Origin of the sequence: Nitratidesulfovibrio sp. 1201_IL3209 (assembly GCF_036763125.1) — a bacterium.
GTDB lineage: Bacteria > Desulfobacterota > Desulfovibrionia > Desulfovibrionales > Desulfovibrionaceae > Cupidesulfovibrio.
The window spans coordinates 57672-115342 of the sequence record NZ_JBAIYT010000006.1 but is presented as its reverse complement, the minus strand read 5'-3'; the positions used below and the strand labels follow the sequence as shown (position 1 = coordinate 115342).

The following is a 57671-nucleotide window of genomic DNA, read 5'->3' as shown; positions in this document are numbered from 1 at the left end:
GGGGCGAGGCATGCCCGGTGCGGGCCCGGCCCGCGCCGCCCATGTTCGCCTGGCAACGGAGGGACATGATGAAGGAAGTTCGCGACAAGGCACGTCAACTGATGAAGGGCTACTGTCGGGTCTGTCCGGTGTGCAACGGCAAGGCATGCTCGGGCGAGGTGCCCGGCATGGGCGGCCTGGGCACCGGCGCCACGTTCGCCGCCAACCTTGAAGCGCTGGCCGCCGTGCGTCTGAACATGCGCCTGGTGCACGACGTGAACGAGCCCGACACGTCCACCACCGTGTGCGGCATGGCGCTGGACATGCCCGTGCTGGCCGCGCCCATCGGCGGGGTATCCTTCAACATGGGCGGCGGCGTGAGCGAGGAAGACTACGCGGCCGCCGTGGTGGGCGGCTGCGCCGAGCGCGGCATCATCGGCTGCACCGGCGACGGCGTGCCCCCGTTCATCATCGACGCGGGCTTCGCGGCCATCACCGGCGCGGGCGGGCGGGGCATCCCGTTCATCAAGCCGTGGGACGGTGCGGAACTGGACGAAAAGCTGGACCGCGCGCTGGAACTGGGCTGCCCGGCCCTGGGCATGGACATCGACGCCGCCGGCCTCGTCACCCTGCGCAAGATGGGCCGCCCCGTGGGACCCAAGACCCCGGCCGAACTTTCGCGCATCGTGGCCAAGGTCAAGGCCAGGGGCATGGCGTTCATCCTCAAGGGCATCATGACCACCACCGACGCCAGCCTGGCCGTGGAGGTGGGGGTTGACGGCATCGTGGTGTCCAACCACGGCGGCCGCGTGCTCGACCATGCCCCCGGCACCGCCGAAGTGCTGCCCGAAATCGCCGACGCGGTGAAGGGCCGCATCGCCATCCTGGCCGACGGCGGCGTGCGCGACGGCGTGGACGTGTTCAAGATGCTGGCCCTGGGGGCCGACGCCGTGATGCTGGGCCGCCCCTTCTCCATCGCCGCCGTGGGCGGACTGAAGGATGGGGTGACCATGCTGGTCGATTCCGTCAAGGGCCAGTTGGTGCAGGCCATGGTGCTGACCGGCAGCGCCAACGTGGCGGGCATAGGCCGTCACGCCCTGCGCATGTAATTGCAAATGGTCTTTTCGCTTGTTGGCTTTGTCAAACTTCGCCTGCCATAGCGTTGCTGTCTTTATCCGCGCGCTGCGGTCCCTATCCGTAAGGTTCGCTGCGCTCACCAACGGCTAGGGCAAGACTCGCGCTACGCGCTCGCCTAACGGCTAAGGCTCGGTCAAATACGATAAGAGTACGCTCTGCGGTCGCCATCCGTAAGGTTCGCTTCGCTCACCTAACGGCTGCCGCACTCCCTCATGGCAGGCTCGTTTTCCGCGCCAACAAGCGAAAATCCTCATTTGCAATCCTGACGGATATCCGGTCCGGCGGCCGCCCCAGCGGCGGGTCGCCGGACTATCAGCCCCGCGCCGGGCGGAATGCCCCGCGCCACGTCGGGAACCACGCGGGCCGCGCAGTGCCCGCAACGCGGAGAGCCTTTCATGATCCTCACCCTCACGCTCTATCTGTTCCTTGGCGCCATCGCGGGCATCCTTGCCGGGCTGCTCGGCGTGGGCGGCGGGCTGGTCATCGTGCCCATGCTCAATCTCGCCTTCGAATGGCAGGGCATACCGCACGAATTCATGCAGCACCTGGCGCTGGGCACCTCCATGGCCAGCATCATGTTCACCTCCATCTCCAGCTTCCGGGCGCACCACAAGCGCGGGGCCGTCCTGTGGCACGTGGTGTGGCGCATCACCCCCGGCATCATTCTCGGCACGCTCGTCGGCACGTGGGTGGTGGCCCAGCTTTCCACCAATTTCCTCAAGGGCTTCTTCGTCTGCTTCCTGTACTGGGTGGCGGCGCAGATGCTGCTGGACATAAAGCCCAAACCATCGCGCGAGTTGCCCGGCGCCATGGGCATGTTCGGCATGGGCAACCTCATCGGCGTGGTGTCCAGCCTGGTGGGCATCGGCGGCGGCTCGCTGTCGGTACCGTTCATGGCGTGGTGCAACGTGGCCATGCATACGGCCATCGGCACCTCGGCCGCCATCGGCTTTCCCATCGCGGTGTCCGGCACCGTGGGCTACATAGTTAACGGGCTGGCTACCCAGGGCCTGCCCGCGAACACCTTCGGTTTCGTTTACCTCCCCGCCCTGGTCGGCATCGTCTGCGCCAGCGTGCTCACGGCCCCCCTTGGCGCCCGGCTGGCGCACAGCCTGCCGGTGACCAGGCTCAAGCGCATCTTCGCCGTGCTGCTCATCGTCATGGCCACGCGAATGCTGATCGGCCTCTTGTAGACGGGTCTCTCTCCCACCGAAGGTATTCTCACGCACGGCCCCCGGCGCCCCTACGCCGGGGGCCGCCGCGTTGGCGGGGGAATCCCCGGGCGGTTCCGCGCGCGGGGGTTGCATTCGCCGGGCCGGACATATAGATGGGCTGAATGCCATCATCCCTTTACAAAACTTTACATTCGCCGCGCGTCGATGCGGCGGGCGCGCCCGGCGTGGCCCGCCGCGTGGCACGGTGCCGTGCCCCGGCCGCGTGGTCGCCAGTGGCGTGGGCGCCAGTGGCGTGGGCGCCAGTGGCGTGGGCGCCAGTGGCGTGGGCGCCAGCCGCGTGGATACTGGTCGCGTGCCTGCTGTTGTCCGGCCCCGAGGCGCGGGCGGCGGAGAGTACGCCGGGGCAGAGCGCCGACGCCGTGGAGCGGTTCATCCGCGCTGGCGTGGAGCTTGCCGACGCCTACGCCGCCGGGCCGGTGTGCGGCCGCATCGCCGGGGACGTGGAGCGGGTGCGGGGCGCGCGCGCCGGATCCGAGGCGGCCATGAAGCGGCTGCTGCTGGTGGAGAACGACCCCAGGCAGGAAATGCTGCGCGGCGCGTTCCGCCGCGCCAACGAGTCCGCCTTGCGGCTGGAGCGCACCCTGGACGGCGCCGGGGCCGTGTGCCGCCAGGGGGGCGATGCGCGCATGGACGCCACTGGCTACCGCCTGCGCCTGGAAAACGAGGCGCTGTTCCTGGCCGAGAACGGCCGCACCCTGTGCCGCACCCTGCGGGCGGAGGTGCCCGGCATGGTCTGGCCCGATTGCGACCGGCCCTGATTTGCCCTGACGGGTATTGTCGGCCCCGCCCCGTCCTGACCGGCCCCGCCCCGTCCTGACCGGTCCTGGCTGGTCCTGACCGGGCCCCGGCCACGCAATCGACGCTCCGCTTCATTCCCCGCGTGGGAACGGGCCGGGCGCAACATCTCCCCGCCGCGCCCGGCGCCGTTTGGTCGCGCCGCCCCCCTTGCCCGAGCGGCGCATCCGGGGTAGATGCACGGCCAACGCGGTCCCCCGGCTTCACGGCCCAGGCGGCGCGCGGTGATCCGGGCTGAACTGGCCTGAGCTGGGCGCGCCTGCCGCATGGCGGGGCGTGCCCCCGTTTTTCATGCCGGTCGGCGTGCGTTCAGGGCGCGGGGCCGGGCAGGGAGGTTGTGCATGTTCACCCGCAAGGACCTGGCCTATTCGGTTCGCTGGAACCTGCTGCTGCTCACCGTGGGCTCGGCGCTGTTCGCCCTGGGGGCGCAGGGCATCGTGGCCCGGCACGGGTTTCTCACCGGCGGCATCTACGGCATCGCGCTGCTGTCGTGGTACCACACCCACCTGCTGTCCCCGGCGGCGTGGTACCTGCTGTGCAACATCCCGCTGTTCGTGCTGGGGTGGCTGCACGTGGGGCGGCGGTTCCTGCTCTACAGCCTGTACGGCATGCTGGCCACCACCCTGTTCGCGGAGGTGTTCAAGTCCGTGGACCTCGGCGTGCACGACCAGTTGTACGCCGCCGTGGCCTCGGGGGTGATCTGCGGGGCGGGCAGCGGCATCATGCTGCGCTCGCTGGGGTCCGGCGGCGGGCTGGACGTGGCGGCCATCATCCTGCACCAGCGTTTCGGCCTCGGCATCGGGCGGTTCGGGTTCTGCTTCAACGTCGTGCTGTTCGCGGCCAGTCTGGTCTCCATGCCCGTGGACCCGGTGATCGCCTCGCTGATCCAGGTGTTCATCGCGGCGGTGACGCTGGAATACGTGCTGGCCCTGTTCAACCAGCGCAAGGTGGTGTTCGTCATTTCCGAGCACAGCCGGCGCATCGGGCACGACCTGGTCACCGAACTGGGGCAGGGGGCCACCTTCCTGCAGGGACGGGGCGGCTATTCCGGCGACGACCGGGAAATCGTCATGACCGTGACCAACAACGTGCAGCTGAAGCGCATGGAGGAGTTGGTGTTCACCGTGGACCCCGACGCGCTGTTCATCGTGGAGAACACCTTTACCGTGCTCGGCGGCCAGTTTGCCCGAAGAAAGGTGTACTGACGCAGGCGGTTGTGTCATGCTGGAGGACACGCAAGCGCCGCTTCGACATCGCCTTGGGGGAGGCCGCATGACCGACATCGTTCCGCGTATCCGGACCGCGCGCCGCGCGGGCCTGCTGGCCTGCGTGGCGCTGTGCGCGCTGCTGGCCGCCGCCGTGCCGCGGGCGCGGGCGCAGGACGCCGCCCCCGGACCGGAAGCCGCCCCCGCCGCCCCCGCCGTCTCCGCCGCCCCCGCGCCGGGCGTGCCGGTGTTGCGCATCTCCGTGGAGAACGGCCCCACGCATTTCCAGGTCAAGGCCCTGCGCCGCTTCGCGGAGGACGTGCGGCAGCGTCTGGCCGGTCGGCTGCGGGTGGAGGTGTACGACAACGCCAGCCTGTACCGCGACCGCGACGTGTTGCAGGCGCTGAACCTCGGCCGCGTGGAAATGGCCCTGCCCGGCACGTGGGTGCTGCATTCCGCGGTGCCCGACTGCGGGGTGTTCATGCTGCCCGCCCTGTACGGCGCCCCGGCCCGCGCCAGCCTGGCCGTGGCCGACGGGCCTCCGGGGCGCATCATCGACGCGCGCATCGAGCGCAACCTGCGCGTCGCCGTGCTTGGCCGCTGGCTGGAACTGGGGCACGCCAACCTGTATCTGGTGGACCGTGCCGTGCACCGGCACGAGGACCTCGCGGGGCTGCGCATCCGCGTGGCGGGCGGCCCGGCCAACGAACTGCGCCTGGCGGCCATGGGCGCCAGACCCCTGGTGGTGCCCTGGCCCGACCTGCCGCACTGGTTGCAGGGCGGCAACCTGGACGGGCTGATGACCACCCACGAGACGGCCGTGTCCGGCCAGTTGTGGCGCTACGGGGTGTCGCACGTGTTCGAGGACCACGCCTACTTCGCCATGTACGTGCCGCTGGTCAGCCGGATGTTCTGGGAACGCCTGCCCGGGGACATGCGCGACGTGCTGCGCGACGCCTGGGAAGCCCACGTGGACGAGGCGCGCGCCCTGGCCGCCGGAGCCCAGGCCGAGGCCCGCGAGACGCTGCGGGCGCGGGGGCTGGTGTTCGCCGTGCCCGACGAGGCGGTGCTGCGCCGCTGGCGCGAACGGTTGCGCCTTGGCGAGCGGGAGGTCGTGGATTTCGTGGGGGTGGACCCCACGCTGTACGAGACCGTGAAGACGACGGCGTGGCAGGCGGAGCAGGCGTCGCCGGACTAGCGGCGCGCCCGGCCAGGCACGGGCCGTCCGCTCCGCATCCGTCCTGCATCCATCCTGCATCCGTCCTGTATTCATCGGGCACGCAGCAGCCCATCAGGCACGCCTCGGGCAACCACAGGGAGGGTTCATGAATCCGTTCCGTCCGGTTTCCGTCCGTCCGGTCAACCTGTTCCGCATGGCGGCGCTGGCGTTGCTGGCGGTGCTGTCCCTGGGGCAGCCCTCCGCTCCGGCCGTCGCGGCCGTTGCCGCCGACGCGGCCCTGTCCGCGCCCGCATCGTTGCCGTGGCACGAGGTGGAGGCCGCCGCGCGCGGCACCACGGTGCGCTTCCACATGTACGGCGGCATGGCCACGGCCAACCGCTACGTGGACGGATTCGTGGCGCCGGAACTGGCCCGCCGTTACGGCATCGCCCTGGTGCGGGTGCCCATGGAGGCTCCGGTGTTCGTCAACCGTCTGCTGGCCGAAAAGTCGGCGGGCCGCGCCACGGGCAGCATGGATCTGCTGTGGATCAACGGCGAGAACTTCCGCAACGCCCGCCTGGGCGGCGTGCTGTGGGGTCCCTATGCCCCGGCCCTGCCCAACATGGCCCTGACCGACCCGGTGCAGAGCGCCACGGACTTCGGCTACCCCGTGGACGGCTACGAATCGCCCTACGGCCGCGCGCAACTGGTGCTGGAATACGACACCGCCCGCACCCCCGAGCCGCCGCGCACCATGGCCCAGCTGGACCAATGGGCCAAGGCGCACCCCGGCCGGTTCACCTACCCCCAGCCGCCGGACTTCACCGGATCGGCCTTCATCCGCCAGGCGTTCTACGCCCTCACCGGCGGCCACGCGCAGTACATGCGCCCGCTGGACAAGGACCTGCTGGCCCGCAACGCTCCGGCCCTGTGGGCCTGGCTGCGCGACCTGGCCCCGCACCTGTGGCAGGCCGGGCGCGCCTACCCGCGCGACGCCGCCGCGCTGGACGGGCTGTTCGCGCGGGGAGAGGTGGACTTTTCCGTCTCGTACCACCCGGCGCACGCCCAGGCGCTCATCGACGACGGCACCTACCCGGCCACGGTGCGCACGGTGGCGCTGGACGATGGGGCCATCTTCAACACCCATTTCGTGGCCATCCCCTTCAACGCGCCCAACAAGGCGGGGGCCATGGTGGCCGCCAACTTCCTGCTGTCGCCCGAGGCGCAGCTGGCCAAGATGGACCCGGCCTGGTGGGGCGATTTCCCGGCCATCGAGGTGGAACGGCTGCCTGGGGAATGGCGCGCCCGCTTCGCCGCCGTGAAGATGGGCGAGGCGACCCTGCCGCCCGACGTGCTGGCGAAACGGGCCGTGCCCGAGATCCCCGCCGACTGGCTGGAGGCGTTGGAGCGCGGCTGGGATGCCGAGGTGTTGCGCAGGTAGCGAGCGGGCATGCGTCCGAAGCGGGACGATGCCGCAATGGCGGAATAGCAGGGGCCGCTCCCTTCGGGGGGCGGCCCTTTCGCGTGGGCGGGGAACGGCGGGGGGCCGTGCGAGGCGCGGCGGAATGCCGTTTCGGCCGGGTGGCCGGAACTACTCGGGGCCGCCGTACTCGCGGGCATGCCAGGCGCGCAGCCCGCGCGGCTTGTCGCGCAGGTAGCCGGAAACCAGGTGGTCCAACAGGTTGCGGGCCGCGCGTTCGGACAGCAGCAGCAAGGGGGTGTCGGCCCCCTGCGCCTCAAGCAGCAGCAGGCTGGCGTCGAGGGTGCAGCGGAAGCGCTGGCCATGGCCGCGCGTGCGCAGGGCAAGGCACAGGTCGCACAGGTCCTGCTCGCTCAGGGGCGAGAGGGCGGCGAGCCAGGACATGGCATCGGTGGTGGCGTTGGTATAATCGAGCATAACGTATTGCCCGATGTATTGCGCGGCTGGGGGCGCGTCAAGCGTGTGCGCCCGCGCACCCTCCACGGTTCCGGGGAAAATATAAATGACCGGCGCGAGCGGCGCTTGCTAGTCTGTTGCGGGTGTCGGCGCTCCGCGCGCACGGCGTCTAGTTCCTACAACGGGGTTCGCAACGTGAAGCATGACATCGATGGTCTACTGGGTAACGTGGGCAAGGAACTGACGGGCCTTTCCGTATCGCTTGACGGACTGGAGCGCACACCGGACGGCGCATACATCGTGCCGGCATCGGTGCTGATCTCCATGGTTCATTCCGTGCAGCAGATACTTTCCCTGTGGAAGAAGGCCCATTCGACGTTCAGCATCGCCATGGCGTCGAGCGTCCTGTGCCGCGAAGAGGCGTTGAACACCCTGTTCGACGCCGCGGAGGACGGCACGGAACACTGATTCCGGCCAGCCTTCCCCGCCTCAACCACGCTTCGCCGTACGAAGCCCGCAACCGGCGCGCCCGAACTGGCCGGGCGTGCCACCGAAAGCCGGAAAGGGCGGGAACTCGCGTTCCCGCCCTTTCCGGCGTCCAGGCATCGGCGGTTTCGCGGGGTTGCCGGGACGCCCTGTGCAGACGCCGCCAACGTTCATCGCCGTGGGCAAGCGCCGCGGCGGGCGCGCCTTTGCCCGCCGGGCAAGACCCGGCGAACGAAAAGGGCGGGAGCACAAGCTCCCGCCCTTTCAGTGAACAATGGGCCGTATGGGCTACACGCAGCCGGTGGGCTTGGGCAGACCGGCCATCTTGCAGGCGCCCTTGCCGGGGCCGGAGGGGAACAGTTCGTAGATCTCCTTCAGCTTGAAGCCGGTGTTCTTGGAGAGGATACGAACCATCGGGGCGATGCCGTTCTTCTTGTAGTAGTCCTGCAGGAAGTCGATGATCTTCTGGTGATCGGGGGTGATGTCCGCGATACCTTCGGATTCCTTCACGAATTCAACCCACTCGGTGCTCCAGTCATCAAAGCGAAGAAGGAAGCCGTCTTCATCGACTTCGAAGCTCTTGCCCTTGTAAGTGACTTCAGCCATGCGTGTCCTCCTTGGACAGGTTCTTGGCAGTGAAAGGGATGCACGACAAACGCCTGACCTTCGCATCGTGCGGCGATGCGCCGGCCGATGATAAGCAGCGATCCGCTGCCTCTATCCGAATGATGGTCGGCCCGTGGCAGATACTGCCCGCTGGATAAACCGCGGCCACCCGGCGTGTCAACGATGACCTCGTGTCGAGGACCTCTCGCCGGTAACCCCGTGGCGCGCCCCGAGGGATGCGCCCGTGGGTACCGGAGAACCGAATCGCGCGGGTTTTTCCGGGTTCCAGACATGCGGACGAGGCACAAGATGCCACAATGTCATGAAAAATTCAAGGCAGGTGTGGGTGTTTTTTCGGCAAGCATTACAGCCCCCTACGGGTGAGCGTGTAAACAATTGCTCACTCGCCGCGCCACGCCCGGCGGAATGGGCGCGATGCGGGCCGTATGGGGCGTATTGCGGGAAACAGGTGAAGCGATGCATGCGACGATGCATTTCCACTCCCCCGGTAACAGCGCCACTGTAGTGTGTTGCCAGTGGTGTGTCAATGCATGTGAAATAATGCGCAAGATGTGAAAGGACACAACGTGTCGTGTGCAGTGGCTTGGGCGTGTGGGCCGGAAAATGGATGATGGCAGGCAGTTTTTGTCATTACCCTGAAATCATGAATGTTATTTTTGTTTTTGGGGTATTTGCGGGTTGCAATAGTGATTTTATTCACAAACATCGGCCCGATCCGGTCCGACGGCCACGGGGCGTCCCGCCGCGCCGCACAGTCCGGGCGGGATTTCCCGCCGCCGCACGGGTGTTGCCGGGGCGGGCGCGCACCCGCGCATGCCCCCGTCAACCCCCGTCAAACTTGACAGCCCCCACCCCCGTTGTTACCCGTTTGTGCTACTGCAAGAACTGCATCCTCGTGATGCCGGAGCCTTCATGCCCAGCCTCGGACAGCGCGAAACCCAGGTGCTCGCCACCATCATCGAAAGCTACATCGCCTCGGCCTCGCCCGTGGGGTCTCGCGCCGTGGCCGAATGCTCGGGCCTGCACCTTTCCCCGGCCAGCATGCGGGCCACCATGTCCGACCTGACCGACCTCGGTTACCTGGAGCAGCCGCACACGTCCGCAGGACGGGTTCCGACCCCGCGCGCCTTCCGGCTGTACGTGGACAGCCTGCTGCGCCTGCGCCCGCTGGGCAGCGTCGAGCGCGAGGCCATTGCCGACGAGCTTTCCCGGCAGGAACTGGAGATTTCCGGCATCCTGCGCCGCGCCGCCAACCTGCTGTCCGGCCATGCCCGGCAACTGGGCATGGTGGTGGCTCCCAGCGAGGACGAGGCCCGCTGGCGCAGCATCGAGTTCGCCCCGGCGGCGGAAGGGCTGGTGCTGGCCGTGCTGATGCTGGAGGGCGGCCTGGTGCGCACCCGCACCGTGCGCGTGGACGGGCGCTACGGCCAGGACGAACTGGTGCGCTTCGGCAACTACCTCAACGAACATTTTCGGGGCCTGCCCCTGTCCGAGGCGCGCAACCGCATCGGCTGCGAACTGGCCCGCGCGGGCTCGCGGCTGGAGGAAATGTGTATGCGCGCGCTGGCGCTTTCGCGCCGCGCCGTGGAGCACATGGGCGACGACCGCGAACTCATCGTCAACGGCACGCTGAACATGCTGGACCACGCGGAGTTCACCGACGTGGGCCGCATGCGCGACCTTCTGGCCGCCATCGAGGAACGCTCGCGCCTGCTGGAGCTGCTGGACCGCACCCTGTCCGAAGAGGACGTGCGCATCACCTTCTGTCAGGACGTGCCGGAAGGCGCGCCCGACGGGCTGCGCGGGTGCAGCGTGGTCAGCGCGGCCTACGGCGGCGACACGCCGCGCGGCGTGGTCAGCGTGGTGGGCCCGCTGCGCATGGACTACGCCAAGATCGTGCCGGTGGTGCAGTGCGTGTCGCGCGCGCTCACCCAGTTGCTGCGCGAACGCTTCGCCGCGCCGCCCTCCCTGCTGCCGTAGCTTGGGCCATTTTCATCCGTTACAGGACGCATGCAACCCGCCCCCGGCGGGAGATGTTCAACGACGATTTCACGCATCAGGATTTCAAGGAGACTCAGGAACATGCCCCCCAGCAACGTGTTCAAGGACAATGTGGAGATCAGCCCCGAGGCCGAGGCCCTGCGCGCCGAGGCCGACGCGCCTTCGCGGACCCCGGCCCCGGCGGCCTCCGGCGCCATGCCCGTCATGGTGGACGACGACGATCTGCGCGAGCAGTGCGCGGCCCGGCTGTGCCCGGAATGTCCCGAACGGGCCGAGGCCGACGAGCAGCGCCTGCGCGCCCTGGCGGAAATGGACAATTTCAAGAAGCGCCTGCAACGCGAAAAGGACGATCAGGTGCGCTACGCCGCCGAGGTGGTGCTGGCGGACCTGCTGCCCACCCTGGACAACCTGGACCTGGCCCTGCAATACGGGCGCGGCAACGCGGCCTGCAAGGACATGCTGATCGGCGTGGAAATGACCCAGAAGCTGCTGCTGGACGCGCTGAAGCGCCACGGCCTGGAGCCGGTGGGCGAGGCGGGCGAGCCGTTCAGCCCGGAAATCCACGAGGCCATCGGCGCCGAGGTGCGGCCCGACCTGCCGGAAAACACCGTGTGCGCGATGATGCAGCGCGGCTACCGGCTGAAGGAACGCCTGCTGCGGCCCGCCAAGGTCACGGTGAGCCGGGCGGAATAGCGGCGCGCGGGCATCGCGGCCAGAGACATCGCGGACATGTGGCGGCGCGTCCCCCGGCGGGGCGTGCCGCCTTCGCGTTACGGTCCGGCGGCGTGCCGGGCCGCTGCCCGCATTTGCGCTTCCCCCGGCTTCGCAGTATGGGGGGCCGCATGAGTACACACCGCTCCCCCTGCCTTGATCTGGGAGGGCTGCTGCGCGTTGCCGGGGGCGGCGTGCTGATCAGCTTTTCCGGCCTGTTCGTGAAGCTGGCGCACGTGGGGCCTAGCCAGTCGGCCTTCTACCGCATGTTCTTCGGCGGGGTTGCGCTGCTGTGCGTGGCCCTGGCGCGCCGCGAGCGGCTGCGGGCGCGACGCGGCGTGTGGGCGGTGATGGTCGCGGCGGCGGTGTTCTTCGCCCTGGACCTGGAGTGCTGGCACCGCAGCATCCTGCTCATCGGGCCGGGGCTGGCCACCATCATCGGCAATTTCCAGGTGTTCTTCATCGCCATCGCCGGGGCGGTGCTGCTGCGGGAACGGCTTTCCGTCCGGCACATGGCGGCCATTCCGCTGGCCCTGGCCGGGTTGTGGTGGCTGCTGGGCGTGAGCCCGGCGGAACTGCTGCCCATGGCCGCCGACGGCGGTCTGGCGGTGGGCGATGCGCTGGCCGGGGTGGCCTACGGCCTCGCCACGGCGCTGTTCTATACCGGATTCATCCTGCTGCTGCGGCATTCGCAGGGCATGGGCGGCATGCTCACGCCGGTGGCCAACATGGCCCTGGTTTCGCTGGTCTGCGCGGCGATGATCGGGGCGGGCATCCTGGCGCGCGGCGGGGCGTTCGCCATTGGCGATGCGCCCAGCTTCGGCTACCTCGTCACCTACGGGATACTGTGCCAGGCGGCGGGCTGGGTGCTGCTGTCCACGGGTCTGCCGCGCCTGCCCGCCTCGCTGGCGGGGCTGGTGATGGTGGTGCAGCCCGCGCTGGCGTTCGTGTGGGACATCCTGCTGTTCGACCGGCCCACGGATGGCTGGGGCATGGCCGGGGCGGGCCTTTCGCTGTTCGCCATCTGGCTGGGTCTGTCCGGTGCGTCGGGCACGTCTGGCTCATCTGGCTCATCGGGCGGTTCGGGCGCGCGGGTGTGCCGTCCGGGCGAGGTGGCGGATGGTCCTGATGCGTTGAATGTCCCGGATGCGCTGCCCACAGGGGGCGGCGTGGCCGGGGCGGAATTCCGCAACGGGGCGGACAGGGATTCCGGCGTCGCATGACCGTACGCGACAACCAGGGCGCGCCGCGCCGCAACCGGATGGGGGGACGACGATGAAGATTTTGGGCCTGGTGTTCGTGGCCGCCGTGGCCGGGGTGATCGGATGGCTGCTGCTGCGCGGGCTGCTGGCCGCCGCCGGGTGCGTGCTGCGTCTGGTGTTGGGCCTGCTGTTGCTGGCCCTGCTGGGGGCCACGTGGACCATGGTGTCCTTCCTGTTTACCGGCGGAGCGGGCTGGTAGGCGCACGACGGGCCGCCGTCCCTCGGGGCGCGCGAGACGTTTCGCACGTAGGGCGCGTGGCGGATGACCGCCGCGCGCCGTTCTGCGTTCGAAGGGGCGGGTTGCCGCGGGCGGAAGAGAGTTGGAGGGGGAGGAGCGGCTATTCCTCTGGCGGCAGCCCGGCGATCCAGCCTTCCACGCCCAGTTGCGCGGCGGTGACGCCGCACGGCGGGGCGGAGGGCACCGGCAGCCCGTAGCCGGGCCGCAGGGCGGAGCCTGCGGCCAGCACGGCGCACAGCAGGGCATCCAGCAGGTCCGCTTCCGGGTCGTCCAGCATGCGGGCCGCGTGGTCCGCGTTCCAGCGGACGAGCAGAGGCGGCAGGCCGGTGGGGTTGGTCGGCCTGTCAAGTTCCGCAAGACCATGCAATAACGCCGCGCGCATCTCGCGCCGGGCGGCCCGGTCCGTGGCCTCGCCGCCCTTGTACGGGGCGCGCCCGATCAACCGGCGGGCCAGCCAGCCGGGGTAGGTTTCCAGCGCCACGCGGCCCGCGCCGGGCAGGGGGCGCAGAAGGGGCACGTGCACCGCGTGCGCGGCCAGCCGGGGCGCCACGGCGTGGAACATCAGGGCCACGGGCGGGCGCACCGTGTTCATGGGGCTGGCGGCCCCGGCGCGGCGGCAGCAGGCGCGGTACAGGTACTTGTGCCCGGCGGGACGGGCAGCGGACACGCCGCGCAGCAGATCGCGGAATCCGGCGCGGCTCATCCCGCCGCACAGGGCCGCGTATCCGGCCCAGTCGCACGGCCAGCCCAGCTGTTCCACCAGTTCCAGCGGCTGGGCCAGCGCGGCGTCGATGCCCAGCACCCAGCCCGCTTCAGGCGGAACATCGCCCCCCGCGAAGCCCGCGTCCATCCGTCCGCCGAACAGCCTGTCCAGGTCGTCCAGCGCATGCAGTTCCCGCAGTTCGCGCAGGGTCAGCACGGGCGGCGCATTCCCTTCCCCCGGCGCAAGGTCGCACACCGCCAGGGTCAGCGGCTTGCGCGGGCCGGGCGTGGCGGTGACGTCGAGGCCCAGTATCCTGACAGGCAGGATGCGGGCGGGCGACGAGGCTGAGGGGGGAGTGTGGTGGTCGCGGGTGTTCATGGCTGGCCGCAGACGCGCGGCGGCCCCGCGTGGTGTCCGCGAGGCCGCCGTGCGCTACATGCTGAAGAATTCCAGTTCCGGCGCGACGGGGATTTCGCCCGCCTCGGCCAGCCGGTGGTAGAACAGGCGCAACCCTTCCATTTCCGGAAAGCCCATGTGGAAGACCAGGCCGTGGTAGTACTGGCGCAGTTCGTCGCGCGTCAGGGGGCAGCCCTGCAAGGTCAGGTCGAGGATCACGTCCATGTGGCGTTCGCCCCAGTTGCGGGCGCGCTGCAACAGCTCGCACGGATCACTGGCGAAACAACCCGATGTCGCCGCCGCGCGGCTGACCACCCACACCCCGAACACGAAGGGCAGGCCGGTCCACTGCCGCCACGCCTCGCCCAGGTCCAGTCGGTAGGGGAATTCCGGGTGGTTGCGCAGGCGCAGGGCTTCGTCGCCGATGGCCAGGAACGCCTCCGGCGGGTTGCCCGCCGCGATGCGCCCGGTGGCCGACCCCACCTCGTAGCGCACCGGAAACCTGTAGTAGTCGCGGAACAGCAGGCGCAGCAGCGCGGCCGAGGTGTGCGTCTCCGCGCTGACCAGCACCGGCTGGTCGGCCAGGTCTTCCACCGGGCGGCGCGACAGCAGCAGCACGCTCTGCACCGGTCCCCGGCTGCCGATGGCGAGATCGGGCACCAGCAGGTAGTTCTTCCAGCGGTGCGCGTACTCCACCGACGAGTTGGCCGACACGTGCAGGTCGCCGCGAGCCATCATGTTGTTCAGCACAGCGGGCGGCCCGGCCACCAGTTCGTATTCGTGCGGGATGATGCCCGTCTCCAGCGGATGGTAGATGGGCAGCACGTTCAAATACCCTATGCGGCCCAGCCGCAACGGGCGGGCGCATGACGACGGCGTGGTGGATGTGGCGTTGCTCATTGGCGGATTCCGTTTTGCATGCTCTGGCGGGGGAGAGTTTTTTACGCCTCCGGCGGGCAGGGGGCTTTGCCCCCTGCACCCCCGATTCTCTCATGTCATTCTTTATCCCTGTATCTCCCCTTCCACCACGGGCTGGGGCGACACGGGGGTGTAGTCCATGGAGCGTTGCACGGGGGTGAACCCGGCGGCGCGGATGCAGTTGTGGATCTCGCGGCGCGAGAGGCTGAAGCTGACCCCGGCGGCGGCCACCACGTTTTCCTCGATCATGAGCGAGCCGAAGTCGTTGGCGCCGAAGTACAGGGCCAGTTGGGCCACCTGCGGGCCCATGGTCACCCAGGATGCCTGGATGTTGTCCACGTTGTCGAGCACTAGGCGGGACAGGGCCAGCAGACGCAGGTAGGCGGGCGCGGGTTCCGGGTCGCGGTGGATGTTGGTGTGCGCGGGCTGGAAGGTCCAGGGGATGAACGCGGTGAACCCGTGGGTGCGGTCCTGCACCTCGCGCACGGCGAACAGGTGGTCCAGGCGGTGGCGGGGCTGTTCCTCGTGGCCGAACATCATGGTGGCGGTGGTGCGCAGGCCCTGGGTGTGGGCCTCTTCCATGACGCCCAGCCAGCGCGACGCGGAACACTTGTTGGGGGAAACCTGGGCGCGCACCTCGTCCACCAGGATTTCCGCGCCGCCGCCGGGGATGGAGTGCAGCCCGGCGGCGCGCAGCCGCGCGATGACCTCGGCCACGGTGATCTTTTCGAGCTCCGCGAAAAAGACGATCTCGGGCGGCGAAAAGGCGTGGATGTGGATGGCGGGGTAGGTGGCGCGGATCCAGCCGATCATGCCCTCGTAGAAGGACAGGGGCAGGTCGGGGTGGTGGCCGCCCTGGAGCAGGATCTGGGTGCCGCCGAGGGCCAGGGTTTCTTCAATCTTCTTGCCAAGTTCCTCGCGCGTCAGCACGTAGCCCTCGGGGTGGCCGGGGGCGCGGAAAAAGGCGCAGAAGCGGCAGGCGCACACGCAGACGTTGGAATAGTTGATGTTCCGGTCGGCCACGTAGGTGACCACGGGCTGCGGATGCTTGCGCAGGCGCACGGTGTGGGCCAGGTGCCCCAGGGTGTGCAGCCCGGCGCGGGCGTAAAGCAGGTCGGCGTCGGCGCGGGTCAGGCGCTGGCCGTCCAGCACCTTGGCGGCCACGGCGCGCACGTCATCGGATTCGCCAAGGGACGAGCCGCCGGGCATGATGGGGGCGGTGGCGGTGGACGTGGCGGCGCTCATGCCCGGACCTCCGGAGTGACGGCGTGGCCCGTGTCGCATCCGGGGTCATGCCCGGTGTCATGTCCGGTGTCGCGCAGGATGGCGTCCGGGTCGGCCACGGGGTTGAAGTGCGAGTCGCGGCGCACCGGGGTGAAGCCGGAGCGGCGGATCATCAGTTCCAGTTCGGGCACGGTGAGGGATTGGGCGGAATCGGCCCCGGCGTCGTGGCCGATGCGTTCCTCGACGATGGTGCCGTCCAGGTCGTCGGCCCCGAAGTACAGGGCGGTCTGGGCCATCTTCACGCCCATCATCACCCAGTAGGACTTCACGTGGGGCACGTTGTCCAGCATCAGGCGGCTGACGGCCACGGTGCGCAGCCGGTCCAGGCCCACGTGCTCGCCCACCCGTTCGGGCGGGAGCTTGAGCAGGCTGTTTTCCGTCAGGAAGGGCAGGGGGATGAAGCAGGTGAACCCGCCGGATATGTCCTGCTGCTCGCGCAGGCGGCACAGGTGGTCCACGCGGTGCTCGAAGGTCTCGATGTGCCCGTAGAGCATGGAACAGTTGGTGCGGATGCCCAGGGAATGCGCCTCGCCCGCCACGCGCAGCCATTCCTCGGCCGTGGCCTTGCGCGGGCAGATGCGGGTGCGCACTTCCGGCGCGAAGATTTCGGCCCCGCCGCCGGGCATCATGGCCAGACCCGCGTCGCGCAGGCGGTGCAGCACGTCCAGGGTGGAGATGCCCTCCATGGCGGCGAAGTGGGCGATTTCCACCCCGGTGAACGCCTTGACGATGCTCTGCGGACGCGCCGCGCGAATCCGCCTGATGACGTCCTCGAACCAGGCTAGGTTCAGGTCCGGGTGGCAGCCGCCCACGATGTGCACCTCGGAGAACGGGGTGCCCCGGTCGTCCAGCACGCGGTGCAGGATGTCGTCGGGCGTCAGCGCGAAGGCCCCGGCCTGCCCGCGCTCGCGCTGGAAGGCGCAGAACAGGCAGCCGTTGACGCAGATGTTGGTGTAATTGACGTGCCGGTTGAGCACGTAATAGGTTCTGTCGCCGTGCAGGCGGGTGCGCGCGTGGTGGGCCAGGGCGCCCACGGCGGTGATGTCGGGGCAGTTGAACAGCGCCAGGCCCTCTTCGGGCGAAAGGCGCGCGCCTTCCATCACCTTTTCGAAGGCGGTCCCAAGGCCCAGGCGGGCGTAATGGGCAGCGTCGAGCATGTGTCCTCCGTACTGACGGACGGGGTGGCGGGACTGGAATGTCTTGCGGAGGGCGGCTTGGCCGCCTGGCCGCCGGACCGGACTGGGCCGGATTGGGCCGGACCGGACCGGATCGGGGCTTGCGCCCCGGTGACGGAAGGCGGAGTATCGACCCGGCGTGCCCCCGTGTCAACACCGCCCGCGCGCCGTGGCGACGGCGTGCGGCACGGTGGGTGCGAGCCTGCCGCCGCCGGACCGGACTGCCGTTCGGGTGCGGCCGCCGGTTGCAACGCCGCCGTGCCGGTGGGGTGTTCCGCCCCTTCCCGTGCCGCACGGCCCCGTATTCATATCCACCCGCCCGGCAACCCGGACGGCGCAGCAAGGCCGCTTCCATGTCCCCGCAGAACCAGCATTCGCCGGCGGTTTCCCTGTCCCCTTCGCGCATCCTGTCGCTGGGCATCTCGCCCTGTCCCAACGACACCTACATCTTCCACGCCCTGGCCAAGGGGTGCATCGACCTGCCCTGCGGGTTCGACCTGTTCATGGCCGACGTGGAGGTGCTGAACGGCCGCGCCCGCGTGGGCTCGCTGGATGTGACCAAGCTGTCGCTGGCGGCCATGGTCCACGTGCTGGACGAGTACGTGCTGCTCAACGCCGGGGCCGCGTTGGGGCGCGGCTGCGGCCCGCTGCTGGTGGCGCGCGAGCCCATGTCCCCGGCGGACCTGGCCGGGGCGCGGGTGGCCATTCCCGGCCGCATGACCACGGCCAACCTGCTGCTGTCGCTGCACGGCGTGCTGCACGGCCCGCGCGAGGAAATGGTGTTCGACCAGGTCATGCCCGCCGTGGCCGCCGGAAAGGCCGACTGCGGGCTGGTCATCCACGAGGGGCGCTTCACCTACGGCGGCCATGGCCTGCACTGCGTGCTGGACCTTGGCCGGTGGTGGGAATCCGCCTACGGGCTGCCCCTGCCGCTGGGGGCCATCGCGGCGCGACGCGACCTGGGCGAAGCCGCCATCCTGGCCGTGCAGGACGCCATCCGCCGCAGCCTGGAATACGCCAACGCCAACCCGGCGGCCTCGCGCGGGTGGATACGCGAGCACGCCCAGGAACTGTCCGACGAGGTCACGGACAGCCACATCCGGACCTTCGTGAACGATTTCAGCCTGGACCTGCGCGACGAGGGCCGCGCCGCCATCCGCGCGCTGCTGGAAAAGGCCGCCGCCATAGCTGGGCGCAGCCTGCCCGCGCTGCCCCTGTTCGCCTGAGGGGGCAGCGCATTGACAATCCTTCCGGGGCATCATAGCTCAATATAATGTTGGGCGAACACTCAGCGGCGGCGCCGCCGGGAACGCCCGGAGGGTTCGGCGTGCCCGCCCCCAGGGGGGAGCGCGTGGAATCCGGCCACCGAAACGCGCACGGCGGGGCAATCGCCAGGCGTTTCCCATCTCGTCGGGGGAATCCATGTCGCGGCCATGGGGCATACTGCTGCACCTGTCCATGACGGTCCTGCGCATGGCTGCGGTGACGGCGCTGGCGCTGCTGGCGCATCCGGCGGCGGGCAGGGCCGCGACCCCCGCTGTGCAACGACGAGCACTTTCCCCTTTCCTACCGTGACGACGCCGGCAAGCCCGCCGGGCTGTATCCGGAAATCCTGCGCGAAGCCGCGCGCCGCTCGGGCGTGCAACTGGACATCCGCGTGGCCCCATGGACGCGGGCCCTGCGCGCCCTGGAAACGGGCGAGGCGGCCCTTGGCGGGGCCTTTTCCACCACCCGCGCGCGCGGGCAGTGGCGGGTCAGCCTGCCCCTGCACCTGGAGCGCATCGTGGCCGTGCTGCCCGTGGAAAGCGCCTTCCAGGCCAGCCGCGTGGCCGACCTGAAGCAGCACCGCACCTGCATCGTGGAGGGCTGGAACTACGGCCCGCCCCTGGACGGCGCTCTTGCCGACGGGGCCTGGAACCTGGACCCCGCGCCCAGCGAAGCGCTGTGCCTGCGCAAGCTGGAGGCGGGCCGGGTGCAGGTGGCGCTGGTGGGCGAGGCAGGCGCGCTGCGCCTGCTGAACCCCGCCGCGCCTTCGCGCATGCGCACGGCGCCGGTGGGACTGGAACTGCCGGTGCACGTCTTCTGGCCGCTTACCGTGCCGGACGAGACGGTGCGCCGCATGGACGTGGCCCTGCGCCACATGGACGAGGACGGCACCCAGCGCCGCATCGTGCGGCGCCACGTGGAGCCGTGACGGGGCTGGCCGGATGCCGCGGGAATGGACGCCTCCGGCGGCCAAGGGGCTACCGCCCCTTGGAACCCCATGTTTTGTGTTCTCGTAATGTGCAGGGAACACAAATAAAAGTTTTAGGGGGAGGGGGTCCGGGGGAGGAGACCCTTTTCCAAAAGGGTCCCTCCCCCGGACGAAGTTGGGTTTGTCAGCAGTCTGAAAAGCCCGGCCTGGCGGCCGGGCTTTCTTCGGTTCTGCGGGGGGGGGTGTGCGGCGGGGCCGCGCGGGCTACTTGGCGAAGCCCACGGCGCGGCGTTCGCGGATGACCGTGACCCGGATCTGGCCGGGGTAGGTCAGGTTCTTTTCGATCTTGCCCGCGATGTCCTTGCACAGCATGTAGGTCTGGTCGTCGTCCACGTTGTCGGAGTTGACCATGACCCGGATCTCGCGGCCCGCCTGGATGGCGTAGGCCTTGGCCACGCCCTCGAAGCCGGTGGCGATGTTCTCCAGGTCTTCCAGCCGCTTCACGTAGTTTTCCAGCAGTTCCTTGCGCGCGCCGGGGCGTGCGCCGGACAGGCCGTCGGCGGCCTGCACCAGCACGGCCAGGGCGGACTTGGGCGGGGTGTCCTCGTGGTGGGCGGCGATGGCGTGGATGATTTCCTTGCTTTCGTTGTACTTCTTGGCGATGTCCGAGCCGATGATGGCGTGCGGCCCTTCCACCTCGTGGTCCACGGCCTTGCCGATGTCGTGCAGCAGGCCCGCGCGCTTGGCCTTCTTGATGTCCATGCCCAGTTCGGCGGCCATCATGCCACACAGGGCGGCCACTTCCAGCGAGTGTTGCAGCACGTTCTGCGAGAAGCTGGTGCGGTACCTGAGCTGGCCCAGCAGGCGCACGATGTCCGGGTGGATGCCGTGCACGCCCGCGTCGAAGGTGGCCTGTTCGCCCACCTCGCGGATCTGCACCTCAAGCTCCTGCTCGCACTTGCGCACGATGTCCTCGATGCGCGCGGGGTGGATGCGCCCGTCCTGGATCAGCCGTTCCAGGGCCATCTTGGCCACCTGGCGGCGCAGCGGGCTGTAGGCGGAAAGGATGACTGTCTCTGGGGTGTCGTCGATGATCAGGTCCACGCCGGTGGCCGCTTCCAGCGCGCGGATGTTGCGCCCCTCGCGGCCGATGATGCGGCCCTTCATGTCCTCGCTGGGCAGGGTCACGGCCGTCACCGTCTGCTCGCCCACGTAGTCGCCCGCGTAGCGCTGGATGGCGTTGGCGATGATTTCCTTGGCCTTGCGGTCGGCGGTTTCCTTGGACTCGGTTTCGATGAGCCGGATCATCTTGGCGGCTTCGTGGCGGGTGCGCGCCTCGATGTCTTCGAAAAGACGCGATTTCGCCTCTTCGGCGGTCAGGCCCGATATTTCCTGCAGGCGGCGCTCCTGTTCCTCGATGCGGCTGGAAATCTGCTCCTCCATGTCGGCCATGTGGCGTTCGCGGCGGGTCAGCTCCTTTTCCGCGGCGAGCACCTCATGTTCCTTCTCGGTGGCCTTTTCCAGCTTTTCCTCAAGGCGTTCGCCCTGTTCCTGCATCTTGCGGTCACGGGCCTTCAACTCGCGCTCGCGCTCCTTGATTTCATGTTCCAGTTCGCGCTTCTGATGAAAGATTTCGTCCTGGCCCTGGAGCAGGATTTCCTTTTTCTGGGCCTGCGCTTCCTTGCGGGCTTCCTCGACGATGCGCTTGGCGAGTTCGTTGGCATCGGCGATGCGCTTGGAGCTGACATAGCGGTGCAGGGCATAGCCCGATGCCGCGCCGATGATCGCTCCCACGACGACGTAGATGATTTCGATGAGCCCCATACTGCAACTCCCGTTATGGTGTCGGACCAGCGTCCGATGTAGCGTCCGGCAAGCGGGCCTGGCGCGCCTTCCGGGCCGTGCGCGGGCCGCCCCCCCCGGGGGGAGGAACGGCGGCGGCGCCACGGCGTGAAGACGCGCCAAATCACCGTGCCGATTCCCTGAGCACGGGGAAGACGGGAGCTCGGGCAAGGAGGGGACGGACGGCCGCGTCGCCGGGGTCCGCGCACTCTTGTGCTAAACGCGGATGCCCCGCCGGGCGGGCCTTGTTGGGGGCGAGGGGGCATGGACGAAGCCCCGGAGCGCCGTGTGACGTGCCAAAGCAGGACCTGACTATGTCAGGGTGGGGACCTCGGGCGGGCCTTCAGGCTCCCCGGCGCGGGGCCGGGTCTGCACACCGGTCCGCCGTACAGGTCCCCTGTTTTTTTCTTGTGAGGTCAGCGATGGCAGGTCAATCACGCACACTCCAGGGATCGTTATGCATCGGCGCAACGGGAGTTACGCAGATTCCTCTATTTTCGCCAGCAGGGCTTCCATGCGGGTGCGCATTTCATCCTTCTGCCGGGTAGACTGCAACAGGTCGTCCGCCAGTCCCAGAACCAGAAAGGTCAGCAGCTTCTCCTTGCTGAGCTGTCTTCCGTGGAACTTCAGCCTGTCGAACCGTTCTTCCACCAGGGCCTTGGCGGTTTCGACCCTTGCGGGGTCGGCCTCGGCCTTGAAGGAAACCTCAAGCCCCAGGACGGTGAGGTTGTAGGTGCGCATGGGGCCTCGACGCGCCTAGGCGTCGCCGGTTTGGTCCTTGAGGCGGAGCAGCAGCGCGTCGATGCGCGTAAGCACCGCATCCTTTACGGTGCGCTCCTCGTCAAGGGCTTCCTTGAGGGTCCGGTTCTCTTCCGCCAGCGCCGAAAGGCCGCCTTCGACCTCTTCCCGAAGGCGACGGTTCTCCTCGCGCAGGGTTTCGAGCTGCGACAGGAGCGCCGTGACGCGGGTTTCAAGCAGGTCAATCAGTTCCATGTCTGTTAAATAGCCGTTTCACGGCGTGAAATCAAGGGTTCCCGCGGCGCGGCATGGTCGTCTGGCGGCCCCGCGCGATGGCCAGCGAATCGTCCGGAACATCCTTGGTTATCACGGACCCGGCGCCCACCAGGCTGCGGGCGCCTATGGTCACCGGGGCCACCAGCGCGCTGTTGCTGCCGATGAACGCCCCCTCGCCGATGACGGTCTGGTGCTTGTGTGCGCCGTCGTAGTTGCAGGTGATGGTGCCCGCGCCGATGTTGGCGCCGGGGCCCACCTCCGCGTCGCCGAGGTAGGTCAGGTGGTTGGCCTTGGCCCCCTTGCACAGGCGGGCCTTTTTCATTTCCACGAAGTTGCCCACCCGTGCGCCTTCCTCCATCACCGCGCCGGGGCGCAGGCGGGCGTAGGGGCCCACCACGCAGCCGGGGCCGATTTCGGCCTTTTCCACGTGGCTGAAGGGGTGCACGGCAGCGCCTTCGGCCACCACGGCGTCGCGCAGCCAGCAGTGCGAATGGACAACGGCCGCGCGCGCGATGCGCGACGCGCCGTAGATTTCGCACGGGCCGTAGAGTTCCGCGCCCGGCTCCAGCACCGCGCGCGGGCTGATGCGCACGGTTTCCGGCGCATGGATGAGCACGCGCTTCTCTATCCAGTTCAGGGCGATGCGCGCGCGCACCAGGGCCTCCGACCTGATCAGCTCGGCCGGGTCGTTGACGCCCAGCAGATTGGGATCCTGCCCGCATTCCACGCCGATGACGTCCATGCGCTCGGCCACGGCCAGCCCGACCAGGTCGGTGATGTAGTATTCGCCGCTCTTGTTGGCGTTGGTCAGGCGCGGCAGCAGCTTTTCCACCGCGTCCATGCGCAGGCAGTAGATGCCCGCGTTGATCTCGTCGGGTTCCGGGCCGTACAGGGTTTCGTCGTAGTCCTTGGCCTCGACGATGGCCACCACGCGGCGGTTGTGGCGCACCACGCGGCCGTACGCGCCGGGGTCGGGCAGGGTCAGGGTCATGAAGGCCACGTCCGCGTCCATGGCTTCCTTGAGGAAGGTGGCCACGGTGGACGTGGGCAGCAGCGGGGTGTCGCCGTTGACCACCACCACGCGGTCGAGGCCCGCGCCTTTCAGCTCGTCCCAGGCGGCCTGGAGGGCGTGCCCGGTGCCCAGCTGTTTTTCCTGCACCACGAAGCGGTGGTCCTCGCCCTTGAACGCCGCGCGCACCATGTCGGCCTGGTGGCCGATGACGGTCCACACGTTGCCGCCGAACAGAGGTTCCAGCGCGTCGTACACGAAGCGCAGCATGGGTTCGCCCAGGATGGACTGCAATACCTTGGGCTTGTCGGAATGCATGCGGGTGCCCTTGCCCGCTGCCAGTATGAGAGCGCCGGTGATGGACGCCATGGTTCCTCCGTCGCGAAGGGGTGTTTTTCGGGTGTGCGCGCCGGGGAGGCGGCGCGTCGTCCGGTTTCTAGCCCCCCGTGCGGGGGCTGTCCAGTGGGAAGGGGCCGTACTCCCGGCCGTGCGCCGGTGCCGGGCGGGATTCGCGCGGCGCGGCGGGGCATCCCGACCGGGCGGGTCCGCACGCGTTGCCACCCCCGGCGCAACCGGATACAGGGACGGAGCGCGCACCGCGCGGGTGGCGACAGCGGGGAGGGGCCGCACGCATGCCATGGTTCCCGCCGGAAAGGGACGCGCAACCGGGGTAGGCCGACATGCTCAGACTGGAGATTCCGGGCCGCGAGGCCCTTGAACTGGACCACCTGGTCCTTGACTACAACGGCACCATCGCGTCCTCGGGCGCGCTGGTGGACGGCGTTGCCGAACGCATCGCCCGGCTGGCCGGAGAACTGGCCGTGCACGTGGTCACGGCAGACACCTTCGGCACCGTGGCCTCGGCGCTGGCCGGGCTGCCGGTGCGCCTGCACGTGCTGCCGCCCGGCATGCAGGACGAGGCCAAGCGTCGCTACGTGGCCGACCTGGGCTCGCTGCGCACCGTGGCCATGGGCAACGGCCGCAACGACCTGCTCATGCTGCTGGAGGCCGGGCTTTCGGTGGCGGTGATGGGCGACGAGGGCGCCTCGGTGCAGGCGCTGTGCGCCGCCGACGTGGCCGTGCGCCACATTTGCGACGGGCTGGACCTGCTGCTGCACCCGCTGCGGCTGGTGGCCACGTTGCGAAGATAGGAACATCCGGCCGTTCCGCCGCCGGTGCCCAAGGCGGTTCCGGGGCGGGCCTTCCCTTTCCGGCACCTTTTCCGCGCGGGCCGCGCCTTGGCTACTGCCCGTCCAGGGCGCGCTCCACGATGCGGGCGTAGGTGCCGTCGGCCCGCATGTCGCGGATGGCCGCGTCGAAGGCGCGCAGCAGTTCGCGCTGCCCGGCCTGCCTGCGGAAGGCCAGGTGCACCGGCAGCACCGCCAGCGGCAGCGGGGCCACCGCCACCAGGCGGGTCAGTCCCAGCCGTTCCCGCAGCCACAAGGCCCCTTCGCGGGTGATGATGGCGCCGTCCAGCCGCCCGCCCGCCACCTTCAGCATGTTCTGGGCCTCGCTGCCCGCTTCCTCGGCGACGAACGCGCCCGCCGTGCGCGCGGCGTCCAGGGCGTCGCCGTAGCTCCAGCCGCGCACCACGCCCAGCCGCATGCCCCGCAGCGCGGCCATGGGCTCGCCGTACGGCCCGGCAAGGGCCTCGGGCATGTCCGTGCCCGCGGGAACCACCAGATGCAGGCGTTCCTCGAACAGCGGAGAGGAAAAGTCGTGCAGCAGCAGGCGCTGGCCGGTGGAGTACAGGCCGCACACCCCGGCGCGCCCGGCGTCCAGTTCCGCCATGGCCCGCGCCCATGGCGTCGGCTCCAGGGCCGTCCTCAGCCCCAGGCGGTGGAACGCCTCGGCCGTCAGTTCCGGGTAGATGCCGCGTGCGCGGTGCGCCTCGCCCGAAAGCCGGTAGGCATACGGCGGCAGGTCTTCGTCGAACAGCACCCGCAATGGCGGGAGGGGTCCCGATCCGGCGGAGCGGGCGGATGCGGCCGGATTGGCCGGAAGCGTGCCGTCGGCGCAGTGTCCGGAGAATGGAAGCGTCAGGCCCGCGGCCAGGACGGCGAGCAGGGGCGCGGCCACGGCAAGCAGCAGCCGTCGGACCACGCGGCGCGACGGCCGCCGGGCGCGTGGCCCGGCGGATTCCTCCTCCGGTCCCCCGGCGCTTCCCGCGGCACCCTCGGCGCCCGCGCTACGGCACGGCCACATCCTGCACCATCCCGTCGTCCAGGCATTCCAGCATGCGCGAATACAGCGCGGCGCGCTGCTGGCCGTCCGGGCCGTCGCGAAAATCCACCAGCACCTTCACCGTCTCGCCGGGCCAGACCAGCACCGTATCCTTGATGCCGGTGTCGGCGGCGGCGCGGCCCGCCGGGTCCACGGCCAGGGCGGCCACGTGGGCCGGGCTGCCGCTCCGCTCCAGCACGCGCAACTGGTAGCCGGACAGGTGCAGGGCGTGGGGGATGGAGACCGCGTCGTTGGACAGTTCCCAGACTTCGGGCTTGCGTTCGGGCACGCGCTGGGCCGGAAAATCGTCGGGCAGGTCCACCCGCGTGTCGTGGCGCATGGCGAAGGGCTGGCCGTTCAGCAGCCATGCGGGACGGCCCATGACCTCGCCGCGCGACACGTGCAGGCGGCGCGGCGGCCCCTGCGGCACCGGGGGAGCGGCGGGAAAGTCGCACAGCCGCACGGGCAGGGGCAGGTCATAGGCCACGCGCTGCACCACCCGCAGCCGCAGCAGCCGCGCCGCCTCGCCCTCGCCGGGCGATCCGGCCCCGCCGGAGGCGGCCCCCGCACGGCGCATGGGGTCGAAGGGCAGGTTGACCACGTACCATTCGTCGCCCGGACTCGCCGCGCGCAGGTCCACCAGGATGTCCGCCCGCTCGCCGGGACCCAGGAACAGCCGCTGCGCGGGCAGCGGGCGTTCCAGCATGCCGCCGTCGGTACCCATGAGCAGGAAGGGCAGCGGCGCGCCGCCGGCGCGGGCCAGCCCCGCGTGCAGGATGCGCGCGTTGCACATGTTCACCAGCCGCAGGCGGTACATGCGGGTGACCACGTCCAGCCGCGCGCCGGGCACGCCGTTGACGGTGAGCACGTCACCCACGAGACCCGAGACCCGGTCGTCTAGGGAGGGCGCGTAGACCGGCACGCCGTTGCGGTTCAGCCGCCGGTCCTGGATCAGCAGGGGAATGTCCGAGGGACCGAGGCCGGGACTGCCGGGATTGGGCAGGGCGGCCTGGAAGGCCCCGGCGCCCGAGGCCCCCAGCGGTTCGATGTCCATGGCGGCCAGGGCGGCGCGTTCCTCCTCGTCGTCCACGATGCACAGCCCGGCCATGCCCTGGTGGGTCTGGCGGCCCGAAAAGCCCGGCGCGATGGCGTGGTACGGATAGACGCCCGCCCGGTTGCGCAGGGTGACGCGGTATTCGAAGCTGGCGCCGGGCAGCAGCATCATCACCGGATGGCCGCCCATGCGCCAGTCGGCCAGCAGGCCATGCCAGCGCAGCAGGGTGGGGGCGTCCAGCCGGTTGACCAGGCGCACCCGCAGCGAGGCGCCGCGCTGGATGAGCAGGGTGGGATTCCAGCAGGGGTGGCGGTCGTGTTCGGTTTCGAAGCACAGCGGCGGCGCGGGGGGGATGTCGTCGGTGGGCAGCAGCGGGGCGGAGGTGGCGGAAAGTTCGATGCGCGCCCCGCCGTCCATGAGGCCCATGAAGGAATGGTCGCCGGGCAGGGGCAGGGGGGTGTCGAACGTGGCGGCGGAGTGCAGCCCGGCCAGGGGGCGCGGCGGGGGAAGCGGGACGCTGACCGGGCGCAGGGCGGGTTCGGCCTGGGCCGCCAGGGCGGCGGGGCGCAGCCCCCAGGCGGCGCCGGTGAGCGCGGTGATGCCGGCCAGTTTCAGGAAGCGTCGTCTGCCGATGCGCCGCATGGTTGCTCCTGCGTTTCCGGTGGGGTGCGCTTCAAGGGGAGAGGCCGGGGCCGGGAGAGGCGGCGTGGCCCTGCATGGCCCGGTTTGGCTGGCTTGGCCCGGTATGGTTATGTCGCAAGGGCCTGTGGAAGGCCGCAGGTGCCCTTGGGCACGCAATATCCTGACAGGCGCGCAATATCCCGAAATGATTTTGGGACGATAGCGCGGTTGTCCACGAAAGTGAAGCGGGTGCGGTATCGCGCTGCGGCGCGCCCTTGCCGTCGGAGCCGGAGAATCCGGGAGACGGCTACCCCGGCGTGCGGGCGTTGCCGCTGGCGGTACGGGTTGCGGGTTCTTCCGGCGTGGCCGTGGCCGGGGGCAAGTCAGGCCGGGTCAGATCATACCGGGCCAGAGCGGGCCCGGCCAGGTCGGGCCGGGACAGGTCCGGATGGTCCAGAGCCACCGGGGCCACCGGGGCCACCTCGCCGGGCAGCACCAGCGGGGCGGGCTTGCCCGGCGCCAGCACCAGATGCAGGGCCTTGCCGGGGCAGCGCAGTTCGCACACCCCGCAGCCCATGCACGCGGCGGCGTCGATGACGGGGAGGACGACCGGACGGGCGCCGGGAGGGGGCGCGTCCGGTGAAGACGTTTCCGGCGCGGGGCCATGGGCCATGCCCACCGCGTCGAAGGGGCAGACGCGCGCGCACAGGCCGCAGCCGATGCAGGCGGCCGGGTCCACGCGGGCCACGTAGCCCGAGGAGACCAGCATGGGCGTGCCCTCGCGGTGGGCCTGCATGGCCCCGCAGCAGCAGGTGCAGCAGTTGCAGATGGCGTAGTAGCGGCCCAGCACCGCCTCCTTGAAGAAGGCGTGCGAGACGTGGCCGCGCCGGTTCTCCGCCTCCACCACGCGGATGGCCTCTGCGGGCGTGACGCGGCGGGCCATGTCCGGGTGATGCTCCAGCACGAAGTCCACCACCGGGCCGCCGGCCAGGATGCACACGTCCACCGGGGTGCAGTGGTCCTCCCTGGTCAGGCGGCAGGGGCAGTCCAGCAGGGCAAGGGCGTCGGCGTTGTCGAGGATGATGTCGCGCGCCATGCGGAAGGGCAGCACGGTTTCCGGCACCGTGGTGGACACCGGCCGCCCCACGGCGATGAGCCGGGGCAGCGTGCCCGGCGGCATGACCTTGCCGTGGTAGGTCTGGGCGAATTCCGGCCCGAACTCCCCGGCCTTGCCCCACACCCCCAGCAGGCCGCCCAGCCGGGCCAGCGGCGCGGCCAGCCAGCGGGCCAGCGGGTGCCGCCCGGTGCCCACGCCGATGTAGAACAGCGGCCAGCGCAGGTAGATGTAGCCGTGCAGGGCTTCCATGAAGCTGCCGTGCGGACGGTCGAGGGCGGCGCGCCAGAAGGCGCGGGCCGAGGGGCGCAGCGGCGCGAGCAGCAGGCGGCGCAGGCCGCGCGACAGGGAATGCAGGATATCCGAGAGACGCATGGGACCTCCCGTTGGCGGGCGGGGGAGCCAGGACGCTGCCGCCATGATGCCCGCATCCGGAAGGCGATGCAACCGTGTGCGCCATTGTCACGCAATGTTCACGGGGCGCGCCCGGAATCGGGCGCGGAAGGGGGAGGGAAAGAGGAGGAAAAGGGGACGGGAAGGCGGAGGGCGCGCCCGGGGTCAGTCCTTGCTGCCTTGCGGATGCGGGGCATCGTCCCCGTTTTCGCGGATATCGCGCCAGCCGTGGGCGAAGTCGGCCGCGTACAGGCGCGACGCGGTATCCCCCGCCGCCTCGCCGGGCAGCACCAGGAACACCGTCTGGCGCGAAAACCCGCGCGACCGCACGGTTTCGGCCAGCCCGCCCGCCGTGGTCCAGGCCAGGGACTGGTCGGGCCAGCCCACCCTGTGGGCCGCCAGCACCGGCGTGCACGGGTCCACGTCCGCCGCCGCCAGTTCCTCTTCCAGCCGTTCCGGGGCGGCGGCGGAAAGGTACACCGCCATGGCGCTGCCGTGGCGGGCCAGTTCGCGCAGCCGTTCCGCGCCGGGCACGGGGGTGCGCCCTTCCAGCCGGGTGATGACCAGCGACTGGGTGACCTCCGGCGCGGTGAACGACACCCCGGCGGCGGCCGCGGCGGCAAAGGCCGCCGTCACCCCCGGCACCACCGAGCAGGCGATGCCCTCGGCATGCAGCAGGCGCATCTGCTCGCGCACGGTGCCGTACAGCGAAGGGTCGCCGGTGTGCACCCGCGCGGCCGTGCCCCCCGCAAGGGCCGTCTCGCGCAGCAGGGCGTGGGTTTGTTCCAGCGTGAGCGGGGCGGAATCGACCACCCGCGCGCCGGGACGGGCGCAGGCCACCACCTGCGGCGGCACCAGCGAGCCCGCGTAGAGCACCAGGTCCGCCGTTCCGATGATCCGCCGGGCCTTCAGGGTGAGCAGTTCCGGATCGCCGGGGCCCGCCCCCACGAACCACACGTGGCCCCCTGTCGGTGGCGAGGCCGCTGGGGAGGGCGCTGGGGAGGGCGGTGGCGAGGCCGCTGGGGAGGTCGCTGGCAAGGGCGTTGGGGAGGGCGCGGGAGACGCATCGGCGGCGGGTGCCCCGCCGGGCCGGTCATTGTCCTTGGTGGGCATGCAGGGTCCTGTCGGCCTCGGCCAGTATGCGCGCGTATTCGCCGCTGGCGCGCATCCGCCCCAGGGCGCTGTCGAACTCCGCGGCCAGCGAGGCGTTGGCGGCGGTGGGGGCAAAGGCCACGTAGGCGGAAACGTAGTCGAAGGCGGGCAGCATGAACACCGGCTCCCTGCCGGGGGCTAGGCGGCGCAGCAGCGCCCGCAGGGTGGGCTCGGTGCCGGGCACGGCCGCCACCTCGTGACGCAGCAGGGCCTGCACGCCTTCCTGCAACGAGTAGAAGAACGAGGTGCGGATCAGCCCCTTGCGGGCCAGCAGGAGGTCCATGGTGGGGCCGTAGCTGTAGCCCAGGGCCAGGGCGACGGGTTTTTCGCCGTACAGGATGGCGTCGCGCCCGGTGCTGCCTGTGTCGGCGGCCAGGTTTCGGTCGCCGGGGTGCACCATCAGGATGACGTCCTCGTCGTAGAGGGGCACCGTGGTGTAGTGCAGGAGCTTTTCGCGCTCGGGGGTGCGGTAGGCCGCCAGGGCCGCGTCCAGCTTGCCCTGCATGACCAGGGAAAGGCCACGGTTGAAGGGCGTGACCACGAATTCCACCTCGCGCCCCAGGCGGTGCAGCACGGCGCGGGCCACGTCCACGGCGGCGCCGTACGGCTGGCCTTCGTGCAGGTAGCTCCACGGCGGCTGGTCGAGGATGAACACGCGCAGCGGCCCGGCGGAATCGCCGCTGACGGCGCTGGCGGTGCCGGCGGCGCGCGTGCCGGAGGAAACGGTGATTTCGACGGCCGCGACCGCCCGCGACGGGATCGCCAGCAGCAGGAGCAGCAGCAGGGGCAGCCATGGCGTCGGCCGCGTCATTCGTGTCGTTAGTGCCATCCGCTTGGCTGGTTCGGGGCCGGAACGGTCTGGATGGAAGGGGCGCGGGGTCATGCTGCGTCACCTCCGGGCCGGGTGGCCGCCACGATGAATACGGGGTTCATGGCCGCAAGGCGCAGGTCGCCCAGCAGGGGCACGGCCTCGCTGGCCTGGATGCAGGCCACTTCGGCGGGCCAGCCGTGCCGGGCCAGCGCGGCGCGCACCCGTTCCAGCGTGCCCAGCAGCACGCAGTGCGCCACCAGGCGTCCTCCGGGGGGCAGGCGGCGGCACACTTCGTCCAGCAGCGGGTTCGCGTGGGGGGAATGGCCGTCGTCCCCCAAGCCCCCACCCCCAAGTCCGCCACCCCCAAGCCCACCCCCCCCAAGCCCACCGCCAATGAACACCCGGTCCGGGTCGGGCAGGCCGTCGAGACAGCCCGGCAACTCGCCATGGACAACGTGCAGGTTGGACGCGCGGAAGCGGTGGCGGTTCTCCTCGATCAGGGCCACGCGGGCCGGGTCGCGCTCCACGGCCACCACCAGCCCGTGGCGGGCCAGGGCGGCGGCCTCCACCGACACGGCCCCGCTGCCCGCGCCCAGGTCCCACACGGTGTGGCCGGGGGCGATGCGCAGGGCCGCGAGCCCGGCGGCGCGCACCGGCCATTTGGTGATCAGCCGGGCCTGCACGGCGAAGTCGCCGTCCGGGATGCCCAGCACGGGCGGGGGAGGGGGCGCGGAAAGGGAGGGAGCGGCGTCGGGCACCAGCAGGATCGTGCAGTTGCCGCCCAGCGAGTCCAGTTCCCGAAGCCGGGTGGCGGCATCTTCCGGCGCGGGTGCATGGCCCGCGTCATTCGCGTCATGCGCATCATTGGGAGACAGGGGAAAAGGGGGCAGGTCGAACACCGCGTGGCGCTCGCCGGGGCTGCCCATGTCGGCAAGGGCGTGCAGGCGCAGCCCGCCGACCCCGCGGGACGACAGGAACCGGGCGATGGCCCCCGGCGTGTTGCGTCCGTCGGTCAGCACGCACACCGGTCCGCCGGTATGCCGGGCGTCGCGCAGGGCCGCCGTGAGCGGCCGGAAGTCGTCCCGGCCGTGCAGGGACACGCAACGGGCCTCCTGCCACGGCAGGGCCAGCCGGGCGGCGGCCTGTTGCAGGCTGGACGCGGCGGGCAGCACCCGCAGCGCGCCGGGGCCGAAGGCTGCGGCCAGCCGCGCGCCGATGCCGAAGAACAGCGGGTCGCCGTCGGCCAGCACGGCCACGCGCAGGCCGCGCTCCCGGCACTGCCCGATGGCGTCCAGCGCCTCGTCCAGCGCCCCGCCGATGACGATGCGCCGGCCGGGATGGTCGGGAAAGGCGTCCAGCAGGCGCGCCCCGCCCGCCAGCACCTGGGCCTGCGCCAGGGCGGCGGCGTGGCCGGGCGGCAGGGGGGTTCCGCGCAGGCCGCAGCCGATGACCGTCACGGGATGGGGCGTGGGGGGGGGCGTGCGCGTCATGCCGTCACCAGACATCTGCCGTCCATGTGGAAAAGGTGCACCGTCACCGTGACGCTTTCGGCCCCGTCTGTCCAGCCATGAGCGGCGTCGCGCCCCCGTTGGGCCACGGCCCGCAGCACGGCGGGGTGGGCCGGGTCGGCCAGCAGGAGTTCCAGGGCCTGCCCGGCGGTGTTGGCGGCGGCCACCGCCGCGCACGTCGCCGCCCCCGCTCCGGCGTCGGCGGCCCACCGGGCCAGCAGGGGCAGGTCCAGCGGCGCGGTGTGGGCGTGGGTGTGCGGCAACCCCTGCGCCAGCTTGACCAGCTTGCCGAAAAAGCAGCCCCAGGCCACCCGGATGAAGCCGCGCCGCGCGGCGGCCGCCAGCGAGAAGGCCGCGAAATCCGCCGCCTGCACGAAGGCCAGCGGCGGCAGGGCCGGGTAGGCGCGCATGAGCAGGGTTTCGCTGCGCCGCCCGGTGGACAGGCAGACCTCGCGCAGCCCGGCGGCCCTGGCCACGTCCAGCCCCTGGGCCACGGCGGCCTGCCACGCGTCGTGGCTGTAGGGGCGCACCGTGCCCCGCGTGCCGAGGATGGAAATGCCGCCGACGATGCCCAGGCGCGCGTTCAGGGTGTGCCGGGCGATGCGTTGCCCCTCGGGCACCCGCGCGGTGACGCGCACCGTGCCGCGCCAGCCCGCCGCCGCGCATTCGTGGCGCACGGCGAAGGCCAGTTGCCTGCGCGGTTCGGGATTGATGGCCGGTTCGCCCACGGCCACGGGCAGGCCGGGCAGGGTGACCCGGCCCACGCCCGTGCCGCCGCGCAGCAGCACGGCGACCCCGTCGCCACGGGGAAAGGGCAGGACCAGGTCCGGCGAGTCCGGCGAGTCCGGCCTGTCTGGCCTGTCCGATCTGCCCGGCCGGGACGTGCCGTCCTTCGACAAGGACATGTCGTCCTCCGGCAGGGATGTGCCTTCGGGGGCGCACTCCACCAGCGCTTCGATGCGCGCCCCGTGGGTGGCGTCCGGGTCGTCGCCGCCGTCCTTGACCACCACGCCCAGCGCCGTTCCGCCGCCCGCCCGAGCGGGAACCATCGGCACGGCCTCGGCCACGGGCACGTCCAGCCAGCCCGCCGGGGTGGTGTCGTCCCCGTCGCCGGTGAACGGCGGCAGCGGCACGGACACCATGTCCGGCCGCATGCCGCTCAGCAGCAGGCGCAGGGCGGCCGTGGCCGCCGCAGCCAGGGCGGAGCCGGTGGTGAAGCCCTCGCGCAGGCCGACCCCGTCCGGCGGGGGGGCGTCCGTGCGCGGGCGCGCGTCGTCCGCAGGCGGGGCGTCCCGTTCCGGCGAACCGTCACGCGGGGGCGGGGAAGCGGGCGGTGTGGAGGAGAAACGGTCGTTCATGCGGCTCTTTCATGTGCGGCGGGTGGGGCGATCAACCTGGCGCGGGAACGGAAAGTCCATGCGGCGGGCCATGCTATCAGGAAACGCCCCGGCATGCAGCAGCGCCGGGGGCGGGGTTCCCCGGCGGGCGCCGGGCCGCCGCGCCGTCACGTGTTCCGTCCCGGCCGACGGCCCGAAGCCGAAAGATCGAGGCCGGACGCCGCCGCGCCCGGCCGTGTCCGTGTTTTCTCCTGTTTCCTATACCAGCAGCACCGTGGATCCGGTGGTCCTGCGCGATTCCAGCGCGCGGTGCGCGTCGGCCGCCTGCGCCAGGGGGAAGGTCTGGTTCACCTGCACCTGCACGATGCCCGCGCGCACCACGTCGAACAGGTCGCGCGCGTGGGCCAGCAGGTCGGGCCGCTGCGCCGTGTAGTGCATCAGGCTGGGCCGGGTGAGGAACAGCGAGCCCTTGGCCGCCAGCAGGCCGGGGTTGAACGGCTCCACGCTGCCGGACGACTGCCCGAACGAGACCAAGGTGCCCATGGGGCGCAGGCAGTCCAGCGAGGCCATGAACGTGGCCTGCCCCACCGAATCGTACACCACGTCCACGCCGCGCCCGTCGGTGAGTTCGCGCACCCTGGCCGCCACGTCCTCCTGCCGGTACAGGACGACGTGCTGGCAGCCGTTGGCCCGCGCGCGTTCCGCCTTGGCCTCGTCGCCCGCCGTGCCGATGACCGTGGCCCCCAGATGCCGCGCCCACGGCACCACCAGCGAACCCACGCCCCCCGCGGCCGCATGCACCAGCATGGCGGTGCCCTCGGTCACCGGGTAGCAGCCGCGCAGCAGGTAGCGCGCGGTCATGCCGCGCAGCATCATGCCCGCCGCCGTGACGAAGTCGATGTCGTCCGGCAGGACCACCAGGCGGTGGGCGGGGATCAGGCGGTGTTCGGCATAGGCCCCCACCGGGTTGCCCGCATAGGCCACCCGGTCGCCGGGGCGCACCTCGGTCACGCCCTCGCCCACGGCCTCCACGGTGCCCGCGCCCTCCATGCCGGGGATGGCGGGCAGCGAGGGCAGCGGGTACAGCCCGGTGCGGTGGTACACGTCGATGAAGTTGAGCCCCACGGCCCCGTGGCGCACCAGCGCTTCGCCGGGGCCGGGCGCGCCGGGGTCGTGGTCTTCCCAGCGCAGCACTTCCGGCCCGCCGGTTTCGTGGAAGAAGATGGCCTTTGACGTTCCGGATGTGCTGGACATGTGCGCCTCCCGCGCGGGGGGATGCCCGCGCCGCTGCCGTTGCCGGGTGCGATTCCCGATGGACCGCTCCGTTGGACCGCTCCGTCGCGTCGTCGCCCCTGCCGCCGTGCCGCTGAAAAGGGACCGGCGCCGGGAGCGGGGCCGGGGCGGACGTTTACCCTGCATGGTAGGTCAGCTTGGGGGTTCGCACAAGAAGGTCCGGAAAAGTAACCGGGTTCCCGTGCGGGAACGAAGCCGGGCGGAAGGCGGCGGAAAAAGACCGGGCACAAGGTGGAAGCGATGCCGGAAGGCCGGTGCGGCGGGGCGGGGGAGAGGCGGCGGCCACGCAAAGGGAAAGCCCCGCCGAAGCGGGGCCAGTGGGGCGAGCAAAGGCGGACACGCCGCGGCTCGCGCGGCCTGTATGGCACGAAAGCGCGGGCCGGGCAAGGGGGGCGGGGGCGCGCGGCCGCCCGGTCACACCGGCGAGGCCACCCGGTTGCCCACCGTGTCCACGCCGGTAAGCCGCGACATGGCCGTCAGGTATTCCACGTTGCGGTCCAGGTAGAAGGCCAGGGGCTTGGAGAAGTTCTTGCCCACGATGCCGTCCACGAACAGTTGGCTCACTTCGCGTTCGCGGGTCAGCACCATCTGCGAGCGGGCCAGGATGGCCTTTTCCTCCGGAGACATGTCGCGCACCAGCAGCGAGAGCACGTTGCGCGCGCGGGGCTGGTACATCCAGAAGTACATCAGGTCCAGGGCGTTGATGATGATGGTCCGCTCCAGGTCCTCGGCCTCCGCCTCCACGGCCCGGATGAACTGCTTGGGCTGCGAGAGCAGTTCCAGCACGTCCTCTTCGGGGAACAGCAGTTCCAGCCTGGAGAAGGAGTCGAACAGCTGGCGCAGCTTGCTGTCGTAGTCCCAGCGGCGGATGCGGATGTTGTTGTTGCGGTCCGCGTAGCCTTCCACGGCCCCGGCGATGGTGTCGGACGCCATCTTGGAGATGACCGCCGCATAGGGCTGGATGAGCAGCGAGGGGTTGGGCACGTGCATCAGCACCAGCAGTTCCAGCAGCAGTTCGCCGTAGAGCACGGAGGTGGGGATGGCCAGCACGCTGCGGAAGATGTTGCCGAGCACCGCCTCCTTGGGCAGGCCCCGGTAGATGTTGTGCGCGGCGATGTAGGCGCCGTTGGCCGCCGAGATGACGGCGTAGACCAGCGCCGGGTTGTTGCTCACCGTCAGGCCGAAGCCCTCTTCCAGCAGCAGCACGCGGATGACGTTTTCCAGCAGCGGCACGGAAATGCCCGTGAACAGCAGCGAATCGCTGATCCGGCTCCAGCTTACGTAGTCGTTCCAGCGCAACAGGGGCGAACGGCTCACGCCGCCGCCGCCCGTCACGGCCTGGATGACGTTGCGCACTCCGGTGATGCCGAACCACACGGTGGTCCACAGCATGGCCGTGAGCAGGCTGTCCTGCGTCTGCAGGAACGAGAGCACGGCGGGGATGAACCCGGCCAGCACCTTCAGGGCGTTGGACACGCCGGTGTTCAGGTAGCGCATGCCCATCCAGCGCGTGCATACCGCCCCGCCGCGCGGGTGCAGCGAAAGGCCGTTGCCCGCGCTGCGGGCAAAGCCGCCAAGGGTGGCGATGTTGCCGTACGGGGTGACCCGCGAGGTGTCGGTGCGCACCACCCATTCGCGCACCCGGCGAAAACCGAAGCGCGAACATCCCGGCAGCCGCCGCAACATGTTCACCATGGTGGTGCTGGGCAGCACGGGGGTGCGCCGTTCCAGCATGCTTTCGCGCAGGTACACCTCGGTGTGCACGGGAATGATCTGGCGCATGGTGTCGCGCGGGTCGTCGATCTGTTTCTGGGCGCGCGGGGGCAGGGTTTCGCGGAACACCAGGCCCATGCCGTGCACCCGGTGCGAGCGGCTGGTGGAATCGCTGCCGATGCGCGACTTCAACTGCACCGACTTGTAGAAGCTTTGCAGCCTGGGGATGTTGCGCAGGATGCGGCGGAACTTTTCGCAGCGCTCGCAGGCGTCCGTCGCGCCCGAGTCGGAGTAGTCGCGGATCAGCGTGCGGATGAACCGCTTCAGCCGGGGCGCGCTGCCGCTGTTGATGGCCAGTTGCAGCTCGTTGATGGCCCGGATGCTGGCCACGTGCGCGTCGTCGCCCTCTGCCCAGTCCTTGAGGTTGAACAGTTCGAGGTGGGTGATGAGCCCCTCGCAGTCCCACAGCAGCTCCAGCACGTCGGCCACGGTGAGTTCCGAGAGGTTCAGGGTGATGCGGTAGCCGCTGTGCAGGCTGGTCAGCCAGTCCAGCAGGGCGCGCGGCGGGGTGCGCAGGATGTCGGGCACGTCGGCCCCTTCGCGGGGCACGAAGGCCGAGGGGATGTCGGGGTTGCATGCCGGGGCCAGCCACAGGTCGTGCACCGTCTCGGCGTCCAGCCCGTCCAGCCGCCGCACCAGGGCCTCGATGGCCTCGCGCTCGGGCTGGGTGGCCATGGCCCATTCGTCGCGCAACTCCTCCACCCGGCCCTGCAGGGCGGGCACCAGCCGCTTGTGGATGAATTCCGCCAGGTGCAGCAGCGAGGGCTGCCCCGTGCCCACGAAGGCCAGGAATTCGTCGCGGTGCAGCGGTTCAAGGGTCAGCCCGAATTCGTCGTTGATGGCGCGGCGGTGGCGTTCGTTGTAGCGGCGCAGCACCTGCAACACGTATTCCGCAAGATATTGCGATGCCTTGCGGCCTTCCTGCATCAGGTGCTGGGTGGGCGTTTCCGCCAGGAAGGACAGGAAGCCCTGCGAATCGGAAAAACCGCGCGGCACCCAGATGAGTTCGGCGTACTTGTTGCGCGCGGGCACCCGGAATTCCACCCCGATGCGGACGGAAACCCCCATGATGTCGGCGGCCTGCATCAGCTCACTGGCGGCGGCCGATTCCACGAAGTTGTAGTAGATCACCGTAAGGTGCCGGATGCCCTTGATCCACGCGTCCATGATCAGGTGGGTGGGGTTCTTGCGGCCCTTGGTGTTGGCGTCGTGCACGTGGTTGTCGAAGGCCAGCTGGTTCCACTCTTCGGGCATTTCCAGCAGGTGGTAGTGGGCCAGCAGGGCGCGCACGATGCGCGGCTTGCCCGAGGCGGCGCGGCGGAAATCGTGCGCCAGCTTGAGCTGGCGGCAGGGGTCGCCGTGGGCGCGCACCAGGTCCTTCATGATCTGGATGAGCACGCGCGCCGTGTTGCGGCGCAGGCCCGTCTGCGCGCTGTACAGCACCTCGTCGCGCAGGGTTTGCAGGGCCAGCAGGCGGTCTTCCGCCAGGCCCGCCTCCAGCGAGTCCAGCAGGTTGATCACCGCGTAGGCCACGCGCAGTTCGCGCGAGACGGAAAGCTCCTTGATGCCGTGCGGATGCAGGCTGGCGTCGAACAGCTTGCGCACGAAGGGGCTGGGGGTGCTGGTCTTCTCCAGCACCTTGTTGACCATGAGCAAGAGCTCGTGGTCCTGCTGGTCGAAGAAAAGCGTGCGAAATGCCATGGATGTGTCGCAGTGACGGCGGGCGTCCGTGAAGGGTGCGGGGAGCCCCGGCAAGGGCTCCGTGGCGATGCCGGGAAATGTTGCGGGAGCACCCGTGATTTCGGGAGGTTCCCGTGCATGCATTGTTACGGAAAGGTTACGGCGCCGTCAATTGGGACCGCGGGGGAGCCGCGGCGGGCGTGCGGCAATATGCCGTCGATGCAGGAAAAGGCGCGCGGGCGGCGCGGGCAGAAAGGGCGGCGGCCGTGCGGAAACAGGGGGGCTAGGTCTGCGGGTCGCCGTGGAGATAGGCGGTACCGCTGGCCACGTGGCGCACGGTTCCGCCTATCCAGGCCTCGGGCGTCACGCCGTCGCGGCGGCTCACCGAAACGCGGATGGTCGCCCCGCTGGGCTGGCGCACCGCCAGGGATATCTCGCCTTCGGCCATGTCGGCGCGGTGCAGGCCGTAGGCCAGCGAGCCGGAACCGCAGGCCGATTCCAGGATGATGCTGCCGGTGTCCCGCACCCGGACCACCGGGGTGATGGCGGGGGCGGCCAGGGGGCCGTGGCACCAGATGCACCCGGCCGCCGGTTCGTCGTCCAGGCCGTGGCGGGTGATGAGTGCGCGCGCGTGGTCGCGCCAGTCGCCGGGAAAGGGGTGCGCCGAGGCGTCCAGCAGCAGGTGGGCGATGCCCGGCAGCCGGACCAGCATCAGCCCGTCGGCCACGGGCAGCGCCAGCCGGGACGGGGCGGGCTGTGCGCCACGGGGAGAGGCCCCATGCGCCGGGTCTGCGTTTCCGGCGGCAGGCGGCAGGGGCATGCGCACGGCGGCGTCCGGGCCGTGCGGGGTGTGCACCACCCGCACCGGCAGGATGCCGGACACGCCGGAACTCTCGATCTCGCCGGACATGAGCCCCCCCGGCCCGGCGTGCAGCACCCGTTTCAGCGCCAGCAGGGCGGCCAGCGAGCGGCATGCGTTGCCGCAGAACTCGCCGCCCATCATGTCGATGCGCGGGCGCGGTCCGGCCAGCGTGACGAAACCCACCTGCTCCGCGTGCACGTGGTCCTCGCCCATCAGTTCCGCCGCCACGGCGGCGCGCAGGGGCGCGGGCACCGGGTCGGTGACCAGGATGGTGGTGTTGCCGCCGGGGCTGAACTTGTGGAAGCGCAGGGCGCTCTGGTGGTGCATGGCGCGAGATGGGTTGAATGAACAATCTTGTCGTGTCAAGCGGACGCCACCCGAACGGGCCGGGGCGTCCGCCGACGCAAAAAGGCCGCCGGAATCTCGGGGCATGCCGCAACCTTGCGGATTACCACATCAAGGTGCGTCAGCCCCGCCGCGAGGGCATGCTGCGGCCTCTGCCGCGCGGCATCTTGTGCATGATGCCCGATGGTTAGCTAACTGTCCAGTATGACGGCACAAAATCTGATGACAAAATAGTTAAATTATATTTATGTGAAATATTTGAAGATTTACAAAAAAGACATTATTGAAGAAACCGGTTCCCTTCACGGCCTGATTACGATACTAAACCGCTATCAAAAACCCTAGTTTCCCTGCGAGGAGGCAAAGATGAAGAAGACAGTATTGCTCGTGCTGGCACTTCTGCTGGTGCTGTCGGGCCAGGCGTTCGCCGCCGACACCATCAAGCTCGGCTTCGTCATCCCCATGACCGGCGACATCCCCAAGGTGGGCGAGGCCTCGAAGTTCGCCGCCGAAATGCTGCGCGAAGAAATCAACGCCAAGGGCGGCCTGGACGTGGGCGGCAAGAAGTACAAGCTCGAATTCGTGTTCGAGGACAACGAAGCCAAGCCCGAATCCGCCGTCAACGCCATGCTGAAGGTCATCGAGCGCGACCAGGTCCTGGCCGTGGTGGGTCCGCAGTCGTCCAAGCAGGCCGTGCCCGCGGGCGGCGTGGCCAACGACAACGAAACCCCGATGATCTCGCCGTGGTCCACCAACCCGGACACCACCAAGGGCCGTCCGTGGGTGTTCCGCGCCGCCTTCCTCGACCCCTTCCAGGCGCCCGTGGTGACCAACTTCGCCACCAAGCAGTTCAACGCCAAGAAGGCCGCCGTGCTGTTCGACATCTCCAACGACTACTCGAAGGGCCTTGCCGAGTTCTTCAAGGCGGACTGGGAGAAGAAGCACGGCGCCGGTTCCGTGGTGGGCATGGAATCGCACGGCACCAAGGACCAGGACTTCTCGGCCCAGCTGACCAAGGTCATCGCGGCCAAGCCCGACTTCATCTTCCTGCCTGAAAACTACAACATAGTCGCCCTGATCGTGAAGCAGGCGCGCGACCTTGGCTACAAGGGCCCGTTCATGGGCTCCGACGCCTGGGGTTCCGCCGAACTGATGGACCTGTGCGGCAAGGAATGCGTGGGCCAGTACTTCTCCACCCACTACGCCGCCGCGGGCGCCACCGGCGCCACCAAGGAATTCATCGACAAGTACAACAACAAGTACGGCTACATCCCCGACGACGTGGCCGCCCTGACCTGGGACGCCACCCGCCTCGTGCTCCAGGCCATCCAGAGCGTGGGCAAGGTCGATACGGACGTGCGCAAGATGCGCAAGGCCGTGCGCGACGCCATGGTCAACATCAAGAGCTTCGACGGCATCACCGGCAAGATGAGCTTCGACGAGAACCGCGACCCCATCAAGTGCGCCGTTGTCGTCAAGATCAGCGAGAAGGGCGAATTCACCTTCGCCGAATCGGTCTGCCCCAACTAGTACACGAAGCCCCGCGCGGCCCCCGGGCCGCGCGGGGCCTTTCCTGCCGCACGCACGTCGCGGCTTCCGCTTCCGTCACGCGCCGCCCGCGGCGGCGCGCCGGGTTGCCGCCCGGCCAAGGTGCCGCCCTGCGCGGGTTCCCACCCGGAACCCGGCACCTGCGAAGCGGAACATACGAATCATCGTTCACGGACGGCGCGCACGACGCGCCGCCCGTGTTCTGCCCCCCTGCCGCGCGTACGGCGCGCGCCAAGGGGCAAACCGTTCCACGGAGGGTTTCGGGACTGTGGAAATCTTCATCCAGAACCTGTTCAACGCGCTGCAGTGGGGCAGCTTCTACGCGCTGATCGCCCTGGGCTACACCCTGGTGTACGGCGTGCTGCTGCTCATCAACTTCGCCCATGGCGACATCTTCATGGTGGGCGCGTACATCGCATTTTTCGTCTCCTCGCTGCTGCTGGGCGACCTTCTGGGCGTGTTCGCCCTGCCGGGCTGGGCCGCGCTGGCGCTGACCATTCCGCTGACCATGCTGCTCACCGCCGGGGTGGGCGTGACGCTGGAGCGCATCGCCTACCGCCCCCTGCGCCGCAAGGGCGCGCACCGGCTGTACGTGGTCATCACCGCGCTGATGTGCGGCCTGGTTCTCGAGAACGGCAACCTGGCCCTGCTGGGCGCCAGCCGCCGCAAGCTGCCCGACATGGTGGACAAGGTGGTGTACACCTTCGGCTCCGTGTCGGTGACCAACCTGAAGGTGTGGGTCATCATCGCGGCGTTCCTGGTGTTCTTCCTGCTGCAATTCATCGTCACGCGCACCCGCATCGGCATGGCCATGCGCGCGGTGGCGTGGGACAAGTTCGCGCTGCCGCTGATGGGCATTCCGCTCGATTCCATCATCGTGTTCACCTTCGTGCTGGGGTCGGGCTTTGCGGGCCTTGCCGGGCTGCTTTTCGCCATGTCCTACCCCATCCTCGACCCCTACATGGGCGCCATGGTGGGCTGGAAGGCCTTCATCGCGGCGGTGGTGGGCGGCATCGGCGACATTCGCGGGGCGTTCATCGGCGGCTTCCTGCTGGCGTTCATCGAGATCATGGTGGCGGCGTTCCTGCCCTCCACGTTCAGGGACCTGTTCGCCTTCACCATCCTGCTGATGATCCTGTGGCAACGGCCCACCGGGCTCTTCGGCGTGGCAAAGACCACCAAGATCTAACCCGCGACGCACGCCAGAGGATACGCGAACATGCAGAAATACACCCTCAACGCCGTGCTGGCGGCGCTGTGCCTTGGCCTTGTGCTGCTGGCGCAGTTCAATCTGATAGACCAGTACACCCAGACGGTGCTCATGTTCATGGGCATCAACATCATCTTCGCCGCCAGCCTGAACGTGGTGAACGGCTACATGGGCGAGTTCTCGTGCGGGCACGCCGGGTTCATGTGCGTGGGCGCCTATGCCTCGTCCGTGCTCTCGGTGGTGCTGTTCACCTCCAACAAGCTGGTGGGCGACGCGCTGCTGCCGCCGGAACTGGCCCCCATGCTGTTCCCGGTGGTGCTGATCGTGGCCGGGCTCGTCGCCTCGGTGTTCGGCCTGCTGGTGGCGCTGCCCTCGTTCCGCACGCGCGGCGACTACCTGGCCATCATCACCATCGCGGCCAACTACATCGTCATCTCGGTCATCGAGAACCTGGACATCATCGGCGGCCCGCGCGGCTTTCACGGCATGAAGCGGGTCATCAACGGCATGCGCGACATGGTGGACATCCCCTGGATGTTCATCTGGGTCATCCTGGGCACGGTGTTCTCGGTGTGGATCCTGCGCCGCCTGGTGAACTCCACCTACGGCAAGGGCATTTCCGCCGTGTGTCAGGACGAGGTGGCCGCGGAGATCATGAGCGTGGACACCAACCACGTGAAGTTGGTGGCGTTCATGGTGTCCTCGGGCCTGGCCGGCGTGGCCGGGGCGCTGTACGCCCACGTGTACGGCTACGTGAACCCGCAGGCCTTCAACATCCTGAAGTCCACGGAAGGGCTGGTCATGGTCTACCTTGGCGGCATGGCCTCGCTGTCCGGCTCGGTCATGGCGGCCATCCTGTTCACGCTGCTGCTCGAATCGCTGCGCTTCGTCATTCCCGGCATCGATGCGGCCCTGCACGCGGTCAACCTGTTGCCCGCCGGATACGAGTTGAGCCAGGTGTGGAAGTGGGTGCTCATCCCGCTGATCCTCATCCTGCTCATGCAGTTCCGGCCGGAGGGCATCATGGGCAACCGCGAGCTTTCGGATGTTTTCCCGAAGCTGCGCCGCTTCTACACGTTCAAATAGGGGAACGAGGACATGCCGCTGCTTGAAATGAAAGGCGTGACGCAGCGCTTCGGCGGGCTGCAGGCCGTTTCCGACTTCAACATATCGCTGGAGGAGCGCAGGCTCATCGCGCTCATCGGCCCCAACGGCGCGGGCAAGACCACGGTGTTCAACCTGGTCTCCGGGTTCTACCAGCCCACCGAGGGGCAGATCGTCTTCAACGGCCAGCCCACCGCGGGCCTGCGGCCGCACCAGGTCACGGCGCGGGGCATCGCCCGCACCTTCCAGAACATCCGGCTGTGGCACGAAATGAGCGTGCTGGACAACATCCGCATCGCCCAGCACCACCGCCTGGGCTACACCGTGTGGGACGCCTTTCTGCGCACCGGCCGCTTCACCCGCAGCGAGGGCAACATCGACGCCATCGCCTGGGAAATGCTGGAGGCCATGGATCTGAAGGACGCCGCGCACGAACGGCCCCGCAACCTGCCCTACGGGTTGCAGCGCCGGGTGGAGATTGCCCGGGCCATGTCCATCAGGCCGAAACTGCTGCTGCTGGACGAACCGGCGGCGGGCCTGAACTCGGCCGACGTGGACGGGCTGATCAAGCTCATCCGCTGGATTCACGGCGAGTTCGACATCGCCATCTGGATGATCGAACACCAGATGAAGGTGGTCATGAGCCTGTGCGAATGGATCAAGGTCATCGATTTCGGTAGCACCATTGCCGAAGGGACGCCCGAGGAGATTCAGTCCAACCCGGTCGTCATCAAGGCATACCTGGGAGACGATACGATCTGATGCTGCTCTCCATCGAGAATCTCTACGTAAAGTACGGCAATATCGAGGCGTTGCACGGCCTTTCGTTCCACGTGAACGAAGGGGAGATCGTCACCCTCATCGGGGCCAACGGCGCGGGCAAGTCCACCACGCTGAAGTCCATCATGCGCCTGCCCCCGCCGGAGGCGCCCAAGGTCAGCGGCGGCGACATCCTGTTCAAGGGCAAGTCGCTGCTGAACGTGGAACCGCACGACGTGGTCAGCAAGCTGCACATCGCGCTGGTGCCCGAGGGGCGGCACATCTTCGGCAACCTGTCGGTGATGGAAAACCTGATGCTGGCCACCTACGCCCGCAAGAACGACCCGGCCATCAGCCGCGACCTGGAACGGATCTTCGACCTGTTCCCCCGCCTGGCCGAGCGGCGCGCCCAGCGCAGCGACACCCTGTCCGGCGGCGAACAGCAGATGCTGGCCGTGGGCCGCGCGCTGATGACCAGTTGCGAGGTGCTGCTGCTGGACGAACCGTCCATGGGCCTGGCCCCGCTGCTGATGTACGAGATGTTCCGCACCCTGAAGGAACTGAACCGCGAGGGGTTGACCATCATCGTGGTGGAACAGAACGCCCGCCTTGCCTTGCAGGTTGCCAGCCGTGGCTACGTGCTGGACACCGGCGAGATCGTGGCGCAGGGGCCATCCGATTCGCTGCTCAACGACCCGGAAGTGAAAAAAGCCTATCTCGGCGGGTAGGGGCTGTCTCTAACTTGTCTTTTCGCCCGTTGGCGTCCGACCCGAAGGGCGCGAAGCGTGGCCGTTGGGCGAGCTTGCGAGCCCTACGGACATCGTGCGCAACGCGGTCAAACTTCGCCTGCCATAGCTTTGCTGTCCTTATCCGTAAGGTTCGCTTCGCTCACCTAACGGCTAAGGCTCGGTCGAATACGAGAAGAGCGCGGTGCGGTCCTCATCCGTAAGACTCGCAAGCTCGCCAAACGGCTGAGGCATACTCCCTCATGGCAGGCTCGTTTTCCTTGCCAACGAACGAAAATCCTACGTTAGAAATAGCCCCTAGGTGACACACGGCCCTGGGACATCCCCAGGCCGGTCAGGACAGGAAATGAAGCGGGCCGCCCCGGAAGGGGCGGCCCGCTGTTTGTTACCCGTCGTGCGTCCGGGTGCCAGATGACCGGCTAGGTGCCGCTGGGCGAGGTGGTGCTGACGGTCTGCTGGATGAGCAACTGCACCTGCTGTTCATCGCCCGGCGTGCCCGCCGTGGCGGTGTACACGTTGTAGTCCATGTTGCCCACGGTGGCTGTGCCGCCATGAGCCCATTCCGAGCCCAGGATGACGGAATCGTGTCCGTCGCCCGTGATGGCCAGCGAGTGGTCGGCCGCGCCGCTCATGTCCAGCACGTCCTGCGCGGAAAGCGCCACGTGCTGCGCGCCGTCGGCGGTGAGGTCGATGGCCTCGATGCCGGTGACCGTGCCCGCCGTGATGCGGCTGAAGTCCAGGGTCACGTCCTCGCCCTGCACCAGCAGGGTGTCGTAGCCATCGCCGCCGTGCAGCCCGCCGAAGTCGTGGCTGTCGATGTGCCCGTCGGCCATGCCCGCGGCGCCGCCGGTGTCGTGCACCACCAGGGTATCGTCGCCCGCGCCGCCGTACAGGGTGTTCACCCCCGCGCCGCCGTCCAGAAGGTCGTTGCCGTCGCCGCCGTGCAGCACGTCGTTTCCGGCCCCTCCGAACAGGTGGTCGTCGCCCGCGCCACCATGCAGGGTGTCGTCGCCGTCGCCGCCAAACAGGTGATCATTGCCGCCGCCGCCGGTGATGGTGTCGCCCTGGGCAGACCCCACCACCACCTGCGCATGGGTGACGGACGAGCCGTCGTAGTCGTGGCCCAGCGGCGCACCATGTCCGTCATGTTCGGCAGGCTGCACGGTGACGTGCAGCGCCGCGTCCGCCTTGTCGTTGGCGTCGCCTGCGTCGGCGGCGGTGTAGGTGTACTGGTGGCTGCCTTCGGCCAGCCCCGCCAGCGTGAGGTTGCCGCTGCCGTCGTCCGTAACCCCAAGCCCCGAGGCAATGCCGAACACCATTCCCTCGGCATGCGCGCTGGGGTCTGCGGCGGCGCTCAGGAGTACGCTTTCCGGCAGGGTAACGCTGGCGGATGCGTCGCCCAGCACCACAAGGTGCAGGTCGTTGGCGACGATGGGTTGCGTGGTGTCCACGATTTCCACCACCGCCGCCCCCAGCACGATGGACCCGCTGATGGACGCGTTGGCGCGGTTGGCCGTGCTGTTTGCGTTGTCCGCAAAGGTGACGGTTATCGTCGCGCCGACGGTGCCCGCCCCCTGCGCCATGCTGACGGCCAGCTTGCCGCCCGAAAGCGACAGCGACAGGGCCGCGGCGTTGCCAAGGCCGTCGACGAAGCCGCTCGCTCCGTCCGCAGTATAGGTGACGCCGCCGAGCTTGAAGCCGGTCACGGCGCCGCCGTCAATGGTGATGTTGCTGATGGTGGCGCTGCCCACCTTGATGGACGACACGTCGGCGGCATCGGCCACGCCGCGCAGGGTGTAGGTGACCGTGGACGTGGCCGTGGTGGCGTCGTTGGCGGCCACGGTGTAGGTCACGTAGCCGGTGCCTTCTTCCACATAGGTGCTGGTCATGCCGGGCGCGCCGCCCACGCCGGCCTCGCCGCCCGTGACGGAAACCAGTTCCACCGAAAGGGGTGTGTTGTCGCCCACGGTGCCGGTGGTGTCCGCCGTGGGGAAGCTGACCGTCACGCTGCCCGCGGGGGTGCCTGCGGGCACGGTGAACTTCAGGACGCCATCCGCGCCGATGGTCACGGGGGTTTCCGTGCCGCCGATGTTCAGGGTGGCCGTATATGCGCCGGAACTATCGGGTTCCAGCGCCGCGAGGTCCACCTTCATGGTGACGGTGACGTCTTCTCCCTCCACCCCCTTCGAGAACGCCAGCGTGATGTCCGCGCTGTCGCCTTCGTTCACCGTGGCAGGGGCGCTCATGGTCACCGTCGGGCCGTCGAGGGTGTCGACGACGGTGACGTTGATGGGGGCGGTGTCGGACAGGCTCACTTCGCCCTTCAGGTCGTCCGCATTGGCGATGGACACCGTGAAGGTCTCACCGCCTTCGGACAGGCGGTCGTTGACGGTGTCCACGCTGAACGACGTGCCGGACCCGCCCTTGTCCACGGTAAGGTGCAACTGCCAGCCGGTCACGTTGCCGCCGCCGTCGGTGACTTCGGTGACCATGCCGCTGCCATCCCCCGGGCGGTAGGTATGCCCGCCCACGGTGATGCCCTTGAGGTCGTCGCCGGTCATGCCGTCGTTGAACTTCACGTCCACCGTGAAGGTGACGGGCTCTTCCACCGCCTTGTCCATGGTCAGGCGGAAGGCCGCGCTGCCGTCGGCCTCGGAAACGGTGGTGCTGCCCGCAACCAGCGTGGCCGTCGGGCCGTTGGCGTTGTCGAGGATGATCAGGGGTGTTTCCGTGGTGCCGGATATGCCCGCAAGGGTGTCGCCGTAGTCGTTGTACGGGTCGTTGGCCTTGATGGTGGCCGTCACGCTCAGCGTCTTGTCGCCGTCGGAGATGTAGTCCTCCGGCAGGGCCACGCTGACCGTGGCCTTGCCGCCGCTGCCGGGCAGGATGGTCACGGTGGCGGTGTAGGGCACGAAGTCGGCTCCGTGCGTGGCGTCGCCGCCGAAGGTCAGTTCAAGGGTGATGGGACCGTTGCCGGGGTCCAGCGGGTTGCCGTCGGCATCCACCAGGCTGACGGTGACGGTAACGGGGTTCTGGCCTTCATGGGCCTTGCCGTCGTCGTCAAGGCCGCCGGTCACCTCCACCTTCACCATCGGCGTGTCGTTGTCCACGATGATGGTTTCGGCCATGCCGCCGTTGCCGCCGGAGACCGTGGCGTTGCCACTGATGCCGGTGATGATGGTGGTGAAGGTTTCGTCGCCTTCCACGCGGTTGTCGTCAATGGCGGCGGGCAGGTCGCCCGTCACCGTGATGGCCCCCGGCAGGATCGGGGTGAAGGGGTTGCCGTTGCTGTCGTAGATGGTGGCGACGATGTTGCCGTGCCCGTCGTCGGTGAGCTTCAGCGTGAAGTCGCCGCCCTCGAAGTACTTGATGCGGGCCAGCAGTTCCGCGCTCAGGGTCACGGTCACCTCGCCTTCCGAGTAGTCCGTGCCCTGGGCGGCGCTATTGCCGTAGGTCTTCAGGGTGAAGGTGACGTCGCCGTTCAGCAGCGGCATGTAGTTGTCGGGCAGGTGCCCGGTGATGGTGTAGCCGGCCACGCCGCCGTTCTCGGCGATGGAGTCCGTAGCGGCAAGGGACAGTTCCAGCCGCCCGTTGAAGAGGCCGGAGCCGCCGCCGTTGCCGACGTCCACGAAGCGGAAGCCGTCGTCGAACCGGGTTTCGCCGCCGGTGCTGCCCACGATGCGCACGTGGTAGTAGTCGGTGTTCGGAATGGGCAGCGTCAGGTCGCCCGTGGCCTGCCCGGCCGGGATGGTCACGGTGTGTTCGTCAACGCTGCCGTCGCTGCGCACCAGTTGGAGAGTGACGGTGACGTCCTCGTTGGCGGCAACGCCGCCGGGCATGCCCACCGAAATGGTGGTGGTGCCATCCGTGGTGTTCTGCGTGACGTCCAGATCGGTAATGGACACCACCGGGCCGCGCATGTCGTCGGCGATGGGGTCGCCGGTGCTCGCGGGGTTTTCCGTGTCGTACACCACTTCGCTGCCCTGCATGTCCACGATGGTCCACGACACGGCATCGGTTCCGGAGTCCACCCCGCCGTCGACACTTGCGGTGTCGTGGTCGTGCAGGATGTCCACGGTGAACCGGGCCGAGGCTTCGCCCGCCTTGACGATGACGTAGTAGTTGGCCCCGTCCGGCCTTTCGGCGTAGCCGGGCAGGCCGGTGGCCGTGGCGGCGTCGTATACGCCCTCGCCAAGCCTGAAGTCCTTGCCGAGGCTGGCGTCGTCCAGCTTCAGCCACACCACGACGTCTTCCGCCGCCACATCGGTGAGGACGATGGTGTAGCCCACGGTGTTCACCGCGCCGTTCACGGAGGTGTTGTCGCCGTTCTCGTCGAACTCGGCGGATTCTCCGGGAGCCACCGGCTCGCGCACCAGAGTGTCCGGGCCGAAGTACTGCAACTCCGGTCCGTCCAACTTGCCGGTGTGGGCGGGATCCGTATCGTCCACGATGGTGACGGTGGCGGAACCGTGGTCGTGCACGCCCGCCTCGTGCCCGGAAACGCCGGTGATCTCGACCTGGAACGTTTCCTCGCCTTCGCTCAGCCGGTCGTCGGCAAGCTGCACGGGAATGATGGCCTTGTAGTAGCTGACGGTGTTACCGCTGCCGTCCGTGGTCGTCACCAACGTCCACGCCCCGGCGGGAATGGTGTAGGAACCGTTTTCGAAATAGTCGGCGTTGCCCTTGGCGTCGCCATCGGTGAACGAGAGCGAGACGGTCACGTCCTGCACCGGTGCATCGCCGGTGTAGTAGTCGCCGTTGCCGGAATTGACGTACAGGCGCACTTCCACGCCCGCGTCCTTGCTGCTTTCCTGTACGGAACTGTCCACCAGCCCCAGCAGGAAGCCGTCGCTGCCCGCACCGTTGCCTTCATCGTGGATGGTGGTGGAGACGCTGTTCCTGGTTATGGCCACGTCGAACGAGCCGGGCGTGTCGTCGGCAAGCGTCAGGTTGCCGACCACGACGCTGTACGTTTCGCCGTTGTCGCCCACCATGTCGTCCACGGCCTGGATGGCAAGGGGCAGATCCTTCAGCGGCGCGCCGTCGCGCACGGTGAAGGTGAGCTTGAGGGCGGAATCCATCTCGACCATCTGCACCGTGACATAGGCGTTACCGTCGCCGTCCGTGCCGTAGTATGCCTTCAGCGCGTCGTTCAGGGCGCTTTCGAGATCGGCCGTGGACGTGGCCGTCCAGGAAGTGATGTTGCCGTCCTCGTCCACCGTGGGCACCATCCAGATGATGTCGCCGGTCTGGCTGATGTTGCCGCTGGCCCCGCCGTTGTCCGCAAGGTCGTTGTCGTAATAGACGGAGGACGGGTTGATGTCTGACGGGTTGAGGGGCAGTTCGGAAACGCCCTTCAGCGTCACGTCGAAGCTGAAGGCGCCGCTGGCCTTGTCGGCGGCAAGATCGCCATGGCCCGCGTAGTCCATGGCGATGGCGTAGTGGGCGATGTTGGTCGTGCCGCCGGCGGCGGGGTCTTCATGCACCGAAGTGTCGCCGGTGATGGAAAGCTCCAGCCGGGGCGCGGGCGTGACGTTGATGGTCAGCGTGGAACTGGCGGCGTCGCCGTCGTTGTCCGCGCTGGTGGTGTAGCCGACCCTGATGCGGAACGCATCGTCGATGTCCTGCCCCGGCGTGCGGGTGAAGGTGTAGGTGCCGTCGGCGGCCAGGGTGAGGGTGCCCGCGAAGGAACCCGTGGTGGCGTCGTAGATGTGGTACGCGCCGGGCGCGAGAACGGCGGAACCGGAGACGGCGGTTCCGGTCGGGGAGCCGTTGCCGTCCACCGCGTCGGTGGTGAAAACCTGGTACGTGTGCGGGGTGCCGCCGTTGTTGTCGGTGGCGGAGATGCCCTTCCACTGGGCCACCTGCACCGTGCCCTGCCAGCCGTCCACGCCGGGGGTGTCGTTGGTGAGCACGTTGCCCGTGACGGACGTTTGCGTGGCCTCGTTGAAGGTGTTGGTGTCCGCGACGGCCACGGGCCGTCGTCGTGCACGTTCACCAGCACCGTGGCGTCGATGGCGTCGCCCTCGTCGTCGGTGACGGTGAAGGTGAAGGGCAGATCCTTGATGTCGTCGCCATTGTTCGCCACATCGTGGTGCAAGGGCTGGTACTGGACAAAGGTGACGGTGGCCGTGTTCTCGCCGTTGGCCAGCACGCCGTCGTTGTCGGCAAGGATGACCACGCAGGCCGTCTTGCCGCCGCTCGTGCCCACCAGCACGCTGTGGCCGTCCACGGTCTGCACGTTCCACGTGATGGCGCCGCCGTCGGCGGTCTTCAGCCCGGCAAGGTCTGATGCGATCTGGTCAAGGTTCCACGCCAGCGAAACCTGGCTGGGGGAGGCCGGGTTGGGGTCGCCCGCGCCGTCGGAGTGCAGGTTGTAGGTCACGGAGCCGTCGGAAGCGGAAAGGGGCGCGTCCGCAAGGCCAAGAGAGCTTAAAATCCCTTGCGCGGTGGTGGACAGGGCCGACACGGCCTTGTCGTCGTGCTGCCGCCCCGCCGACTCATCCACGGTCAGCACAAGGGCGTTGCCGCCGGTGACGGTGATGGTGGGCTTGTCTTCCGTGCGCGAGACGGTGATGACCACGGCGTCCGACGTTGCGGTGTCGTTGTCGGTGCGTTCGCCGGGCACGGCGGTTTCCTGCGCGATGGCGGTGACGGTCAGTTCCGCCGCGCCGTGGGTGTTTTCCGTACCGTCGTTCAGCCGGGCGTCGGACCAGTCATGCGGGTTGAACGTCAGCGACGCCGAAACCGCGCCATTGTCGGCCGCCGCCGCCTCGGTCACCTCGAAGCGCAGGGTGGACAGGCCGTCTTCTGTGGTCGTGGACACCAGCGTCCAGCCCGCGGGCAGGCTGCCCATGTCCAGCGTCCAGTCGGCGGGAACACCGTCGATTTCGACGTAGTGGCGTTCCGAGCCGTCAAGGTCGTGGAAGGTGGCGGAGACGGGAATGGCGACCGTCGTTTCCTCGCCGCCCGGAAGCGTGAGGCCGTCCTGAGCGGTGATGCCCGGCCGGTCGGCCACGGCGTCGATGACGATGGTGAAGCTACCGCCGATGGTGGCCGACAACCCGGAATCGGGGTCAGTGATGGTTGCGGTGACCTTGATGTTCATGTCCGCCGAGCTGTCCTGCGGCGGGCGCAGGTAGATGCCCGAGGCGAGTTGCGCGGCGGTCAGGGTGACGGCCTGGCCGGGACCGGTGACCACGATGTCGCCCGCATCGCCGAAGTCCGCGTCGCCGATGCTGATGCGCGTGCCTGCGGTGAACCCGTTCAGGGTGATGGTGGTGAGCACCTCGTTGTCCGCGGGGGTGAAGACAAGGACGAATTGCAGCGGCTGTTCCGTGCCGTCGCCCGCGTGGGCGTCCACGGAGCCGTCGTTGGCGCCGGGCAGGTACTGGCCGGGCTGGTTGTCCTCGTAGCCGTGCAAGGTGCCGACCAGGGAGCCGTCAGGCCCCACCAGTTGCAGGGAAGAGCCGAGGGAGCCGGACGCCGGGTCCAGCGGCCCTTCCACATCCAGGGTGGGTTCCACCGCGTTGTTCCAGAAGAACGGGGTCAGCGGGTCCAGGCGGTCAACGCCCGCGATGAGGCTGCCGGGGTCGTCGCTGTAGTCGCCTACGCCGCCGCCGGCAGTGCCCGCGCCCGCGCCGGGACCGGCGGCGGGCAGCAGGTCGGGTTCCAGGGCGGCCAGAAAATCGTGGCCGGAAACGGTGCCGCCTTCGGGAAGGCTGAATTCCGGCAGCAGGTCGGCGTTGTTGCCTTCGAAGAACCCGGACAGCACGATGCGGCCGCCGTCGGGAAAGCTGAACACCAGGTCGTCGCCGCTGCGGTCAAGGGTGGCTGCGTCGGTGGGAAAGCCCAGGGCGAAGCGGGAGTCGGAGTTGGCGTCGAAATGAAGCTCCTGCCCGGCGGCGGGCAGGAGCAGCGTAACGGGGTCGGTGGCACCCTGCGTGGAACGGGTCATCGCTACCTCATGGTATCGGCGCGCCGTACGGGCGCGGGTTGCGTGGGCAGGCACGTCTGCCCGGCGTCACGGGGAAAGGGGGAGACCGGACTTCCGCATCGCGTTTTCGCGCAGGCGATGGGCGATGCATTGTTGCACAGTGGGGAGATTTGAAGTCCTGTTTTCAGCGTATATGCATTTCGGTGAATTTCTGCAAGGAACTGTGCCCTGCGTAGTGAAAAATGGGGGAAACATGGCGGCGCATGCAACGACGTGAACGGAAATATGCAGCTATTTCCGATGCGCCCGTGCCTGTGGTTCGGCATATTGTAATGGCGCACAAATTTCAATGGGGGAATGATGGAATGTATGGTGCGGTAAGGTCGGGTTTTCCCTATGTGGCAATGCGGAAATTGTGAGTGTGATTGTTGGCTGGTGCGGAGAATCCGGTTTTTCCGGATTGCCGTGCTGTCCGGGTAATGCCGCCCTGTGGCAGGGAATTCCCTACCTTGGGATGCCGCGCGGCGATGCTGCCCACGGCGGTGCTCCGCCAGGCATGCGGCCGGGGCAGGGAGCGGGGAAGAGCGACATAATCCGGTTGCGCGGCAGGGTGCCCGCGCGTATACGATGAAATGTCCGGAAAGGGGGGGCGGTTGCCGTACCCCTCGCCGCGCCGTTGGTCATCCACCTCACGAGGGGTTCCGCCGTGACAGACAAGCCTTCCTCCCCGCCCTCCTCCCGCCCTGACGCCACGCAACCCGGCAGGGAGCCGGACAAGGCGCCGGACAAGACGGCGGGCGCAGCGCCCGGTGGTGCAACCGCCCCAGGTGTCACCCCAGGTGCCACCCCGGTTGGTGCGCCAGTCTCCGCGCCTGCCGCCGGGGCTTCGGCCTCGGGCAAGCCCGCCGAGCGCACTCCGGAGCGTACCGCCGCCCGCACGCCGGAACCCGCGCCAGACAGGCCCGGAGACAGACCCGGCGACAGGCCCCCCCGGCCGTCGTACGGATTTGCCGGACGTCCGGGCACCGGCGGCGAGCCGGGCAAGGCAACCGCAGGCGAGGGCGTGAAGCCCGTCACGGCGACGCCCCCCACCGTCACGGCCAGGCCTTCCGTCGCCGCGCCCGCGTCAAGACCGACCGTGCCTGCGTCAGGGCCGACCGCGCCCGCGTCAAGACCGGCCGAAATCGGGGCGAGACCGGCCGGGTCCGGGGACAAGCCTGCCGATGCGGGGGCCAGGCCAGCCGGCGGCGCTCCGGCCCATCCCCCGCTGCACGCCTCGGTGACGCCGGGCAGGCCCGCCGCCGGGCCCGCTGCTCCGGCCGCCTCCGCCATTCCGGCGGGCACGGCCCCCGCCGCGAGCCCGGCGGGCAAGCCCGCCGCGCCCACGACATCGGGCGCCTCGGCCACGCCGGGGGCCGCCGCCTCCGTGCCGCGTCCGGCCATGGCGCCGGACCCGGACCGGGCCGCCGCCTTCGCGCCGGAAGAACCCATCCCCGCCGTGGGCGCGCCGCGCCCGGCGCCGCCCGCGCCGCCCTCGGCCATCCCCCGCGAGGCCGCGGCCGCCACGGCCGCCGCGCTGGAGGGGCCGCAGCTCGACGCCGCGCTGGAACCCCCGGTGCCGCAGGGCGGCATTCCCGACATGCGCGGGCTGGACCCGGCCGACGTGGACTACACGCCGCCGCTCATCGAATGCATGGCCTTCCTGTTCCGGCTGCACGGCAAGCCGGTGTCCACGCGGTTCCTGGTGGCCGGGCTGCCCATGTCCGACGGGCCGGTGCAGCCTTCGGCCTGCATCCGCGCCGCGCGCACGGCGGGCATGGCCTCCAGCGTGGTGTACCGCCCCACGCTGGACCGCATTTCGGCGCTGACCCTGCCGTGCATCCTGCTGCTGCGCCAGGAAAAGGCCTGCGTGCTGCTGTCGCTGCAAGGGGACAAGGCCGAGGTGCTGTTCCCCGAGACGGGCATGGAGCCGCGCAGCGTGCCGGTGGACGAACTGACCAAGGAATACACCGGCTACGCCATGTTCGCCCGGCTGGAAGGCAAGCTGGACCGCCGGGCCAGCGAGATAAAGCTGCTGAAGGCCAAGCGCTGGTTCTGGGACACGCTGCTGCACTTCCTGCCCATCTACAAGCACGTGCTGTTCGCCAGCGTGGTGGTGAACCTGCTGACCATCGTCAGCCCGCTGTTCTTCATGAACGTGTACGACCGCGTGGTGCCCAACAGCGCCACGGAAACGCTGTGGGTGCTGGCCATCGGCATCGGCATCGCCTACATCTTCGACTTTCTGCTGCGCAACCTGCGCAGCTACTTCGTGGACGTGGCTGGCCGCAACGCGGACATCGTGCTGGCCAGCCGCCTGATGAACCAGTTGATGAGCCTGCGCCTGGACGCCAAGCCGGACTCCACCGGCTCGCTGGCCAACAACCTGCGCGAGTTCGAGTCGCTGCGCGAGTTCTTCGGCTCCACCACGCTGCTGGCGCTGGTGGACCTGCCCTTCCTGGTGCTGTTCGTGCTCATCGTGTGCTTCATCGGCGGGCCCATGGGCGTGGTGCCCATGCTGGCGGTGCCCATCGTGTTGGGCATCGGCATGCTGCTCCAACTGCCGTTCCAGCGGGTGGCCGAGGCGGGCTACAAGGAAGGCATGCAGAAGAACGCCCTGCTGGTGGAGATCATCAACGGGCTGGAAACGGTGAAGTCGTCGCTGGCCGAAGGCCGCATGCAGCACGCCTGGGAAAAGGTGGTGGGCATGAGCGCCTCGTCCAACGCCCAGTCCAAGGGGCTGGCCAACATCTCGGTGACCATGTCCATCCTGTTCACCCAACTGGTCAGCGTGACGGTGATCATCTGGGGCGTGTACCGCATCTCCGACGGCCTGCTGACCATGGGCGGGCTCATCGCCTGCAACATGCTGGCCTCGCGCGCCATGGCCCCGCTGAGCCAGGTGGCGGCCATGCTGGCGCGGCTGCAACAGTCGCGCATGGCCCTGAAGTCGCTGGACATGCTCATGAACCTGCCCACCGAGCGGCCGGAGGACAGGCCGTACGTCGATTTCGGCCCGCTGGAACATTCCCTGGTCTTCGAAAGCGTGTCCTTCGCCTACCCCGGCTCCGAACGGCTGGCGCTGGAGAACGTCAACGCCACCATCCGCCCCGGCGAGCGGGTGGGCATCATCGGCCGCATGGGTTCGGGCAAGTCCACCCTGGGGCGGTTGGCCATCGGCCTGTACCAGCCGCGCGACGGCGCGGTGCGCTTCGGCGGGGTGGACATCCGCCAGATGGACATGGCCGACCTGCGCTCGCGCGTGGGCTACCTGGCCCAGGACAACTACCTGTTCTACGGCTCGGTGCGCGACAACATCGCCATCGGCGTGCCCAACGCCGACGACCGGATGATCCTGCGCGCCGCCACCATCGCCGGGGTGGTCGATTTCGTGCGCGGGCACCCGGCGGGCTTCGGCATGCCGGTGGGCGAGCGCGGCATGGCCCTTTCGGGCGGGCAGCGCCAGGCCGTGGCCCTGGCCCGTTCGCTGCTGCACGACCCCGACGTGCTGATACTGGACGAACCGTCCAGCAACATGGACAATTCGTCGGAAATGGCGCTGAAGCGGCGCCTTGCGGAAATACTGGACAAGAAGACGCTGATCCTGGTCACCCACCGGGTGAGCATGCTGGACCTGGTGGACCGGCTGGTGGTGCTCGACCACGGCCGGGTTGTTGCCGACGGCCCCAAGCAGGCCGTCCTTGCCGCGTTGCGCGGCGATCAGGTGCGCGCGGCGGGCGCCGCGCGCTTCACGGGCGCGCCCGCCCCAGCCCCCCGGCCTTCCCGGCCTTCCCAACAGGGCTGATGCGCGGCGCGCCAGCGGAGCATGAACATGGAAAACGACAAGACCACATCGGGCGCTCCGGAATCCGCCACGCCCCCCGTTCCACCGGGCGCCGCTTCGGGCATGCCTCCGGGTGTGCCTCCGGGCATGGGGGGCCACGGCGCATCGACCCTGGGCGAGCGCCTTGCCGGTGCCGCGCGCGGCAGTGCGCTGGGCGGGGGCGCCGCCAACGGCGTGCGCCGCGACGACCTGGAATTCATGAGCGAGGTGGACGCGGCCCTGCACCGCAAGGGCCACCCGCTGGCCTTCCTGCTGTCCGCCTCGCTGGGGGTGTTCTTTCTGGTGTTCGTCATCTGGGCGGCGTTCGCCTCGCTCGACGAGGTGACGCGCGGCCAGGCCCAGGTCATTCCCTCGCAGCGCGTGCAGGAAATCCAGAACCTGGAAGGCGGCATCATCAGCGAGATATTCGTGCGCGAAGGGCAGATCGTGGAAAAGGGCACGGTGCTGGTGCGCCTGGACAACGAATCGGCCGCCAGCTTCTTCCGCGACGCGGTGTCCAAGTCGTACGAACACATGGCCGCCATCGCCCGGCTGGAGGCGGAACTGGAGGGCAAGGACCCGGTGTATCCCCCCGAGGTGGTCGAGAAGGCCCCGCAGGTGGTGGCCGACCAGACCTCCATCCACAACGCGCGCAAGCGCCAGCTGGAACTGGAACTGAGCGTGCTGGAAAGCCAGCTTGTCCAGAAGCGCCAGGAAGTGGACGAAATGGTGGGACGGCAGGGCCAGCTGGGTGCCAGCCTGCGCGTGGCCCAGGAGCAGCGCGACATCGCCCGGCCGCTGGTGGAGAAGCAGATCTACTCCAAGGTGGACTACCTGAGCCTTGAGCAGCGCGTCATCCAGTTGCGCGGCGACATCAGCTCGCTGGCCGTGAACATCCCCAAGGCCCGCAGCGCCGTGCACGAGGTGGAACAGCGCCTGTCGCACCGCAAGGCCGAGGTGCGTTCGCAGGCGGTGGAGGAGATCAACAAGCGCCGCGTGGAACTGAACTCGCTGCGCGAAACGCTGTCCGCAGGCGAGGACCGGGTGACCCGTACCGACCTGCGCGCCCCGGTGCGCGGCACGGTGAAGCGCAT

Annotated in this window: 43 protein-coding genes and 1 other RNA gene (1 of these 44 only partly in view); 21 read left to right on the top strand and 23 right to left on the bottom strand. The window is 69.2% G+C overall.

The features are described 5' to 3' along the window. Positions 1 to 68: 68 nt before the first annotated feature. The 6 genes from V6B97_RS05225 to V6B97_RS05200 all read left to right on the top strand — a co-directional run bounded on the left by V6B97_RS05225 (position 69) and on the right by V6B97_RS05200 (position 6951). Positions 69 to 1088: an alpha-hydroxy-acid oxidizing protein gene (locus V6B97_RS05225; RefSeq protein ID WP_333505455.1), complete on the top strand. Its 1020-nt coding sequence runs from the start codon at positions 69 to 71 to the stop codon at positions 1086 to 1088. 423 nt (positions 1089 to 1511) lie between these two features. Further along, positions 1512 to 2309, top strand: a complete 798-nt coding sequence (locus tag V6B97_RS05220; RefSeq protein WP_333505439.1) for a sulfite exporter TauE/SafE family protein — start codon at positions 1512 to 1514, stop codon at positions 2307 to 2309. A 299-nt stretch (positions 2310 to 2608) separates the two neighbouring features. Next, the gene (locus V6B97_RS05215; protein ID WP_333505437.1) at positions 2609 to 3109 is read left to right on the top strand and encodes a hypothetical protein; all 501 of its coding nucleotides are present in this window, start codon (positions 2609 to 2611) and stop codon (positions 3107 to 3109) included. A gap of 378 nt (positions 3110 to 3487) precedes the next feature. Next, positions 3488 to 4351, top strand: coding sequence for a YitT family protein (locus V6B97_RS05210; protein WP_333505435.1), 864 nt, complete (start codon positions 3488 to 3490; stop codon positions 4349 to 4351). A gap of 67 nt (positions 4352 to 4418) precedes the next feature. Next, positions 4419 to 5549 carry a TRAP transporter substrate-binding protein DctP gene (dctP, locus tag V6B97_RS05205; RefSeq protein ID WP_333505434.1) on the top strand — a complete coding sequence of 377 codons (1131 nt, stop codon included), beginning with the start codon at positions 4419 to 4421 and terminating at the stop codon, positions 5547 to 5549. A 127-nt stretch (positions 5550 to 5676) separates the two neighbouring features. Further along, positions 5677 to 6951: an ABC transporter substrate-binding protein gene (locus tag V6B97_RS05200; protein ID WP_333505433.1), complete on the top strand. Its 1275-nt coding sequence runs from the start codon at positions 5677 to 5679 to the stop codon at positions 6949 to 6951. Between the two features lie 150 nt (positions 6952 to 7101). On the opposite strand, the gene V6B97_RS05195 is transcribed toward V6B97_RS05200, so the two are convergent. Beyond that, the gene (locus V6B97_RS05195) at positions 7102 to 7407 is read right to left on the bottom strand and encodes a hypothetical protein (RefSeq protein ID WP_333505432.1); all 306 of its coding nucleotides are present in this window, start codon (positions 7405 to 7407) and stop codon (positions 7102 to 7104) included. A 174-nt stretch (positions 7408 to 7581) separates the two neighbouring features. Here V6B97_RS05195 and V6B97_RS05190 point away from each other — a divergent pair, with 174 nt between their 5' ends. Next, positions 7582 to 7854, top strand: a complete 273-nt coding sequence (locus tag V6B97_RS05190) for a hypothetical protein (RefSeq protein WP_333505431.1) — start codon at positions 7582 to 7584, stop codon at positions 7852 to 7854. Between the two features lie 306 nt (positions 7855 to 8160). Here the strand turns inward: V6B97_RS05190 and V6B97_RS05185 are convergent, their stop codons facing one another. Then, positions 8161 to 8478 (bottom strand): TusE/DsrC/DsvC family sulfur relay protein, encoded by a 318-nt coding sequence (locus V6B97_RS05185; RefSeq protein ID WP_007523442.1) that lies wholly within the window; start codon positions 8476 to 8478, stop codon positions 8161 to 8163. A gap of 933 nt (positions 8479 to 9411) precedes the next feature. On the opposite strand from V6B97_RS05185, the gene hrcA reads away from it, so the two are divergent. The 4 genes from hrcA (at position 9412) to V6B97_RS05165 (ending at position 12672) form a co-directional block, all read left to right on the top strand. Beyond that, positions 9412 to 10479, top strand: a complete 1068-nt coding sequence (gene hrcA / locus V6B97_RS05180; RefSeq protein WP_333505430.1) for a heat-inducible transcriptional repressor HrcA — start codon at positions 9412 to 9414, stop codon at positions 10477 to 10479. Between the two features lie 102 nt (positions 10480 to 10581). Further along, positions 10582 to 11193 carry a nucleotide exchange factor GrpE gene (locus V6B97_RS05175; protein WP_333505429.1) on the top strand — a complete coding sequence of 204 codons (612 nt, stop codon included), beginning with the start codon at positions 10582 to 10584 and terminating at the stop codon, positions 11191 to 11193. 149 nt (positions 11194 to 11342) lie between these two features. After that, entirely contained in the window at positions 11343 to 12434 is a 1092-nt protein-coding gene (locus tag V6B97_RS05170; RefSeq protein WP_333505428.1) for a DMT family transporter, read from the top strand. A gap of 52 nt (positions 12435 to 12486) precedes the next feature. Continuing rightward, complete coding sequence (locus V6B97_RS05165) at positions 12487 to 12672, top strand: hypothetical protein (RefSeq protein ID WP_333505427.1); 186 nt, start codon at positions 12487 to 12489, stop codon at positions 12670 to 12672. A 139-nt stretch (positions 12673 to 12811) separates the two neighbouring features. On the opposite strand, the gene V6B97_RS05160 is transcribed toward V6B97_RS05165, so the two are convergent. The 4 genes from V6B97_RS05160 to mqnE form a co-directional block, all read right to left on the bottom strand. Continuing rightward, positions 12812 to 13792, bottom strand: a complete 981-nt coding sequence (locus tag V6B97_RS05160) for a DUF429 domain-containing protein (RefSeq protein ID WP_333505426.1) — start codon at positions 13790 to 13792, stop codon at positions 12812 to 12814. Between the two features lie 54 nt (positions 13793 to 13846). Continuing rightward, positions 13847 to 14710 (bottom strand): menaquinone biosynthetic enzyme MqnA/MqnD family protein, encoded by an 864-nt coding sequence (locus V6B97_RS05155; protein WP_333505425.1) that lies wholly within the window; start codon positions 14708 to 14710, stop codon positions 13847 to 13849. A 102-nt stretch (positions 14711 to 14812) separates the two neighbouring features. Continuing rightward, positions 14813 to 15973 carry a cyclic dehypoxanthinyl futalosine synthase gene (mqnC, locus tag V6B97_RS05150; protein WP_333505424.1) on the bottom strand — a complete coding sequence of 387 codons (1161 nt, stop codon included), beginning with the start codon at positions 15971 to 15973 and terminating at the stop codon, positions 14813 to 14815. Next, a complete protein-coding gene (gene mqnE, locus V6B97_RS05145) occupies positions 15970 to 17169 on the bottom strand; it encodes an aminofutalosine synthase MqnE (RefSeq protein WP_333505423.1) in 1200 nt (399 codons plus the stop codon). The genes mqnC and mqnE overlap by 4 nt, the downstream gene beginning before the upstream one ends. Before the next feature lie 371 nt (positions 17170 to 17540). On the opposite strand from mqnE, the gene V6B97_RS05140 reads away from it, so the two are divergent. Both V6B97_RS05140 and V6B97_RS05135 read left to right on the top strand, forming a co-directional pair. Further along, entirely contained in the window at positions 17541 to 18413 is an 873-nt protein-coding gene (locus V6B97_RS05140; protein ID WP_333505422.1) for a 1,4-dihydroxy-6-naphthoate synthase, read from the top strand. Between the two features lie 281 nt (positions 18414 to 18694). Further along, the gene (locus V6B97_RS05135; RefSeq protein WP_333505454.1) at positions 18695 to 19381 is read left to right on the top strand and encodes a substrate-binding periplasmic protein; all 687 of its coding nucleotides are present in this window, start codon (positions 18695 to 18697) and stop codon (positions 19379 to 19381) included. 264 nt (positions 19382 to 19645) lie between these two features. On the opposite strand, the gene rny is transcribed toward V6B97_RS05135, so the two are convergent. The 5 genes from rny to glmU all read right to left on the bottom strand — a co-directional run bounded on the left by rny (position 19646) and on the right by glmU (position 23615). Next, entirely contained in the window at positions 19646 to 21205 is a 1560-nt protein-coding gene (rny, locus tag V6B97_RS05130; RefSeq protein ID WP_333505421.1) for a ribonuclease Y, read from the bottom strand. A 287-nt stretch (positions 21206 to 21492) separates the two neighbouring features. Further along, positions 21493 to 21678: non-coding RNA, 6S RNA (gene ssrS / locus V6B97_RS05125), on the bottom strand. 22 nt (positions 21679 to 21700) lie between these two features. Then, a complete protein-coding gene (zapA, locus tag V6B97_RS05120) occupies positions 21701 to 21964 on the bottom strand; it encodes a cell division protein ZapA (protein WP_333505420.1) in 264 nt (87 codons plus the stop codon). Between the two features lie 15 nt (positions 21965 to 21979). Further along, the gene (zapB, locus tag V6B97_RS05115; RefSeq protein WP_333505419.1) at positions 21980 to 22216 is read right to left on the bottom strand and encodes a cell division protein ZapB; all 237 of its coding nucleotides are present in this window, start codon (positions 22214 to 22216) and stop codon (positions 21980 to 21982) included. A 31-nt stretch (positions 22217 to 22247) separates the two neighbouring features. Further along, on the bottom strand, positions 22248 to 23615 hold the full coding sequence (glmU, locus tag V6B97_RS05110) for a bifunctional UDP-N-acetylglucosamine diphosphorylase/glucosamine-1-phosphate N-acetyltransferase GlmU (protein ID WP_333505418.1): 1368 nt from the start codon (positions 23613 to 23615) through the stop codon (positions 22248 to 22250). Between the two features lie 311 nt (positions 23616 to 23926). Here glmU and V6B97_RS05105 point away from each other — a divergent pair, with 311 nt between their 5' ends. Then, on the top strand, positions 23927 to 24397 hold the full coding sequence (locus V6B97_RS05105) for an HAD family hydrolase (protein ID WP_333505416.1): 471 nt from the start codon (positions 23927 to 23929) through the stop codon (positions 24395 to 24397). A gap of 91 nt (positions 24398 to 24488) precedes the next feature. Here V6B97_RS05105 and V6B97_RS05100 read toward each other — a convergent pair whose 3' ends face one another. The 10 genes from V6B97_RS05100 to V6B97_RS05055 form a co-directional block, all read right to left on the bottom strand. After that, entirely contained in the window at positions 24489 to 25349 is an 861-nt protein-coding gene (locus tag V6B97_RS05100; RefSeq protein WP_333505415.1) for a substrate-binding periplasmic protein, read from the bottom strand. A gap of 85 nt (positions 25350 to 25434) precedes the next feature. Then, complete coding sequence (locus V6B97_RS05095) at positions 25435 to 27165, bottom strand: multicopper oxidase family protein (RefSeq protein WP_333505414.1); 1731 nt, start codon at positions 27163 to 27165, stop codon at positions 25435 to 25437. Positions 27166 to 27451: 286 nt separating this feature from the next. Continuing rightward, positions 27452 to 28633 (bottom strand): ATP-binding protein, encoded by a 1182-nt coding sequence (locus V6B97_RS05090; RefSeq protein ID WP_333505412.1) that lies wholly within the window; start codon positions 28631 to 28633, stop codon positions 27452 to 27454. Between the two features lie 183 nt (positions 28634 to 28816). Further along, positions 28817 to 29764 (bottom strand): precorrin-4 C(11)-methyltransferase, encoded by a 948-nt coding sequence (cobM, locus tag V6B97_RS05085; RefSeq protein WP_333505411.1) that lies wholly within the window; start codon positions 29762 to 29764, stop codon positions 28817 to 28819. Beyond that, positions 29745 to 30614 carry a substrate-binding periplasmic protein gene (locus V6B97_RS05080; protein ID WP_333505409.1) on the bottom strand — a complete coding sequence of 290 codons (870 nt, stop codon included), beginning with the start codon at positions 30612 to 30614 and terminating at the stop codon, positions 29745 to 29747. Before V6B97_RS05080 ends, cobM begins: the two co-directional genes overlap by 20 nt. 68 nt (positions 30615 to 30682) lie before the next feature. After that, positions 30683 to 32104, bottom strand: coding sequence for a precorrin-6y C5,15-methyltransferase (decarboxylating) subunit CbiE (cbiE, locus tag V6B97_RS05075; protein WP_333505408.1), 1422 nt, complete (start codon positions 32102 to 32104; stop codon positions 30683 to 30685). After that, positions 32101 to 33480 (bottom strand): cobalt-precorrin-5B (C(1))-methyltransferase CbiD, encoded by a 1380-nt coding sequence (gene cbiD, locus V6B97_RS05070; protein ID WP_333505407.1) that lies wholly within the window; start codon positions 33478 to 33480, stop codon positions 32101 to 32103. Before cbiD ends, cbiE begins: the two co-directional genes overlap by 4 nt. Positions 33481 to 33717: 237 nt before the next feature. Continuing rightward, complete coding sequence (locus V6B97_RS05065) at positions 33718 to 34713, bottom strand: quinone oxidoreductase family protein (RefSeq protein WP_333505406.1); 996 nt, start codon at positions 34711 to 34713, stop codon at positions 33718 to 33720. A gap of 453 nt (positions 34714 to 35166) precedes the next feature. Beyond that, positions 35167 to 38226, bottom strand: coding sequence for a hypothetical protein (locus tag V6B97_RS05060; RefSeq protein WP_333505405.1), 3060 nt, complete (start codon positions 38224 to 38226; stop codon positions 35167 to 35169). 262 nt (positions 38227 to 38488) lie between these two features. Continuing rightward, complete coding sequence (locus tag V6B97_RS05055) at positions 38489 to 39394, bottom strand: diaminopimelate epimerase (RefSeq protein ID WP_333505404.1); 906 nt, start codon at positions 39392 to 39394, stop codon at positions 38489 to 38491. Positions 39395 to 39778: 384 nt separating this feature from the next. Between V6B97_RS05055 and V6B97_RS05050 the strand changes: the two genes are divergently transcribed. The 5 genes from V6B97_RS05050 to V6B97_RS05030 all read left to right on the top strand — a co-directional run bounded on the left by V6B97_RS05050 (position 39779) and on the right by V6B97_RS05030 (position 44761). After that, positions 39779 to 40942 (top strand): ABC transporter substrate-binding protein, encoded by a 1164-nt coding sequence (locus tag V6B97_RS05050; RefSeq protein ID WP_333505403.1) that lies wholly within the window; start codon positions 39779 to 39781, stop codon positions 40940 to 40942. A 286-nt stretch (positions 40943 to 41228) separates the two neighbouring features. Beyond that, complete coding sequence (locus tag V6B97_RS05045) at positions 41229 to 42149, top strand: branched-chain amino acid ABC transporter permease (RefSeq protein ID WP_333505402.1); 921 nt, start codon at positions 41229 to 41231, stop codon at positions 42147 to 42149. 30 nt (positions 42150 to 42179) lie between these two features. Next, on the top strand, positions 42180 to 43256 hold the full coding sequence (locus tag V6B97_RS05040; RefSeq protein WP_333505401.1) for a branched-chain amino acid ABC transporter permease: 1077 nt from the start codon (positions 42180 to 42182) through the stop codon (positions 43254 to 43256). Positions 43257 to 43268: 12 nt separating this feature from the next. Beyond that, positions 43269 to 44036 carry an ABC transporter ATP-binding protein gene (locus tag V6B97_RS05035; RefSeq protein ID WP_333505400.1) on the top strand — a complete coding sequence of 256 codons (768 nt, stop codon included), beginning with the start codon at positions 43269 to 43271 and terminating at the stop codon, positions 44034 to 44036. Then, a complete protein-coding gene (locus V6B97_RS05030; protein WP_333505399.1) occupies positions 44036 to 44761 on the top strand; it encodes an ABC transporter ATP-binding protein in 726 nt (241 codons plus the stop codon). The genes V6B97_RS05035 and V6B97_RS05030 overlap by 1 nt, the downstream gene beginning before the upstream one ends. 437 nt (positions 44762 to 45198) lie before the next feature. Here the strand turns inward: V6B97_RS05030 and V6B97_RS05025 are convergent, their stop codons facing one another. Further along, positions 45199 to 46098, bottom strand: a complete 900-nt coding sequence (locus V6B97_RS05025) for a calcium-binding protein (protein WP_333505453.1) — start codon at positions 46096 to 46098, stop codon at positions 45199 to 45201. Between the two features lie 4223 nt (positions 46099 to 50321). Further along, a complete protein-coding gene (locus tag V6B97_RS05020; RefSeq protein WP_333505398.1) occupies positions 50322 to 52736 on the bottom strand; it encodes a hypothetical protein in 2415 nt (804 codons plus the stop codon). 1618 nt (positions 52737 to 54354) lie between these two features. Here V6B97_RS05020 and V6B97_RS05015 point away from each other — a divergent pair. Then, complete coding sequence (locus V6B97_RS05015; RefSeq protein WP_333505452.1) at positions 54355 to 56559, top strand: type I secretion system permease/ATPase; 2205 nt, start codon at positions 54355 to 54357, stop codon at positions 56557 to 56559. A gap of 237 nt (positions 56560 to 56796) precedes the next feature. Beyond that, positions 56797 to 57671, top strand: the 5' portion of a protein-coding gene (locus V6B97_RS05010) for an HlyD family type I secretion periplasmic adaptor subunit (RefSeq protein ID WP_333505451.1). It continues 415 nt past the right edge of the window; the window shows 875 of its 1290 coding nt (coding positions 1–875); its start codon is at positions 56797 to 56799; the stop codon falls past the right edge of the window.

What these genes read in the sequence shown, in the direction of transcription:
- V6B97_RS05185 (WP_007523442.1), bottom strand. Translation starts at nt 8,478, where the DNA reads ATGGCTGAAGTCACTTACAAGGGCAAGAGCTTCGAAGTCGATGAAGAC.
- rny (WP_333505421.1), bottom strand. Translation starts at nt 21,205, where the DNA reads ATGGGGCTCATCGAAATCATCTACGTCGTCGTGGGAGCGATCATCGGC.
- V6B97_RS05015 (WP_333505452.1), top strand. Translation starts at nt 54,355, where the DNA reads ATGCGCGGGCTGGACCCGGCCGACGTGGACTACACGCCGCCGCTCATC.
- V6B97_RS05155 (WP_333505425.1), bottom strand. Translation starts at nt 14,710, where the DNA reads ATGAGCAACGCCACATCCACCACGCCGTCGTCATGCGCCCGCCCGTTG.
- V6B97_RS05040 (WP_333505401.1), top strand. Translation starts at nt 42,180, where the DNA reads ATGCAGAAATACACCCTCAACGCCGTGCTGGCGGCGCTGTGCCTTGGC.
- V6B97_RS05050 (WP_333505403.1), top strand. Translation starts at nt 39,779, where the DNA reads ATGAAGAAGACAGTATTGCTCGTGCTGGCACTTCTGCTGGTGCTGTCG.
- V6B97_RS05225 (WP_333505455.1), top strand. Translation starts at nt 69, where the DNA reads ATGAAGGAAGTTCGCGACAAGGCACGTCAACTGATGAAGGGCTACTGT.
- V6B97_RS05210 (WP_333505435.1), top strand. Translation starts at nt 3,488, where the DNA reads ATGTTCACCCGCAAGGACCTGGCCTATTCGGTTCGCTGGAACCTGCTG.
- V6B97_RS05080 (WP_333505409.1), bottom strand. Translation starts at nt 30,614, where the DNA reads ATGACGCGGCCGACGCCATGGCTGCCCCTGCTGCTGCTCCTGCTGCTG.
- cbiE (WP_333505408.1), bottom strand. Translation starts at nt 32,104, where the DNA reads ATGACGCGCACGCCCCCCCCCACGCCCCATCCCGTGACGGTCATCGGC.
- V6B97_RS05105 (WP_333505416.1), top strand. Translation starts at nt 23,927, where the DNA reads ATGCTCAGACTGGAGATTCCGGGCCGCGAGGCCCTTGAACTGGACCAC.
- V6B97_RS05095 (WP_333505414.1), bottom strand. Translation starts at nt 27,165, where the DNA reads ATGCGGCGCATCGGCAGACGACGCTTCCTGAAACTGGCCGGCATCACC.
- zapA (WP_333505420.1), bottom strand. Translation starts at nt 21,964, where the DNA reads ATGCGCACCTACAACCTCACCGTCCTGGGGCTTGAGGTTTCCTTCAAG.
- V6B97_RS05090 (WP_333505412.1), bottom strand. Translation starts at nt 28,633, where the DNA reads ATGCGTCTCTCGGATATCCTGCATTCCCTGTCGCGCGGCCTGCGCCGC.
- V6B97_RS05020 (WP_333505398.1), bottom strand. Translation starts at nt 52,736, where the DNA reads ATGACCCGTTCCACGCAGGGTGCCACCGACCCCGTTACGCTGCTCCTG.
- V6B97_RS05065 (WP_333505406.1), bottom strand. Translation starts at nt 34,713, where the DNA reads ATGTCCAGCACATCCGGAACGTCAAAGGCCATCTTCTTCCACGAAACC.
- cbiD (WP_333505407.1), bottom strand. Translation starts at nt 33,480, where the DNA reads ATGAACGACCGTTTCTCCTCCACACCGCCCGCTTCCCCGCCCCCGCGT.
- V6B97_RS05140 (WP_333505422.1), top strand. Translation starts at nt 17,541, where the DNA reads ATGTCCCCGCAGAACCAGCATTCGCCGGCGGTTTCCCTGTCCCCTTCG.
- V6B97_RS05055 (WP_333505404.1), bottom strand. Translation starts at nt 39,394, where the DNA reads ATGCACCACCAGAGCGCCCTGCGCTTCCACAAGTTCAGCCCCGGCGGC.
- V6B97_RS05170 (WP_333505428.1), top strand. Translation starts at nt 11,343, where the DNA reads ATGAGTACACACCGCTCCCCCTGCCTTGATCTGGGAGGGCTGCTGCGC.
- V6B97_RS05160 (WP_333505426.1), bottom strand. Translation starts at nt 13,792, where the DNA reads ATGAACACCCGCGACCACCACACTCCCCCCTCAGCCTCGTCGCCCGCC.
- V6B97_RS05060 (WP_333505405.1), bottom strand. Translation starts at nt 38,226, where the DNA reads ATGGCATTTCGCACGCTTTTCTTCGACCAGCAGGACCACGAGCTCTTG.
- V6B97_RS05165 (WP_333505427.1), top strand. Translation starts at nt 12,487, where the DNA reads ATGAAGATTTTGGGCCTGGTGTTCGTGGCCGCCGTGGCCGGGGTGATC.
- V6B97_RS05035 (WP_333505400.1), top strand. Translation starts at nt 43,269, where the DNA reads ATGCCGCTGCTTGAAATGAAAGGCGTGACGCAGCGCTTCGGCGGGCTG.
- cobM (WP_333505411.1), bottom strand. Translation starts at nt 29,764, where the DNA reads ATGCCCACCAAGGACAATGACCGGCCCGGCGGGGCACCCGCCGCCGAT.
- mqnE (WP_333505423.1), bottom strand. Translation starts at nt 17,169, where the DNA reads ATGCTCGACGCTGCCCATTACGCCCGCCTGGGCCTTGGGACCGCCTTC.
- V6B97_RS05030 (WP_333505399.1), top strand. Translation starts at nt 44,036, where the DNA reads ATGCTGCTCTCCATCGAGAATCTCTACGTAAAGTACGGCAATATCGAG.
- V6B97_RS05195 (WP_333505432.1), bottom strand. Translation starts at nt 7,407, where the DNA reads ATGCTCGATTATACCAACGCCACCACCGATGCCATGTCCTGGCTCGCC.
- hrcA (WP_333505430.1), top strand. Translation starts at nt 9,412, where the DNA reads ATGCCCAGCCTCGGACAGCGCGAAACCCAGGTGCTCGCCACCATCATC.
- V6B97_RS05220 (WP_333505439.1), top strand. Translation starts at nt 1,512, where the DNA reads ATGATCCTCACCCTCACGCTCTATCTGTTCCTTGGCGCCATCGCGGGC.
- mqnC (WP_333505424.1), bottom strand. Translation starts at nt 15,973, where the DNA reads ATGAGCGCCGCCACGTCCACCGCCACCGCCCCCATCATGCCCGGCGGC.
- zapB (WP_333505419.1), bottom strand. Translation starts at nt 22,216, where the DNA reads ATGGAACTGATTGACCTGCTTGAAACCCGCGTCACGGCGCTCCTGTCG.
- V6B97_RS05025 (WP_333505453.1), bottom strand. Translation starts at nt 46,098, where the DNA reads ATGGTGTTCGGCATTGCCTCGGGGCTTGGGGTTACGGACGACGGCAGC.
- dctP (WP_333505434.1), top strand. Translation starts at nt 4,419, where the DNA reads ATGACCGACATCGTTCCGCGTATCCGGACCGCGCGCCGCGCGGGCCTG.
- V6B97_RS05175 (WP_333505429.1), top strand. Translation starts at nt 10,582, where the DNA reads ATGCCCCCCAGCAACGTGTTCAAGGACAATGTGGAGATCAGCCCCGAG.
- glmU (WP_333505418.1), bottom strand. Translation starts at nt 23,615, where the DNA reads ATGGCGTCCATCACCGGCGCTCTCATACTGGCAGCGGGCAAGGGCACC.
- V6B97_RS05200 (WP_333505433.1), top strand. Translation starts at nt 5,677, where the DNA reads ATGAATCCGTTCCGTCCGGTTTCCGTCCGTCCGGTCAACCTGTTCCGC.